At 62.1% G+C, this 56315-nt stretch carries 57 protein-coding genes, 1 tRNA gene and 1 pseudogene (2 of these 59 running past the window's edge); 47 read left to right on the top strand and 12 right to left on the bottom strand.

The window, feature by feature from the left end; all coding sequences use genetic code 11:
* Positions 1 to 67, bottom strand: partial view of a tetratricopeptide repeat protein gene (locus tag AC1RT6_RS09350; protein ID WP_079445354.1) — the 5' end (the start) only. 782 nt of this gene lie to the left of the window's left edge; the window shows 67 of its 849 coding nt (coding positions 1-67); its start codon is at positions 65 to 67; its stop codon lies beyond the left edge, outside the window.
* Between the two features lie 149 nt (positions 68 to 216).
* Here AC1RT6_RS09350 and AC1RT6_RS09355 point away from each other — a divergent pair, with 149 nt between their 5' ends.
* Positions 217 to 1599, top strand: coding sequence for a leucyl aminopeptidase family protein (locus tag AC1RT6_RS09355; protein ID WP_079445353.1), 1383 nt, complete (start codon positions 217 to 219; stop codon positions 1597 to 1599).
* Positions 1592 to 2437, top strand: coding sequence for a C40 family peptidase (locus AC1RT6_RS09360; protein WP_472791172.1), 846 nt, complete (start codon positions 1592 to 1594; stop codon positions 2435 to 2437). The genes AC1RT6_RS09355 and AC1RT6_RS09360 overlap by 8 nt, the downstream gene beginning before the upstream one ends.
* Before the next feature lie 66 nt (positions 2438 to 2503).
* On the opposite strand, the gene AC1RT6_RS09365 is transcribed toward AC1RT6_RS09360, so the two are convergent.
* The 6 genes from AC1RT6_RS09365 to AC1RT6_RS09390 all read right to left on the bottom strand — a co-directional run bounded on the left by AC1RT6_RS09365 (position 2504) and on the right by AC1RT6_RS09390 (position 11205).
* A complete protein-coding gene (locus tag AC1RT6_RS09365) occupies positions 2504 to 4141 on the bottom strand; it encodes an ABC transporter ATP-binding protein (protein ID WP_079445351.1) in 1638 nt (545 codons plus the stop codon).
* Positions 4142 to 4149: 8 nt separating this feature from the next.
* Positions 4150 to 5328, bottom strand: a complete 1179-nt coding sequence (locus AC1RT6_RS09370) for an ABC transporter permease (RefSeq protein WP_472791170.1) — start codon at positions 5326 to 5328, stop codon at positions 4150 to 4152.
* Positions 5328 to 6437 carry a microcin C ABC transporter permease YejB gene (locus AC1RT6_RS09375; protein ID WP_079445402.1) on the bottom strand — a complete coding sequence of 370 codons (1110 nt, stop codon included), beginning with the start codon at positions 6435 to 6437 and terminating at the stop codon, positions 5328 to 5330. The genes AC1RT6_RS09370 and AC1RT6_RS09375 overlap by 1 nt, the downstream gene beginning before the upstream one ends.
* Before the next feature lie 2 nt (positions 6438 to 6439).
* Complete coding sequence (locus AC1RT6_RS09380) at positions 6440 to 8317, bottom strand: extracellular solute-binding protein (RefSeq protein ID WP_079445349.1); 1878 nt, start codon at positions 8315 to 8317, stop codon at positions 6440 to 6442.
* A gap of 14 nt (positions 8318 to 8331) precedes the next feature.
* Positions 8332 to 10233 carry an extracellular solute-binding protein gene (locus tag AC1RT6_RS09385; protein WP_079445348.1) on the bottom strand — a complete coding sequence of 634 codons (1902 nt, stop codon included), beginning with the start codon at positions 10231 to 10233 and terminating at the stop codon, positions 8332 to 8334.
* Positions 10234 to 10650: 417 nt separating this feature from the next.
* The gene (locus AC1RT6_RS09390; RefSeq protein WP_079445347.1) at positions 10651 to 11205 is read right to left on the bottom strand and encodes a c-type cytochrome; all 555 of its coding nucleotides are present in this window, start codon (positions 11203 to 11205) and stop codon (positions 10651 to 10653) included.
* A 191-nt stretch (positions 11206 to 11396) separates the two neighbouring features.
* Between AC1RT6_RS09390 and AC1RT6_RS09395 the strand changes: the two genes are divergently transcribed.
* The 5 genes from AC1RT6_RS09395 (at position 11397) to AC1RT6_RS09415 (ending at position 18640) form a co-directional block, all read left to right on the top strand.
* Entirely contained in the window at positions 11397 to 12161 is a 765-nt protein-coding gene (locus tag AC1RT6_RS09395) for a 3-deoxy-manno-octulosonate cytidylyltransferase (protein WP_079445346.1), read from the top strand.
* An 11-nt stretch (positions 12162 to 12172) separates the two neighbouring features.
* On the top strand, positions 12173 to 13033 hold the full coding sequence (locus AC1RT6_RS09400; protein ID WP_079445345.1) for a prephenate dehydratase: 861 nt from the start codon (positions 12173 to 12175) through the stop codon (positions 13031 to 13033).
* Between the two features lie 328 nt (positions 13034 to 13361).
* Positions 13362 to 14276 (top strand): methylenetetrahydrofolate reductase [NAD(P)H], encoded by a 915-nt coding sequence (gene metF / locus AC1RT6_RS09405; protein WP_079445344.1) that lies wholly within the window; start codon positions 13362 to 13364, stop codon positions 14274 to 14276.
* Between the two features lie 69 nt (positions 14277 to 14345).
* Complete coding sequence (metH, locus tag AC1RT6_RS09410; RefSeq protein WP_493029462.1) at positions 14346 to 18218, top strand: methionine synthase; 3873 nt, start codon at positions 14346 to 14348, stop codon at positions 18216 to 18218.
* Positions 18219 to 18220: 2 nt separating this feature from the next.
* Positions 18221 to 18640: a PAS domain-containing protein gene (locus AC1RT6_RS09415; RefSeq protein ID WP_079445343.1), complete on the top strand. Its 420-nt coding sequence runs from the start codon at positions 18221 to 18223 to the stop codon at positions 18638 to 18640.
* 59 nt (positions 18641 to 18699) lie between these two features.
* On the opposite strand, the pseudogene glpK reads toward AC1RT6_RS09415, so the two are convergent.
* Positions 18700 to 20203: pseudogene (gene glpK, locus AC1RT6_RS09420) on the bottom strand (glycerol kinase GlpK).
* A gap of 245 nt (positions 20204 to 20448) precedes the next feature.
* Here glpK and AC1RT6_RS09425 point away from each other — a divergent pair.
* A complete protein-coding gene (locus AC1RT6_RS09425; protein WP_079445342.1) occupies positions 20449 to 20835 on the top strand; it encodes a hypothetical protein in 387 nt (128 codons plus the stop codon).
* A gap of 138 nt (positions 20836 to 20973) precedes the next feature.
* Here AC1RT6_RS09425 and AC1RT6_RS09430 read toward each other — a convergent pair whose 3' ends face one another.
* Positions 20974 to 22161, bottom strand: coding sequence for an acetyl-CoA C-acyltransferase (locus AC1RT6_RS09430; RefSeq protein ID WP_079445341.1), 1188 nt, complete (start codon positions 22159 to 22161; stop codon positions 20974 to 20976).
* Positions 22162 to 22270: 109 nt separating this feature from the next.
* Positions 22271 to 23467 carry a hypothetical protein gene (locus tag AC1RT6_RS09435; RefSeq protein ID WP_472791165.1) on the bottom strand — a complete coding sequence of 399 codons (1197 nt, stop codon included), beginning with the start codon at positions 23465 to 23467 and terminating at the stop codon, positions 22271 to 22273.
* 304 nt (positions 23468 to 23771) lie between these two features.
* On the opposite strand from AC1RT6_RS09435, the gene AC1RT6_RS09440 reads away from it, so the two are divergent.
* The 11 genes from AC1RT6_RS09440 to AC1RT6_RS09490 all read left to right on the top strand — a co-directional run bounded on the left by AC1RT6_RS09440 (position 23772) and on the right by AC1RT6_RS09490 (position 32134).
* Positions 23772 to 24395 carry a Maf-like protein gene (locus AC1RT6_RS09440; RefSeq protein WP_079445339.1) on the top strand — a complete coding sequence of 208 codons (624 nt, stop codon included), beginning with the start codon at positions 23772 to 23774 and terminating at the stop codon, positions 24393 to 24395.
* The gene (gene yacG, locus AC1RT6_RS09445) at positions 24385 to 24567 is read left to right on the top strand and encodes a DNA gyrase inhibitor YacG (RefSeq protein ID WP_079445338.1); all 183 of its coding nucleotides are present in this window, start codon (positions 24385 to 24387) and stop codon (positions 24565 to 24567) included. The genes AC1RT6_RS09440 and yacG overlap by 11 nt, the downstream gene beginning before the upstream one ends.
* 197 nt (positions 24568 to 24764) lie before the next feature.
* Positions 24765 to 24840, top strand: a tRNA-Phe gene (locus AC1RT6_RS09450).
* A gap of 163 nt (positions 24841 to 25003) precedes the next feature.
* Entirely contained in the window at positions 25004 to 26203 is a 1200-nt protein-coding gene (locus tag AC1RT6_RS09455) for a tyrosine-type recombinase/integrase (RefSeq protein ID WP_472791163.1), read from the top strand.
* A 131-nt stretch (positions 26204 to 26334) separates the two neighbouring features.
* Entirely contained in the window at positions 26335 to 26586 is a 252-nt protein-coding gene (locus tag AC1RT6_RS09460; protein WP_472791162.1) for a hypothetical protein, read from the top strand.
* 691 nt (positions 26587 to 27277) lie between these two features.
* A complete protein-coding gene (locus tag AC1RT6_RS09465) occupies positions 27278 to 28063 on the top strand; it encodes a hypothetical protein (protein WP_493029463.1) in 786 nt (261 codons plus the stop codon).
* A 78-nt stretch (positions 28064 to 28141) separates the two neighbouring features.
* Positions 28142 to 28495 carry a hypothetical protein gene (locus AC1RT6_RS09470; protein ID WP_472791160.1) on the top strand — a complete coding sequence of 118 codons (354 nt, stop codon included), beginning with the start codon at positions 28142 to 28144 and terminating at the stop codon, positions 28493 to 28495.
* On the top strand, positions 28495 to 30618 hold the full coding sequence (locus AC1RT6_RS09475; protein WP_493029464.1) for a helicase HerA domain-containing protein: 2124 nt from the start codon (positions 28495 to 28497) through the stop codon (positions 30616 to 30618). The genes AC1RT6_RS09470 and AC1RT6_RS09475 overlap by 1 nt, the downstream gene beginning before the upstream one ends.
* A 113-nt stretch (positions 30619 to 30731) precedes the next feature.
* Positions 30732 to 31715, top strand: a complete 984-nt coding sequence (locus tag AC1RT6_RS09480; RefSeq protein WP_493029465.1) for a replication-relaxation family protein — start codon at positions 30732 to 30734, stop codon at positions 31713 to 31715.
* 18 nt (positions 31716 to 31733) lie between these two features.
* Entirely contained in the window at positions 31734 to 31931 is a 198-nt protein-coding gene (locus AC1RT6_RS09485) for a hypothetical protein (protein WP_493029466.1), read from the top strand.
* 14 nt (positions 31932 to 31945) lie between these two features.
* A complete protein-coding gene (locus tag AC1RT6_RS09490; RefSeq protein WP_472791155.1) occupies positions 31946 to 32134 on the top strand; it encodes a hypothetical protein in 189 nt (62 codons plus the stop codon).
* 15 nt (positions 32135 to 32149) lie between these two features.
* On the opposite strand, the gene AC1RT6_RS09495 is transcribed toward AC1RT6_RS09490, so the two are convergent.
* Positions 32150 to 32365, bottom strand: a complete 216-nt coding sequence (locus AC1RT6_RS09495) for a hypothetical protein (protein WP_472791154.1) — start codon at positions 32363 to 32365, stop codon at positions 32150 to 32152.
* A 177-nt stretch (positions 32366 to 32542) separates the two neighbouring features.
* Here AC1RT6_RS09495 and AC1RT6_RS09500 point away from each other — a divergent pair, with 177 nt between their 5' ends.
* From AC1RT6_RS09500 to AC1RT6_RS09510, 3 genes are all read left to right on the top strand, one after another.
* Positions 32543 to 33205 carry a hypothetical protein gene (locus AC1RT6_RS09500; RefSeq protein ID WP_472791153.1) on the top strand — a complete coding sequence of 221 codons (663 nt, stop codon included), beginning with the start codon at positions 32543 to 32545 and terminating at the stop codon, positions 33203 to 33205.
* Positions 33206 to 33391: 186 nt separating this feature from the next.
* Positions 33392 to 33871 carry a hypothetical protein gene (locus AC1RT6_RS09505; protein ID WP_472791152.1) on the top strand — a complete coding sequence of 160 codons (480 nt, stop codon included), beginning with the start codon at positions 33392 to 33394 and terminating at the stop codon, positions 33869 to 33871.
* Positions 33872 to 33966: 95 nt separating this feature from the next.
* Complete coding sequence (locus AC1RT6_RS09510) at positions 33967 to 34410, top strand: YopX family protein (protein WP_472791151.1); 444 nt, start codon at positions 33967 to 33969, stop codon at positions 34408 to 34410.
* 111 nt (positions 34411 to 34521) lie between these two features.
* On the opposite strand, the gene AC1RT6_RS09515 is transcribed toward AC1RT6_RS09510, so the two are convergent.
* Positions 34522 to 35070, bottom strand: a complete 549-nt coding sequence (locus tag AC1RT6_RS09515; RefSeq protein WP_493029467.1) for a hypothetical protein — start codon at positions 35068 to 35070, stop codon at positions 34522 to 34524.
* 137 nt (positions 35071 to 35207) lie between these two features.
* Here AC1RT6_RS09515 and AC1RT6_RS09520 point away from each other — a divergent pair, with 137 nt between their 5' ends.
* From AC1RT6_RS09520 to AC1RT6_RS09640, 25 genes are all read left to right on the top strand, one after another.
* Positions 35208 to 35585: a hypothetical protein gene (locus tag AC1RT6_RS09520; RefSeq protein ID WP_472791149.1), complete on the top strand. Its 378-nt coding sequence runs from the start codon at positions 35208 to 35210 to the stop codon at positions 35583 to 35585.
* On the top strand, positions 35566 to 35742 hold the full coding sequence (locus AC1RT6_RS09525; protein WP_472791148.1) for a hypothetical protein: 177 nt from the start codon (positions 35566 to 35568) through the stop codon (positions 35740 to 35742). Before AC1RT6_RS09520 ends, AC1RT6_RS09525 begins: the two co-directional genes overlap by 20 nt.
* A gap of 81 nt (positions 35743 to 35823) precedes the next feature.
* Entirely contained in the window at positions 35824 to 36696 is an 873-nt protein-coding gene (locus AC1RT6_RS09530) for an ArdC family protein (RefSeq protein WP_472791147.1), read from the top strand.
* Positions 36693 to 36875 carry a hypothetical protein gene (locus AC1RT6_RS09535; protein WP_493029468.1) on the top strand — a complete coding sequence of 61 codons (183 nt, stop codon included), beginning with the start codon at positions 36693 to 36695 and terminating at the stop codon, positions 36873 to 36875. The genes AC1RT6_RS09530 and AC1RT6_RS09535 overlap by 4 nt, the downstream gene beginning before the upstream one ends.
* 120 nt (positions 36876 to 36995) lie before the next feature.
* Positions 36996 to 37217 carry a DUF6894 family protein gene (locus AC1RT6_RS09540; protein WP_472791145.1) on the top strand — a complete coding sequence of 74 codons (222 nt, stop codon included), beginning with the start codon at positions 36996 to 36998 and terminating at the stop codon, positions 37215 to 37217.
* A gap of 17 nt (positions 37218 to 37234) precedes the next feature.
* Positions 37235 to 37591: a RusA family crossover junction endodeoxyribonuclease gene (locus tag AC1RT6_RS09545; RefSeq protein ID WP_472791144.1), complete on the top strand. Its 357-nt coding sequence runs from the start codon at positions 37235 to 37237 to the stop codon at positions 37589 to 37591.
* Positions 37592 to 38625: 1034 nt separating this feature from the next.
* A complete protein-coding gene (locus AC1RT6_RS09550) occupies positions 38626 to 38880 on the top strand; it encodes a KH domain-containing protein (protein WP_472791143.1) in 255 nt (84 codons plus the stop codon).
* Positions 38877 to 39113, top strand: coding sequence for a hypothetical protein (locus AC1RT6_RS09555; protein WP_472791142.1), 237 nt, complete (start codon positions 38877 to 38879; stop codon positions 39111 to 39113). Before AC1RT6_RS09550 ends, AC1RT6_RS09555 begins: the two co-directional genes overlap by 4 nt.
* Positions 39114 to 39140: 27 nt before the next feature.
* Positions 39141 to 39392 (top strand): hypothetical protein, encoded by a 252-nt coding sequence (locus AC1RT6_RS09560; protein WP_472791141.1) that lies wholly within the window; start codon positions 39141 to 39143, stop codon positions 39390 to 39392.
* On the top strand, positions 39382 to 40968 hold the full coding sequence (locus AC1RT6_RS09565; protein WP_472791140.1) for a terminase large subunit: 1587 nt from the start codon (positions 39382 to 39384) through the stop codon (positions 40966 to 40968). Before AC1RT6_RS09560 ends, AC1RT6_RS09565 begins: the two co-directional genes overlap by 11 nt.
* Positions 40969 to 41021: 53 nt before the next feature.
* Complete coding sequence (locus AC1RT6_RS09570) at positions 41022 to 41285, top strand: hypothetical protein (protein WP_472791139.1); 264 nt, start codon at positions 41022 to 41024, stop codon at positions 41283 to 41285.
* Positions 41286 to 41342: 57 nt separating this feature from the next.
* On the top strand, positions 41343 to 43268 hold the full coding sequence (locus AC1RT6_RS09575; protein ID WP_472791138.1) for a portal protein: 1926 nt from the start codon (positions 41343 to 41345) through the stop codon (positions 43266 to 43268).
* 3 nt (positions 43269 to 43271) lie between these two features.
* Positions 43272 to 43562, top strand: coding sequence for a hypothetical protein (locus AC1RT6_RS09580; RefSeq protein WP_472791137.1), 291 nt, complete (start codon positions 43272 to 43274; stop codon positions 43560 to 43562).
* Positions 43563 to 43700: 138 nt separating this feature from the next.
* Positions 43701 to 44300, top strand: a complete 600-nt coding sequence (locus AC1RT6_RS09585) for a hypothetical protein (protein WP_472791136.1) — start codon at positions 43701 to 43703, stop codon at positions 44298 to 44300.
* Between the two features lie 25 nt (positions 44301 to 44325).
* On the top strand, positions 44326 to 45273 hold the full coding sequence (locus tag AC1RT6_RS09590) for a N4-gp56 family major capsid protein (RefSeq protein WP_472791135.1): 948 nt from the start codon (positions 44326 to 44328) through the stop codon (positions 45271 to 45273).
* Between the two features lie 20 nt (positions 45274 to 45293).
* Positions 45294 to 45758, top strand: coding sequence for a hypothetical protein (locus tag AC1RT6_RS09595; RefSeq protein ID WP_472791134.1), 465 nt, complete (start codon positions 45294 to 45296; stop codon positions 45756 to 45758).
* Between the two features lie 18 nt (positions 45759 to 45776).
* Positions 45777 to 46100 (top strand): hypothetical protein, encoded by a 324-nt coding sequence (locus AC1RT6_RS09600; protein ID WP_472791133.1) that lies wholly within the window; start codon positions 45777 to 45779, stop codon positions 46098 to 46100.
* Positions 46101 to 46165: 65 nt separating this feature from the next.
* The gene (locus AC1RT6_RS09605) at positions 46166 to 46879 is read left to right on the top strand and encodes a phage adaptor protein (RefSeq protein WP_472791132.1); all 714 of its coding nucleotides are present in this window, start codon (positions 46166 to 46168) and stop codon (positions 46877 to 46879) included.
* A gap of 3 nt (positions 46880 to 46882) precedes the next feature.
* Positions 46883 to 47059: a hypothetical protein gene (locus AC1RT6_RS09610; protein WP_472791131.1), complete on the top strand. Its 177-nt coding sequence runs from the start codon at positions 46883 to 46885 to the stop codon at positions 47057 to 47059.
* Between the two features lie 3 nt (positions 47060 to 47062).
* Positions 47063 to 47695, top strand: a complete 633-nt coding sequence (locus AC1RT6_RS09615; protein ID WP_472791130.1) for a hypothetical protein — start codon at positions 47063 to 47065, stop codon at positions 47693 to 47695.
* Complete coding sequence (locus AC1RT6_RS09620; RefSeq protein ID WP_493029469.1) at positions 47688 to 49943, top strand: beta strand repeat-containing protein; 2256 nt, start codon at positions 47688 to 47690, stop codon at positions 49941 to 49943. Before AC1RT6_RS09615 ends, AC1RT6_RS09620 begins: the two co-directional genes overlap by 8 nt.
* Positions 49944 to 49965: 22 nt before the next feature.
* The gene (locus tag AC1RT6_RS09625; protein ID WP_493029470.1) at positions 49966 to 52752 is read left to right on the top strand and encodes a glycine-rich domain-containing protein; all 2787 of its coding nucleotides are present in this window, start codon (positions 49966 to 49968) and stop codon (positions 52750 to 52752) included.
* A 1-nt stretch (position 52753) separates the two neighbouring features.
* Positions 52754 to 53248 (top strand): hypothetical protein, encoded by a 495-nt coding sequence (locus AC1RT6_RS09630; RefSeq protein WP_472791127.1) that lies wholly within the window; start codon positions 52754 to 52756, stop codon positions 53246 to 53248.
* Positions 53249 to 53386: 138 nt separating this feature from the next.
* Positions 53387 to 55054 carry a hypothetical protein gene (locus AC1RT6_RS09635; protein ID WP_472791126.1) on the top strand — a complete coding sequence of 556 codons (1668 nt, stop codon included), beginning with the start codon at positions 53387 to 53389 and terminating at the stop codon, positions 55052 to 55054.
* 1 nt (position 55055) lies between these two features.
* Positions 55056 to 56315 carry the 5' portion of a hypothetical protein gene (locus AC1RT6_RS09640; RefSeq protein ID WP_493029471.1) on the top strand. The gene runs 522 nt beyond the window's last position, so 1260 of the gene's 1782 nt are visible here — the first part of the coding sequence; its start codon is at positions 55056 to 55058; its stop codon lies off the right edge, out of view.

A 56315-nucleotide genomic window follows, 5' to 3' on the forward strand; every position in this document is an offset into this window, starting at 1 on the left:
CGGACGCCAGCATTGTCGTTACGGTAGCGGATGCGAGAAGCCTAGCAAGGCACGACTGCTGACGCATGGCACTTTCACTCGCAATTGCGGCTGATCGAAAGTTGGGCCACTTCAGCAATAGACTGTTAACCCTAACGTCTGGTTAACTACTCCGACTGGCGCCAGCGTCGCTTCCGGTTTAACTCTCCCTCTTCTAACGGAATGAGATCACCCACCATGAATCCCGCGTTTGCGACTTCGTCAGCCGAGGCAGCTATTCCGATCATTTTTGTGTCGAAGGCAGCTTGGCAAGCGGCTGACGCAACGCCCGACGGTCCTGCTCGCCGTTTTGCCGAGGCGAGCGGCTTTCTGGCCAAGTCGGGACAGTACCTCGCGCTACCCGCGGCGAACGGCGACATCTCACACATTCTCTTCGGTCTTGGCGAGGAATCAGACCAAACGCGCGATCCCTTTCTCGCTGGCAAGCTGCCGGGTCTGTTGCCGCCCGGCACCTACCGCTTTGCCAATGCGCCGCGCGATATCCATCTCGCAACACTGGCCTTCGCGCTCGGCAACTATCGCTTCGATCGCTATCGCAAGGCCGACGCACCCAAAGCGCGTCTGGTGCCGCCCGAGGGCGTCGACATCGCGGCCATCTCGCGGATGGGGGAAGCGGCATCACTTGCCCGCGACCTGATCAATACGCCCGCCAACGACATGGGACCCGAAGAACTTGCGGCAGCGGCTCAACATCTCGCCCAGCGTTTCGGCGGGGAATTCAGTTGCATCGTCGGCGACGATCTGAAGCAGCGGAATTTTCCGCTGATCCATGCGGTCGGCATGGCCTCGCCGCGCGCGCCGCGCCTGATCGATATTGCCTGGGGCGATCCCACGCACCCGAAGGTCACGCTGGTCGGCAAGGGCGTCTGCTTCGATACCGGTGGCGTCGATCTCAAACCCGCCAGCGGCATGCAGATCATGAAGAAGGACATGGGCGGCGCCGCCAATGTGCTCGCTTTGGCGCTGATGGTGATGGATGCGAAGCTGAAAGTCAGGTTGCGCGTGCTGATCCCGGCCGTTGAGAACGCCGTGGCCGGGAACGCATTCCGGCCGCTCGACATCTTTCCGTCGCGTAAGGGACCGACGGTGGAAATCGGCAACACCGATGCCGAAGGCCGACTGGTCCTTGCCGACGCGCTGGCGCTGGCCGACGAAGAAGCACCTGAGCTACTGATCGATCTCGGAACGCTCACCGGCGCGGCCCGCGTGGCGCTGGGGCCGGACGTACCGCCGTTCTATACAAACGACGACGCATTGGCGCTCGACATCGCGCGCTGCGCGCAGACCGAGAACGATCCGCTGTGGCGGATGCCGCTGTGGCCGGCCTACGGTACTTGGCTCGATTCCAAGGTCGCCGACATCAATAATGCGCCGTCGGGCGGCTTTGCCGGATCGATCGTATGCGCGCTGTTTCTGCAACGCTTTGTCGAGGCGGCGACGAGCTGGCTTCACGTCGACATCTACGGCTGGACGCCGTCGGCCAAACCGGCGCGTCCGGAAGGTGGCGAATGCCAGGCCGCGCGCGCGATCTACAGACTGCTGAGCGAACGCTATGGATGATCCGCGTCTCACACCGGCCCGGCCGGAGGTCGCCGCCCGCTATCTCGAGGGCAAGATCAATGCGGCGCGCTTCACCGACGGCGAGGAACACGAAGTTGTCGAAGCGGTAGCTCCCCTACAGCGCGAGCCTGCGCCGGATGCAATGCTCGAGACCCAGGCGCTGCGCGGCGAGCGCGTCATGATCTACGACCACAGTGCCGAAGGCTGGGCCTGGGGCCAGTTGGAAGGCGACGGCTATGTCGGCTGGCTCCCGGACCGCGCGCTTGCAAGGCCCGGCGCAGCACCGACGCACAAGGTCGTTGCCTTGCGGACGTTTGCGTTTCCCGGACCGTCGATCAAACTGCCGCCGGTTGAGACGCTAGCGATCGGCGCCAGACTAACCGTCCAGCGTCATGACGGCGATTTTGCCGTTGCCAATGGTCATCTCTACATACCCGCCATCCATATCGCGCCGCTCGATCATATTGTGGCGGATTTCGTCGCGGTCGCCGAAATGTTCGTCGGAACGCCGTATCTGTGGGGTGGCAAGACCAGCCTCGGCATCGATTGCTCTGGCCTCGTGCAGGTCGCGCTCAACGCATCCGGCATCGCATGTCCGCGCGACAGCGATATGCAGGAGCAAGCCATGGGTCGCACGTTGTCTTCGACGGAATCGCAAGAGCTGCGGCGCGGTGATCTGATGTTCTGGAAAGGACACGTCGCCATCATCCGCGACGCAACCACGCTCGTCCACGCCAACGCCTATCACATGGCAACGGCGATCGAGACAATCGAAGTGGCGCTCGCCCGCATCCAGACGGGAGGCAGCACCGTCACCTGTGTCAAGCGGCTGGATTGATTATAGCGTTTTCGAGCGACGAGGATCCAAAGCCCCGCTTCTGATTCCATCAGAAGCGCGAAGGCTCTAGTCTGCGTTCGATTCCCCCGACGCAGTCTCCAGCCGGAAGGCGGCGGCGAACAGCGCGCGCGTGTAATCTGATTTCGGACTCTTGAACAGCTCCGACGCCGGCCCTTCCTCGACGACCTTGCCGTGCCGCATCACGATGAGATGACTGGCAAGGGAAGCGACCACGCGCAGATCGTGGGAGATGAACATGTAGGTCAGGTCGCGCTTGCGCTGAAGCTCTCGCAAGAGATCGACCATCTGCGCCTGAAACAGCATGTCGAGTGCGCTGGTCGGTTCGTCGAGCACGACGAAATTCGGCTCCAGCACCACGGCGCGCGCGATACTGATACGCTGGCGCTGGCCGCCAGAAAATTCGTGCGGATAGCGGAAGCGCGTCGCAGGATCGAGCCCGACATCTTTCAGAGCCTTGACCACCCGTGTCTCGCGCTCGGCGTCCGTCAGTGCACGCTGATGCACGCTCAAGCCCTCGGCCACGATATCGCCGACCGACATCCGCGGACTTAACGCTCCGAACGGATCCTGAAAAACGATCTGCATATCGCGACGGAACGGCCGCATCTCCTTGAAGCGCAAACCCTGGATATTTTTGCCGAGGAACACGATCGGGCCGTCCGACGAGATCAGCCGCAACAGCGCCAGTCCGAGTGTGGTCTTGCCGGACCCGGATTCGCCGACGACACCGAGCGTTTCGCCCTTGCGCACCTTCAGCGTCACACCGTCCACCGCCTTGATGTGGCCGACCGTCCTGCGTAACAGACCGCGGCGGACTGGAAACCAGACCTTGAGTTCGTCGGCCGCGATCACGACGGGCGATTCCGGCCGCGGCGGCGCCGGGTCGGGCTTCGGCTCCGCGGCCAGCAGTTCGCGCGTGTAGGGATGCCGCGGCGACTCAAAAACCTCCTCGACCGGTCCCTTCTCGACGATCTTGCCGCCGTTCATGACGCAGACGCGATCGGCGATGCGGCGGACGATGCCGAGATCGTGCGTGATGAAGAGAAGGCTCATACCGAGCCGGGCGCGGATATCCGCCAACAGGGCCAGGATCTGCGCCTGCACCGTAACATCGAGCGCGGTGGTCGGCTCGTCCGCGATCAGAAGGTCGGGTTCGTTGGCAAGCGCCATCGCGATCATCACGCGCTGACGTTGGCCGCCGGACAACTGATGCGGATAGCTGGCAAGGCGGGTTTCCGGATCAAGAATGCCGACCTGGCCCAGCAGTTCCAGCGTCCGCTTCCGCGCCGCCGCGCCGCGAATTCCACCGTGCAGCAGCAATATCTCGCCGATCTGCGCCTCGATGGTGTGCAGCGGATTGAGCGAGGTCATCGGCTCCTGAAAGATAATCGAGATGTCGTTGCCGCGAACGCTCCTGATTTCGCGCTCGGACAGGCTGAGCAGCTCGCGTCCGTTAAAGCGGATGTTCCCGGAGGGATGCGATGCGGCCGGATAAGGCAACAGCTTCAGGACCGAGAGCGCGCTGACAGACTTTCCAGAACCGGACTCGCCGACCAATGCCACGCACTCGCCGCGCTTGATCTCGAATGAAATGCGATCAACGGCAATCGACGGTCCGCCGGCATGGTGAAATGCAACGGACAGGTCGCAAACGTCGAGCAGCGGCTGATCGATGGTGTCCATCCGGGGCCTTACCTGAACGTCTTGCGCGGATCGAAGGCGTCACGCACGGCTTCGCCGATGAAGATCAGCAGCGATAGCATGATCGCGAGCGCGAAGAACCCTGTGAAGCCGAGCCACGGCGCCTGCACGTTGGCCTTGCCCTGCGCCAGCATTTCGCCGAGCGAAGGCGAGCCCGGCGGCAATCCGAAGCCGAGAAAATCCAATGCAGTGAGAGTCATGACCGACGACGATACGATGAACGGCAGGAACGTCATGGTCGCGACCATGGCGTTCGGCAGAAGATGGCGAAACATGATGGTCGCATTCGATACGCCAAGCGCCCGCGCCGCCGTGATGTATTCGAAGTTTCGGCCACGCAGGAATTCGGCGCGCACAAGACCGACCAGCGAGACCCACGAGAACAGCAGCAGGATTCCGAGCAGGACGAAGAATCCCGGCACCAGGATCGACGACAGGATCAAGAGCAGATAGAGCGAGGGGATCGCGGTCCAGACTTCGATGAAGCGCTGAAAGCCGAGATCAACCCAGCCGCCGAAATAACCCTGCACCCCGCCAGCCGCGATACCGATGACCGACGAGACAATGGTCAGGCAAAGCCCGAACAGGATCGAAATCCGGAATCCGTAGATCAGCCGTGCCACCACATCGCGGCCCTGATCGTCGGTGCCGAGCCAGTTGTATTCGAGGTCGCGGCAGCTTGTGAGGTTCTTTCGCTGAACCACCTCCTTGCATTCGGCCTCGGTCAAAAGCCAGGTTGGTTTTGAAGGCGCCGGCGTCGGCAAATCGAGATTGTGGGTGTCGTAGGAATAACGGATCGGCGGCCAGATGATGGTGCCACCCTTGGCCGCGATCAGCTTCTGCAAATAGGGATCGCGATAATCGGCGGCGGTCTCGAAGTCGCCTCCAAATGCGGTTTCCGGATAGGTCACGAATGCCGGGAAATAAAGGTGCCCATCAAACCGGATCAGGAATGGCCGGTCGTTGGCGATTAATTCCGCGAACAGCGAGATGAAGAAAAGGATCAGGAATATCCAGAGCGACCAGTAGCCGCGCCGGTTGGATTTGAAGTTCTGCCAGCGGCGGCGATTGAGCGGCGACAGGCGCAGCGGATGGCGCGCCGGCGGCACAGCCTCCCCGAGCGGCGCCACGGAATCGGCTTCAACGGGCTTTGGCAACGTCACCGCCATCAGACCTCCCGCGCCTCGAAGTCGATCCGCGGGTCGATCCACATGTAGGTCAGATCGGAGATCAGGTTGATCACAAGCCCAACCAGCGAAAAGATGAACAGCGTGCCAAACACCACCGGATAATCGCGATTGAGCACGCTCTCAAAACCGAGAAGGCCGAGGCCGTCGAGCGAAAAGATGGTTTCGATCAAAAGCGAACCTGAAAAGAAAGCGTGAACGAACGCGCCGGGAAATCCGGCGATGACGATCAGCATGGCGTTGCGGAATACGTGATTGTAGAGCACCTGCCGCTCGCTGCAGCCCTTGGCGCGCGCCGTCATCACATACTGCTTGCGGATTTCGTCAAGGAATGAATTCTTGGTCAGCAATGTCATGGTGGCGAAGGCGCCCAGCGCCATCGAGATGATGGGCAGCGTGAGATGCCAGAAGTAATCAAGAATCTTCCAGTACCAGGGAAACTGGCTCCAGCCGTCCGACGTCAATCCGCGCAAAGGGAAGATGCTGAAGAACGATCCGCCGGCGAACAGAATGATGAGAAGAATCGCGAACAAGAATCCCGGAATCGCAAACCCGACGATGATGACCGCCGAAGTCCAGGTATCGAAGCGCGATCCGTCCCTCACCGCCTTGCGGATTCCGAGCGGGATCGAAATCAGATAGGTCAAAAGCGTCATCCAGATGCCGAGCGACATCGAAACCGGCAGCTTCTCCTTGATGAGCTGGATCACGGTGGTGTCGCGGAAATAGCTCTTTCCGAAATCGAAGCGGGAGAAGTTCCACAGCATCAGCAGAAAGCGCTCGGGCGCCGGTTTGTCGAATCCGAACTGCTGTTCAAGGCTTTTGATGAAGGCCGGATCAAGCCCCTGCGCGCCACGGTATTTCGAGCTGACAGCGTCGGAGGATGCTCCCACCTGGGCGCGCGCGCCGAAGTCGCCGCCGGACGATCCCGATATGCGCGACATCCCCCCGGTGTCGGAGCCGCTCAGTTGCGCGATCACCCGCTCGACCGGACCGCCGGGCGCGAACTGCACCACGACGAACGACACGAACAGGATGCCCAGCAGCGTGGGGATCATCAACAGAATGCGGCGGGCGATATAGGCGGCCATGCTTATTCCGCCTGACCGGACGACGCCGGTTTGGCCAGCGCCGACCACCAGATGTCAGGCGCCATGACGCCGAGATATTTTGGAAGGGTCGGCGGATGCCCGAACACATCCCAATAGGCCAGCCGGTGCGCGTTCGAATACCATTGCGGCACCCAGTAACGGCCCGCGCGAATGACGCGGTCCAGCGCGCGCGCGGCAAACACCAGCTTGGCGCGGGTATCGGCGGCGATCACCTGCTCCATCAGGGTGTCGACCGCGGGATCCGAAATGCCGGCGAGGTTGTACGATCCCTTGGTTGCTGCCGCCTGCGACGAAAAGAACGGCCGCAGCGAGTCACCCGGCACGGTCGAGAAGCTGAAGCGCTCGATCACCATGTCGAAATCGAAGTCGTCGCGCCGCGCCCTCGCCTGCACGGAATCTACCAGCCGCAGCGTCGCCTCAATACCGAGCGTCCCGAGGTTCTTGATGTAGGGCATGTGGTGGGCCTGGAATGACGGCTCGTCGAGCAGGAACTCAACGCGGAATGCCTCGCCCTGTGGCGTCATCCGCTTGCCGTCCTTGATGTGAAAGCCCGCGTCGTTGAGCAGTTGCGCGGCTCTGCGCAACAGCTTACGATCCTGTCCCGAGCCGTCGGACACCGGCGGCACGAACGGCATGCCGAACACCTCGTCCGGAACCTTGCCGCGGAACGGCTCCAGCAACGCCGCTTCCTCCGGCGACGGCAGGCCGCTCGCCATCAGATCGGAGTTCTGGAACGGCGACACCGTCCGCACATAGGCGCCGTACATGATGCTCTTGTTGGTCCACTCGAAATCGAAGGCGCAGTCGAGCGCCTCGCGAACGCGCAGGTCCCTGAACTTGTCGCGGCGCGTATTGATGAACCAGCCTTGCGCGCCGGACGGCGTCTCGTCGGGCAACTGCTCGCGCTTGACGCGGCCCTCGGTCATCGCCGGGAAATCGTAGCGCGTATTCCAGATGCGCGAGGTGAATTCCTCGCGGTACAGGTAGCTGCGGCCGGTGAAGCCTTCAAAAGCCACATCGCGATCGCGATAGAAGTCGAACCGCACCGTATCGAAATTATAACTGCCGCGGCAGACCGGAAGATCGGCGCCCCACCAGTCCTTGACCCGGTCGAACTCGATGAAGCGATTGGATTCGAACCGGCCGACCTTGTACGGCCCGCTGCCGAGCGGGACATCCATCGTCGATTCCTCGAACGGATGCGCGGTGTAATAGGCTTGCGAGAAGATCGGCATGCTTGCTACGAACGGCGGCACGTCACGGCCGCGCTTCGCAGCGAAGGTGACGACGAGCGTCGCATCGTCGATCGCTTCGGCCTTCACCATGTCACGCATCTGCTGCGTGATCAGGGGGTGGCCTTTGGTCTTCAAAATCGTCAGCGAAAAGGCGGCATCGCGCGCGGTGAGTTTTTGCCCGTCATGAAACCGGGCCTCCGGTCGCATCTTGAATTGATAGGTCAATCCGTCGGCCGAGATACGCACGGTCTTCGCCGCCAGACCGTACATCGCATCGGGTTCGTCGCCGGCACGCGCCATCAGCGAGGTGAACGTCATCCCCATGCCCTGCGCGCCGTCCCCTTTCAGAATGAAGGCGTTGAGCGAATTGAAGGTCTGGAACGACTGGTTGAAGGCGCGGCTGGACGGAATGGTCGAAAATAGCCCGCCCTTCGGCGCGTCGGGATTGACATAGTCAAAGTGGTGGAAATCAGCAGGGTATTTCAGGTCGCCGAATGCCGACATGCCGTGGGATTCACCATGGGATTCGGTCTTCGCGTCGTTCGCGGCAGCCGGCCGTAGCCATGCCGACCCTACCGCGCCGATCCCGAGAGCGATCACCTGCCGGCGGCTGGGCTGCCTCATCCGCGCGACCCTCCTCAAGATCGCTTGCCGACCTTGGCCGCCTTGTCGGCATCGTACCACCACAGCGCCGGAAAGGCGTCGACACCGTACTTCGGCATCTCGGCAGGCCGCCCAAAGCGGTCCCAACGGGCGGTGCGATGAAAGGGATAGCTGAATTGCGGCACCACATAGTGGTTCCACAACAGCACGCGGTCGAGTGCCTTGGTGGCTGCGACAAGGTCGGCGCGGTCTTTAGCGAAGATCACCCGCTCGATCAGCTTGTCGACGGCGGGATTCTTGATGCCGAGGACATTGCGCGAGCCCGGCATATCCGCCGCGTGCGAACCCCAGAACTCTCGCTGCTCATTGCCCGGCGACAGCGATTCAATCCAGTTATTGACGACCACATCGAAGTCCCAGCTGCGCATCCGGTTCTCGTACTGCGTCGTATCGACGGTCCGAACGGTTGCAGTGATGCCCATGCGCTCCAGCGACGGCTTGAAGAACAGCATGATCCGCTCAGCGCTCGGATCTTCCGACATTAATTCCAGTTCGAATGGCGCGCCGGTCTTGCTGTCTACCAGCTTGTGGTCACGCACCTCATATCCCGCCTCTTTGAAGAGCTTCATGCCTTCGCGCAGGTTGCTGCGAACCGCTTCGGGATTGCCGCCGACCGGATTGCTGTAAGGCGTGGTGAACACTTCGGCCGGAACTTCAGCGCGAACGGTTTCAAGGATTTCAAGCTCCCTGCCCTCGGGCAGGCCGCTTGATGCCAGTTCTGTGCCATAGAAATAGCTATTGATGCGCTTGTACTGGCCGTAGAATAGTTGCTTGTTCATTTCCTCGAAATCGAACGCGAAATTCAGCGCCCACCGCACGCGAGGATCCTTGAACTTGTCGCGGCGGATGTTGAGGGCGAACGCCTGCATCACGCCCGCATTGCGAATGGGAAATTCTTCCAGAACAACGCGGCCGTCCTTCACCGCCGGAAAATTGTAAGCCGTGGCCCAGTTCTTGGCGCTGTTTTCGGTGCGCCAGTCGACCTGATCGGCCTTAAAGGCTTCGAGCGCAACCGTGCCGTCGCGGAAATATTCATAGCGCAGCTCGTCGAAATTATTTTGGCCAACGTTGATATTGAGATCGCGGCCCCAGTAATCCTTGACCCGTTCCAGCGTCACCGAGCGCGCTGCTTCAAAACTCTTGATCCTGTAGGCCCCGCTGCCGAGCGGCGGCTCCAGCGTGGTCGCGGAAATGTCCCGTTTGACGCCCGCCTCGTTGGTGCCTTCCCACCAGTGCTTCGGTAACACCATCAACTGTCCGACGATCTGCGGCAGTTCGCGGTTGCCCGGCGCATCGAAGGTGAAGGTCACCTCGCGCTCCCCGGTCTTTTCGGCTTTCACAACATGGCGGTAATAAGCTGCATAGAACGGACGATGCTTCTTCAGCGCGTTGAACGAAAAAATCACGTCATCGGGCGTGACCGGCTTGCCGTCGTGCCACTTCGCCTCGGCCCGTAGCCGGTGGGTCACGAACGAGAAATCGTCGGGATAACCAACCGACTCGGCCAGCGCGCCATACTCCGTTGAAACCTCGTCCAGCGATTGAGTCGTCAGCGATTCATAGATCAGCGCGACTCCTGACGCGATCAAACCCTTCACGCCCGCCACGGCAGGGTTGAAATTATCGAAAGTGCCGAGCGCGATCTGCCGCGCCATACCGCCTTTGGGCGCGTCCGGATTGACATAGTCGAAATGCTTGAAGCCTTCCGGATATTTCACCTCGCCGAACAGCGAAAGCGCGTGCCGCCATTTGAGGCCGGCCGACCCCGCCTGCGCATGCGCCGCTTCGATTGCCGAAGCGCCGGTCAGGACTTTGATCGCGGGTGCGGCTGCGATCAGGGCACCGCCGTGAAGGAGACGTCGTCGTGTGAAGGCCAATGCGAGTATCCCTACGAGTTATCGGGGCGAGCTAGCGCATGATGCGCCAAAGTGTGATGGGCTGGCGACGATCATGCGCGTTCTCACTCCTGGAGCGCAATCGATCCAGGATTGCTGATCGCGCTCCAGAGTCCGATTCAACCGCGTTGAACCGACCTCTGTTCTATTTTTTCGATTGAGCATGATCTTGTTTGAAAACCGGTTTCCACTTTTCGGCATCATGCCTGGCGGTGCAACTCGAAGCGCACTGTCTCGGCCGATTATGTCGGTTTTCGGGGATGATACCACCCACCTCTCGAACTTGTGCGGTGAAACCAGCCGGTTAAGTGTGGGCGACCGGCACGGTGAGCGACTTTGAAAACTCCTGCCGCCGGTTGGCAAGGCTATACAGCGTAACCTTGCGGCATCCGTCAGCGGCTAGGGCTTGTCGGAATTCTTGCGCAGATAGGCAATGAGGTCGGCTCGGTCGGTGTCCTTCGGAATGCCGGCGAACGACATCGCCGTGCCGGGGATGTATTCCTTCGGACCGGCCAGGAACTTGTCCAGTTCATCAAGCGTCCAGGTGCCGCCCTTGGCCTTCATGGCAGCCGAGAAATTGAAGTCATGGCCCTTGCCGCGCGGCTCGCCGACGATGCCATAAAGGTTAGGACCGACGCGGTTCGGTCCGCCCTTCTCAAGGGTATGGCAGGCGGCGCATTTCTTGGCCACGATGGCGCCGTTCTCGACCGAAGCGGCTTGCAGCCGCTTCCCCAGCGACACCGCCGACGCGACCTCGGCTTCCTTGCTCGAAGCCGCCGGCTTGTCGTCCTTGTGAACTGCTTCCTTGTGAGCTGCCTCTGGCGCTTCCTTGACCTCAATTTTATAACCAGGCTTCGCAGGCGCATGCGACGCGAAAATCGTCTTGGCAACGAAATTCATGACCAGCAGAACGAGGCAGGTGCCCAGAACCGCGCCAAGAAATTTATTGATCATTGAGGAAGTCCATCTGCGGCAAGGCTCCACGCTCGAAAGTCGGCCGCACGGCCGGCTGAACGACGACGGAGATGCCGCGGACCGGCCTCGCGGAGGCGGCAGGACGAGATAACGGTTTGCCGGCGTTCTGACAACCCGTATAAATGCCGCAGATCTTAGAAGCTGCGCCAATTTCCGCTCTCCCCCAACCGATGACCCAGACCCGCACCCTCGTGCTGATACCCGCCCGCATGGCCGCGACCCGACTTCCAGGCAAACCATTGCTGGATATCGGCGGCCTGCCGATGGTCGTTCACGTCTTGCGGCGGGCTGAGGCAGCCGGCATCGGGCGCGTCGCTGTCGCCACCGACACTCCCGACATCGCGGCCGCGGTGACGGCCCATGGCGGCGAGGCGATCATGACGCGCGCCGATCATCCGTCCGGGTCCGACCGCGTTTTCGAGGCGCTGGGCAGACTGGACCCCGAAGGCAGCATCGATACAATCATCAACCTCCAGGGCGACTTCCCGACCATCCGTCCGGGCACGATTCGCGACGTGCTCAAGCCGCTGGCCGACCCCTCGGTCGATATCGCAACGCTGGCCGCCGAAATTCAATCCGATGAGGAGGCCACCAACCCGAATGTGGTCAAGGCCATCGGATCTCCGGTCGACTCTCGGCGACTGCGCGCGCTTTATTTTACCCGCGCCACCGCCCCGTATGGCGAGGGCCCGCGCTACCATCATGTCGGGCTTTACGCATATCGCCGCGAGGCCTTGCAGCGCTTTGTCGAGCTGCCGCCCTCGCCTCTCGAGCGACAGGAACGGCTCGAGCAGTTGCGGGCGCTGGAAGGCGGAATGCGGATAGACATCATGATTGTGGACGACGTGCCGCGGGGCGTCGATACCCCGGCCGACCTCGAAACCGCCCGTCGGCTCCTCGCCAATTCAGCCTCTGGCGAACACCCGGCCCGCTGATAGAACAGCTGATGACCAAGATGATGAAAATCGTATTCCAGGGCGAACCCGGCGCGAATTCCCATATTGCCATCGCGGACGCCTATCCCGATGCCGAACCATTGCCTTGCGCGACCTTCGAGGACGCGCTCGCCGCCATCGCGTCCGGCGAAGCCGACCTCGGCATGATCCCAATCGAGAATTCGGTGGCCGGCCGCGTCGCCGACATTCACCACCTGCTTCCGCAGTCGGGGTTGTTCATCGTCGGCGAATACTTCCTGCCGGTCCGCCATCAACTGGTGGCGCCGCGCGGAGCAACGCTCGCGGATATCAAGACCGTCGAAAGTCACGTTCACGCCCTCGGGCAATGCCGCCGTATCATCCGCAAACTTGGCATCCGGCCGATCGTCTCGGGCGATACCGCCGGCGCTGCCCGCCTTGTCGCCGAACGCCGCGATACCAGCTGTGCGGCGATCGCTTCGCGTCTCGCTGCGCAACTCCATCATCTCGACATTCTCGCCGAGGATGTCGAGGACGAGGACCACAACACCACGCGTTTCGTGGTGCTGGCACGAGAGGCCAACTGGGCCAAGCAAGGATCTGGGCCGCTGGTCACCAGTTTTGTCTTTCGAGTGCGCAACCTGCCGGCCGCGCTCTATAAAGCGATGGGGGGATTTGCCACCAACAGCGTCAACATGACCAAGCTCGAAAGCTACATGGTCGATGGCAACTTCTTCGCTACACAATTCTATGCGGATGTCGAAGGCCACCCGGACGATCGCGGCCTCGCATTCGCGCTGGAGGAGTTGAGGTTCTTTTCAAAGGAGCTTCGCATCGTGGGCGTCTATCCGGCTCATCCGTTCCGCGCGACTTTCCGCGAACGAGCGGATTGACCAAGTTTCGTGCATTGTCCGCCCCTTGAGTTGGGCAATTTTCAGTTTATGTCGATATATGTGCATGTTCCCAAACAGGTGATATTTGATATCATCAACGAATTCAATATAATACAATTTCTCAGTCTGCCCATTATATCGCACGCCTGATCTATTTGCCTTACATTTATGGGTGAGGTGGGCTACTTCCCATCACGAGGATGTCTAATTATGGGCTACCCTAGTGGGAACGCCAATCTGTGATGGCACGGCCATGAGGCCTAGGCGTTTTCCGGAAACTATCGGCGCTGAAGGCACGGTGAGGCAGATGCAGTGGAGTTCACGAGTCATGACAGACGCTTCCGCCGCGGTTCATAATGACCTTGGCGCGCAAAAACGACCCACGATCTCGTTCGAGTTCTTTCCGCCCAAAACCGAGGAGATGGAGCACAATCTTTGGGGCACCATTACCCGCCTCGCGCCCCTTGATCCGAGCTTTGTCTCTGTGACATACGGCGCCGGCGGCTCGACTCGCGAGCGCACCCATTCGACCATCGCGCGCATCCTGTCGGAGACCCAGCTTCGTCCGGCGGCGCATCTCACCTGTGTCGGCGCTCCGCGCGGGGAGGTCGATGAGATTGTCAGCCGCTATCGCGACATCGGCGTCCGCCATATCGTCGCCCTTCGCGGAGACCCCCCGGGCGGCATCGGCACGGCCTACAGCACCCATCCCGAAGGTTATCGCAGTTCGACCGACCTCGTCGCCGGCATCAAGCGGCGGCATGGCGACATCGAAATTTCTGTGTCGGCCTATCCCGAAAAGCACCCCGAGAGTCCCGACATCGATACCGACATCGACGTCCTTAAGGCAAAGGTCGATGCCGGCGCGACCCGCGCCATCACCCAGGTCTTTTTCGACAACGACCTTTACCTTCGCTATCTCGATCGCGTCCGCGCGCGCGGCATTGATATTCCGATTGTGCCGGGCATCATGCCGATGCACAACTTCAAGCAGGCCAGAGCCTTTGTGACCAAGGCGGGCACCACGGTTCCAACCTGGCTCGCCGAAAAATTCGAAGGGCTCGATGAGGATCCGGAAACGCGCAAGCTGATCGCGGCGACGGTCGCGGCCGGTCAGGTCCAGAAGCTCGCCAAGCGCGGCGTCGATACGTTCCACTTCTACACCATGAACCGCGCCGACCTGGTGTTCGCGATTTGTCATCTGCTCGGCATCCGGCCCGATGCTGCCCAGAAGGCGGCGTGATCCCATCTTCCGCCCAAAGACGTGGATGTCCGCTATAAGCGCGGGCATAACGATCACAGGATAACAAGCGTGACAAAAAGTTCGAATCCCACTGCCGAGAAACTCCGGAACCTCGCGCGCGAGCGCATTCTGGTGCTCGACGGCGCCATGGGCACCATGATCCAGGCGCGAGGGTTCGATGAAGCCGCGTTTCGTGGCGAGCGATTCAAGGATTTTCACCGCGACGTGCGCGGCAACAACGACCTCCTCATCCTCACCCAACCGCAAGCGATCGAGGACATTCACGCGCAGTATCTGCGCGCCGGCGCTGACCTCGTCGCCACCAACACGTTTTCATCGACATCGATCGCGCAGGCCGACTATGACATGTCGGATCTCGTCTACGAACTCAACCGCGAGGGCGCGAAGCTCGCGCGCGCCGCCGCCGCCCGGGTCAGTGGCGAGGACGGCAAGCCGCGTTTTGTCGTCGGCGCTATCGGCCCAACCAATCGCACCGCGTCGATCTCACCAGACGTCGCCAATCCTGGCTACCGGGCGGTCACCTTCGACGACCTGCGCAAGGCCTATGGCGAACAGATCAATGGCCTGCTCGACGGCGGCGCGGATCTGCTGCTGGTTGAAACCATCTTCGACACGCTGAACGCCAAGGCTGCGCTTTACGCCGTCGCCGAAATCGGCGAGGAGCGCGGCATCGAGATTCCGGTGATGGTCTCCGGCACCATCACCGACAAGTCCGGCCGCTTGCTGTCGGGCCAATTGCCCGAAGCGTTCTGGCACTCGGTACGGCACGCCAGTCCGCTCACCATCGGTTTCAATTGCGCGCTCGGCGCGGAAGACCTGCGCGCGCATGTCGCCGAGATCGGACGCGTCGCCGACACGCTGGTTTGCGCCTATCCGAACGCGGGCCTGCCCAACGAGTTCGGCGAGTACGACGAGAGCCCGGACTACATGGCGCGGCTGATCGGCGAGTTCGCACAAGCCGGCCTCGTCAACATCGTCGGCGGCTGCTGCGGCACCACGCCGGATCATATCGCGGCCATCGCGGCCGTGGTCGCCCCACACAAGCCGCGCGTGGTGCCGGTCGTTGCGCCGCGGCTGCGGCTGTCGGGGCTGGAGCCGTTCTCGCTGACCTCCGACATCCCCTTCGTCAACGTCGGCGAGCGCACCAACGTCACCGGCTCGGCCAAATTCCGTAACCTGATCAAGGCCGGCGATTACACCGCTGCGCTCGATGTGGCGCGCAACCAGGTCGAGAACGGCGCCCAGATCATCGACGTCAACATGGACGAAGGCCTGCTGGATTCGGAAGCGGCGATGGTCACCTTCCTCAACCTGATCGCGTCCGAACCCGACATCGCCCGCGTGCCAGTGATGGTCGATTCCTCCAAGTTCTCGGTGATCGAGGCTGGGCTGAAATGCATCCAGGGCAAGCCGGTAGTGAACTCAATCTCGCTCAAGGAAGGCGAGGAGAAATTCTTGCACGAGGCGCGGATTGCACGACGCCACGGCGCGGCTGTGGTGGTGATGGCGTTCGACGAGACTGGGCAGGCCGACACCTATCAACGCAAAACCGAAATCTGCAAGCGCGCTTACGACATCCTGACCGAGGAGGTCGGCTTTCCCCCGGAAGACATCATCTTCGATCCGAACATCTTCGCCATCGCCACCGGTCTCGAGGAGCACAACAACTACGGCGTCGACTTCATCGAGGGAACGCGCTGGATTCGCCAAAACCTGCCGCACGCGCATATCTCAGGCGGCGTCTCCAACCTGTCGTTCTCGTTCCGCGGCAATGAGCCGGTGCGCGAGGCCATGCACTCGGTGTTCCTGTATCACGCCATCAAGGCCGGCATGGATATGGGCATCGTCAATGCCGGGCAGATGATCATCTACGACGACATCGACCCCGAGCTGCGACAGACCTGCGAAGACGTGATTCTGAACCGCGATCCCGGAGCATCGGAACGGCTGCTGCAACTGGCGGAGAAATTCCGCGGCGCTGGCAAGGAAGTGAAGGAGAAGGATCTCTCCTGGCGCGAATGGCCGGTGGAGAAGCGGCTGAGCCACGCGCTGGTCAACGGCATCACCGAATATATCGAGGAAGACACCGAAGCCGCGCGCTTGACGGTCGAGCGCCCGCTCAACGTGATCGAAGGGCCGCTGATGGCCGGTATGAACGTGGTCGGCGACCTGTTCGGCGACGGCAAGATGTTCCTGCCGCAGGTGGTGAAGTCGGCGCGGGTGATGAAGCAGGCGGTCGCCTATCTGATGCCGTTCATGGAGGAGGAGAAGGCACGCAATCAGGCCGCCGGCATCGAGGGCGCGGGCAGCACCTCCGCCGGCAAGATCCTGCTCGCCACCGTCAAGGGCGACGTCCACGATATCGGGAAGAACATCGTCGGCATTGTGCTTCAGTGCAACAACTACGAGGTGATCGACCTCGGCGTGATGGTGCCGGCCGCCAAGATCATCGAGACGGCAAAGGCCGAGAAGGCCGATATCGTCGGCCTCTCCGGCCTGATCACGCCGTCGCTGGACGAGATGGGCTATTTCGCGGCGGAGCTTGAGCGTCAGGGTCTCAACCTGCCGCTCCTGATCGGCGGTGCGACCACCAGCCGCGTCCATACCGCCGTGAAGATCGACCCTAACTATCGCAACGGCCCGGTGATCCACGTCAACGACGCCAGCCGCGCCGTCGGCGTCGTTGCCTCGCTGATGTCGCCGGAGCGGCGGGAGGCCTACGCGGCCGGAGTGCGCGCCGAATACGCCAAGATTTCCGCGGCGCATTTCCGCGCCCAGCAGGACAAGAAACGGCTGCCACTCGCGGCCGCCCGCGCCAACGCAGTGCCGATTGACTGGAGCAGCTACCGCCCGGTCAAGCCGACCTTCCTCGGAACCAAAGCCTTCACCGACTATCCGCTGGAAGAACTGGTGGAGGTGATCGACTGGACGCCGTTCTTCCAGGTGTGGGAACTGGCCGGGCGCTTTCCAGCGATCCTCGACGACAAGGTGGTCGGCGAGACCGCGCGCGCCCTTTATGACGACGCACGCAAGATGCTGGACCGCATCGTTAAAGAAAAGTGGTTCAAGGCCTCCAGCGTGATCGGCTTTTGGCCCGCCAACCGTGTCGGCGACGATATCGCGGTTTACAGCGACGAGAGCCGCACCACGCAGATCGCGACCTATCACACCCTGCGCCAGCAACTCGAAAAACGCGAGGGCCGTCACAACTCCGCGCTGGCGGACTTCATCGCTCCGAAAGAAACCGGCATCGCCGACTATATCGGCGGCTTCGCCGTCACCGCAGGCCTAGGCGAGGATGAAATCGCAGCGCGCTTCAAGAACGCCAATGACGACTACTCGTCCATTCTGGTGAAGGCGCTGGCCGACCGCCTCGCGGAAGCCTTCGCCGAACGGATGCATCAGCGCGTGCGAACGGAATTCTGGGGCTACGCGCCGGATGAGGCGCTGACCAACGATCAGCTCATCCGGGAAGAATATGTCGGTATCCGCCCCGCGCCCGGCTATCCGGCGCAGCCCGATCATACAGAGAAGGCCACGCTGTTCCGCCTGCTGGATGCGACTCGCGCGACCGGCGTCGAGCTGACGGAGAGCTTTGCGATGTGGCCCGGCTCCTCGGTCTCCGGTCTCTATTACAGCCATCCCGAAAGCCAATATTTCGGCGTCGGCAAGATCGAGCGCGATCAGGTCGAGGACTATGCCGCGCGCAAGGAGATGGAGGTCGCCGAGATCGAGCGCTGGCTGGCGTCGATCCTCAACTACATTCCCGGTCAGGATGTTTCCGGCCAGGGCGGAAAGCCCACCGCGACGCCGGTGCCCGCGCCCGCCAACGACGCCTCCGCCGACGTCGCCGGTCATCCGCCGGGCTGCCAATGCGCGGTGCATCTGAAATTGCGCAAGACCGCTGCGCGGGCGGGCTGACTGTGGACACATCCGCGATCGCCGCCGCACTGCTGGATTCATCCGCGGACGCGATCATCGCCACCGATCGCAACGGCACGATCACGTTCTGGAGCCCAGGCGCGGTCAGGATTTTCGGCCATAGCACCAGCGAGGCAATCGGCCAGTCGCTCGACCTCATCATTCCGGAAAACCAGCGCGCCCGGCACTGGGCCGGATACCGCGAGGTGATGCTGACCGGGCAGAGCCGCTACAGCGGTGGCGACGTGCTTGCCGTTCCCGCGCTTCACAGGGACGGCCGGCGCATCTCACTCGAATTCACCATCGTGCCGCTGACGGACGTCGCTGGCCGCATCACCGGGCTGGTGTCGGTGCTGCGCGATGTCACCGCCCGTTTCGAGGAAATCCGTCAACTGCGCCACAAGGCGGCGGCGAAAGTCTGAGCGACTGGTCCTGCCGCGCGTGCGCGGCCGGCATGCCGCATTCCCCACATACGAAAAGCCTATTGCTCGTCGCTCGCCAGCACGCCACGCACTGCGGCCGCCCAACCCTTGAGCTTTCGCGTCCGCGTCGCGGCACTCATCGCCGGCCTGAAACGGCGCTCGAGCCGCCAGCTGTCGGCAAATCTCGACGGCTCCGGATAAACGCCTGCGGAGAGCCCCGCGAGGTAGGCCGCGCCCAGCGCCGTGGTCTCCTGAATCACCGGCCGATCGACCGGTGCCTCGAGCAGGTCCGCAAGGCGCTGCATAGTCCAGTCCGAGGCCGTCATGCCGCCGTCGACACGGAGCACGGTGTGCGCGGCGTCGGCGCCCGGCCAATCGGCGCGCATTGCGTCCCAAAGATCAAACGTCTGGTAGCAGACGCTTTCCAGCGCCGCATGAGCGAGTTCCGCCGGCCCGGTGTTGCGGGTCAGTCCGAACAGCGCACCGCGCACATTCGGTTTCCAGTACGGCGCTCCCATGCCGACGAAAGCCGGCACAAGATACACGGATTGGGTGGGATCGGACTGTTCGGCCAGCGGCCCGGTGTCCGAAGCCTGCTTGATGAGACCAAGGCCGTCCCGCAACCACTGCACCGCGGAGCCTGCGACGAAGATCGAGCCTTCCAGCGCGTAGGTGCGTTGGCCGTTCAGCTGATAGGCGATCGTCGTGAGCAGCTTGTTGTTCGATGCGACCGGCGTCGTGCCGGTGTTGAGCAGCGCAAAGCAGCCGGTGCCATAGGTCGACTTGATCATACCGGGGGCGAAACACGCCTGACCCACCACCGCGGCCTGCTGGTCTCCGGCGATGCCCCGGATCGAGATCGGCGCGCCAAACAGCTTCGGGGGCGCTGTCGCCGAAATGCAGGGACGAATCTTTCACCTCCGGCAACATCGCGCGGGGCACCTGGAGCATATCCAGCAGTTCGTCGTCCCACTGCCCGGTGTGAATGTTGAACAGCAGCGTGCGTGACGCATTGGTGGCGTCGGTTGCGTGCACCTTGCCGCCGGTCAGCCGCCACAAGAGATAACAATCCACGGTACCGAACATCAGCTCTCCGCGCATCGCTCGCGCACGCGCGCCGGGCACCGAGTCGAGGATCCAGGCGACCTTGGTGCCGGAAAAATAGGGATCGATGATCAGGCCGGTTTTCGCCGATATCGCGGGCTCATGGCCCTCGGCCTTCAGCCGCGCGCAAATATCCGCCGTGCGCCGGTCCTGCCACACGATCGCGCGATGCACCGCCTTTCCGGTGGCCCGATCCCAGACCACAGTGGTTTCCCGCTGGTTGGTGATGCCGATGGCGGCGATGTCCTTCGGCGTGACGCCCGCTTTCTTCATCGCCTGCCGGCAGGTCGCAACGGTCGAGGTCCAGATGTCTTCCGGCTCGTGCTCGACCCAGCCCGACGCTGGAAAATGCTGCGGGAATTCCTGCTGCGCGATCGCGGCGATGGAGATGTCAGCGCGAAACACGATGGCACGCGACGATGTGGTGCCCTGATCGATGGCGAGAATGTGAGTTTCCATGAATTTCTTTTCAAACTTGCGGGCTTGCTCCCCGGCTGCGCCAAGCAAGCGGAGGGTCGAGGCAAGCGGATTGCCTGACCAAGGTCAAGTTTGTGCCTTCGTTTTGATTCACGCTTCCCCCCGACGAAAGGATAAGATGCCGGCACGGCTTCCATCCGACCGTCCGTCCCGCCGGGCAGAAGTGCCCGACCGAAAGCAAATTACACTCGTTTGTCCATGACTATTCAGCAACCGAAAGACCCTAGATGATACTGGCAAAGATGATTTTGGCCGGCTCCTTGTTCGCGATCGTCGGTGCAACGGCCTCCGCTCAAGCAACGCCTCCGACCCAGCAGACGCCATCGGCGGAGACCCGGAAGGGTCTGGTGACGGTCGTCAACCGGCTCAACGGCACGATTGCGATCCGGGAGGAGCAGGACGACAAGGGCAAGGAGGGAGATAAAGAGAAAGAGAATAAGGCTAAGGAAAAAGAGAAGGATAAGGCTGACGTCGAAGACGCGGCCACGCAGTTCAAGATCGACCACAAGCTGTCAGAGTCGGTTCACGCCGGCGACAAGGTGAAGTTTTCCGTCAGGGACGGCGGCGATCCCAAAAATACCGAAAAGACCATCACCAAAATCGAGGTGGATTAGCGGGAAGCCGATTGCCCTTGGAGCATGATCCCGAAAAGTGGAAACCGGCTTTCGGACAAGATCTTGCTCAATCGAAAGAATGCGATGCGGAATCCGTGCAGTTGCGTGGATTCCGCGCTTCGCGTTCGCCAAGGAAGCTTACGGGAGCACCTCGAACAGGCCTGCCGCGCCCATGCCGCCGCCAACGCACATGGTAACCACGGCGTACTTGGCCTTGCGCCGGCGCCCTTCGATCAGAGCATGGCCGGCGAGGCGCGCGCCCGACATGCCATAGGGATGGCCGACCGCGATGGCGCCGCCGTCGACGTTGAGTTTCTCCGGATCGATGCCGAGCTTGTCGCGGCAATAGATCACCTGCACCGCGAATGCCTCGTTCAACTCCCAGAGATCAATGTCTTCCACCGTGAGGCCGTGACGCTTGAGCAGGCGCGGCACCGCGAACACCGGCCCGATGCCCATTTCATCGGGCTCACAGCCCGCGGCGACGAAGCCGCGGAAGATACCGAGCGGCTTCAGGCCGCGCCTCGACGCCTCCTTGTCGCTCATGATCACGGTAGCGCTGGCGCCATCCGATAACTGGCTGGCGTTGCCGGCTGTGATAGTGAAGCCCTCGCCACGGACCGGCTTAAGCCCGGCGAGACCTTCAGCGGTCGTATCAGGACGCGGACCTTCGTCCTGCGACAGCGTCACGTCCTTGAACGTGACCTCTTTGGTCTGCTTGTCGACGATCGCCATTCTTGTGGAGATCGGCGCCAGCTCGTCCTTGAATCTGCCGACCTGTTGCGCGGCCGCCGTGCGGCGCTGGCTTTCCAGCGCGTATTCATCCTGCGCCTCGCGCGAGATGCCGTAGCGCTTCGCCACCACTTCCGCGGTGTCGATCATGGGCATGTAGACTTCGCTTTTGATCTCGAGAAGCGCGGGATCTTGCGCGTGGAAGGTGTTGGCGTGCTCGTTCTGCACCAGACTGATCGATTCGCCGCCGCCGCCGACCGCGATTCCGACGCCGTCGAACAGGACCGAGCGCGCGGCGAGAGCGATCGCCTGAAGGCCCGAGGCGCATTGGCGGTCTATGGTGGTGCCGGCCACGGTTACGGGGAGCCCGGCGCGAAGCAGCGCCTTGCGGGCGATATTGCCGCCGGTGGCGCCCTGCTGCATGGCGACACCCATCACCACATCCTCGATCTCTTTCGGATCAACCCCGGCGCGGGCAACGGCTTCTCCGATGGCATGGCCGAGCAGGGTCGCTCCTTCAGTGGCGTTGAGAGCGCCCCGATAAGCCTTGCCGATCGGCGTGCGGGCGGTGGAAACAATCACGGCTTCGGTCATCGGCGGTCCCCTGGCAAAATTTGGGTCATTTGATCTCTCGTTTTCTTCAACGCGAACTAGAATCCATCCTCAGATCAATCCCGGGGACATTCTGCGTTCGGAGACTCCGTCAGAACGCCGCCGCCAGATCCCGCGCACCCGGCTTCGCGCTGTTGCTGTCCATCCGGGCGTCGGTGACCGCGAGCAGCTTCGCCACCGTGTCGTGACGGATCGCCACCGGATTGCGTTCGTAGCCCTGACGCTGGAAAAAATTCGCTGTCGGGACGCGTTCTCGCATCGCCGGCGGCATCGTCACCATGTCGAGGCCGGTGCCGTCACCGGTGAGATTCATCATCTCCAGTTCGGCGGCGGTCAGCGGACGAGCGTAGCCCTTGTTGCGTGCGAAAATGATCGAGGTCAGGAGCTTGTGGGTCTGCAACAGCGGACCGACATCGATATCCAGCACCAGCGCATGGATCGCCCAGCCTTTCGGCGTGTCGGCAAGCTTCTCGTGCGCGCTCCAGGTATCGGGCATCGAGTGTGCGTAGGCTACCATCCGCTTGATCGCCGCGATCTTGCGCTCCATCGCGGCGCGCTGCGGTCCTGACAATCGCGCCGCTTTCTCCCCAAGCGCGCGCAGGATGTCATCGCCTTGCTCGGCGAGAAGTTCGACGCTGTTGGTGGTGAGCAACTGGTTATAGCCAATCGCGGTGGAGATCGCGCGGGATCCCGGTCGGGACGTGCTGAGACCCGATTGCATGTCGTGATTGCCGTTGCCGCCGGTCTCGAACGAATAGACCCGAACCGCCTGCTCCTTCGTCAGGCCGTAGGCTTGCGCCACCCGCGCATAGGCGCGCTTGAAATCGATTTCGGTTCTAGGCCGCTGCGGCGCGAACTGGAACTGCTCCGCCGCAGCCTTCAGGAAATCGGCGACAACGGGAATGTGTTTGCGCTGCCGCGGCGCAGGCCCCTCTTCCGGCTCCGGGTTGATCGGGCGGTGCGGTCCCTCGTAGAGCGGAGGCCGGGCCAGCACGTAGTCGTCAAGCGTGATCGACTGGTGGCTGCGTCGCTTGGCACTGCGAATACGCCTCTTGTCAGCAATCGCGTTCCAATAGGCGCCCGCCTCCTGCTCGAAAGCAGCGCGGGCCTCCTGATACGCGTTCAGCTTGCGGCGGTAATCCGCAATTGCGGCCGGGACCGCAGCCTGCGCCATCGCGTCGGCTGGCGTCGCGGGAGCGGCCGCGCCCTCGGAAACGTCAGCGAGCGGCGCAAGCAGCAATGCGCCCACGACGATCTGGTGACAACGACGAATCACTCGGCTCCGCATCGCTCCTGTGTAGCAACCCCTCGACAGATGTCAGCCGCCAATCACCCCAGCCGCCGCCGGAACGCCCTCAAAAGGGCTTGGAGAACGGGCATCGTTGCGGTCACGGTTGTGGAACCGGGCGCGTTCCGATAGCTTCCCCGCACTCGATCCCTGCCCTTAAGAGTCCGAATTCAACTGCGTTGAATCAAGCTCTGCTATATTTTCTTCAACCGAACATGATCTTGTCCGAAAACCGGATTTGACGCGTTTTCTTCACGCGAACCGGATTCCACTTCGCTCGAAAACGCTATAGACACGAAACCGCATGTCAGGCCGCCCCAAACTCGTACTCGCCTCCGGTTCGCCGCGACGGCTTAGCCTCCTCAACCAGGCAGGCATCGAACCCGACGCGCTGCGGCCTGTCGACATTGACGAGACACCGACGAAAGGGGAGCTTCCGCGCGCCTGCGCCAATCGCCTTGCTCGCGCCAAGGCTGATGCAGCCCTGAGAGCGTTGCAGCTCGACGACGAACTGCGCGGCTCGTTCATTCTGGCTGCCGATACCGTTGTCGCAGTCGGCCGCCGCATCCTGCCCAAGGCCGACCTGGTCGATGAGGCCTCCCAGTGCCTGCGGCTGCTCTCGGGCCGCAATCATCGCGTCTACACCGCGGTATGCCTCGTGACGCCGAAGGAAAACTTTCGTCAGCGGCTGGTCGAAACGCGTGTTCGCTTCAAACGGCTGACCGAGGAAGACATTCGAGCCTACATCGGCTCCGGCGAATGGCGAGGCAAGGCAGGCGGCTACGCGGTTCAGGGCATCGCCGGTTCGTTCGTGGTCAAGCTGGTGGGCTCCTATACCAATGTGGTCGGATTGCCACTCAACGAGTCGATTGCGCTACTCGGCGGCGAGGAATTTCCGATCCGCGCCGGCTGGTTGAATGCCGGTTAGGAAACCGGCCCCCGCACGGCCGGAGAAGCCGTGCCCGATCTGCGGCAAGCCATCGGTTAAGGCTTCGCGTCCGTTTTGCTCGGAACGCTGCCGCGACGTGGATCTGAACCGCTGGCTGTCCGGTTCTTACGTTATTCCGGTCAACAAGTCCGACGGCGAGGATGAGGAATAGGTGTCCGGTCTCAGCGAGACGGATTGGTTTTGCCGGCTCCCGTGCGCTTCTGTGAGAGTGAACGCCGGGGTCCGGCGGCTTTCGGGGTTGATCTCCGGTCAAAGCCTTGAACGCCTAGCGACGCCAATTTGGCGGACGGGTGGACACGGCCATCGGGCCTGACTATAAACCGGCGCGCCCGGCTGTAGTCGGACGACGCCCAGGTAGCTCAGTTGGTAGAGCATGCGACTGAAAATCGCAGTGTCGGTGGTTCGATCCCGCCCCTGGGCACCAATACCTGCTTTCACCGCAGCGCATAGCTCCTCATAGAGCGCGAGAAACCCCTGCTACGCAGGCACTTCCCCTCCTCATGGCTCCTCATAGCGCCCTGTGACAGCGCGCGCTTTTACGGGTAGGATTCCGGGTAGACGGTCATCTACCCGTAAGGAGCCTACCCATGCTTACCCAGCTGGCGATCTCCAACGCCAAGCCGAAAGCGAAGCCCTATAAGCTTTCCGACGCCGGCGGGCTTTCGCTCCTTGTGGAAAAGGGCGGAAGCAAGCTCTGGCGGTTCCGCTATGTGTTCAGCGGCAGGGAGAAAATGCTTTCCTTCGGCGCCTTTCCGGACGTGACCCTCGCTCAGGCTCGCGCCAAGCGGGACGAAGCCCGGCAGATTTTGGCCGGAGGGATAGACCCGGCGCAAAAGCGCAAGGAAGATAAAGTCGCAGCCTCGATTTCGGCCGCGAACACGTTCGGCGTCGTCGCGGCGGAATACATCGACCGGCTAGCCAAGGAAGGCGCGGCGCCTTCGACGATATCGAAGAACATATGGCTGCTTGAGGATTTGGCCGCTCCTCTTTGTAAGCGGCCGGTCTCCGACATCACCCCGGTCGAGATTCTCGAGATCCTTAAGCGCATCGAAAAGAGCGGGCGGCGCGACACCGCTCGGAGGCTCCGCGGTACTCTAGGCACCGTCTTCCGCTACGCGGTCGTGACCCAGCGGGCCCCTACTGATCCCACTTACGCCCTAAAGGGCGCGCTGTTGCGGCCGGACGTTCAGCACCGGGCCGCGATAACGGACGAGACCAAGCTCGGCGCGCTCATGGTCAATATCGACAATTATGACGGCTCGCCGACCCTCCGGGCGGCGCTCTTGCTGCTCGCGCTTACCATGACCAGGCCGGGCGACGTGCGGCACATGCGCAAGTCGGAGATCGTATTCCCGAAGGCGCTGTGGAGGATACCGGCCGAGCGCATGAAGATGCGCCGGCCCCACGATGTCCCGCTCTCCAAGCAGGCCCTTACGGTGATCCGCGAGATGTGGGACCTGACAGAGGGGAACGGGCTGCTGCTTCCCTCGATACGCTCGAGCGTCAAGCCGCTGTCGGAGAATGCCATGAACTCCGCCTTGCGTCGCATGGGCTACGACAAGACCGAAGTTACGGCCCACGGCTTCCGATCTAGCGCGAGCACTATCCTCAACGAGCGTGGCTTCAACCCGGACGTCATCGAGGCGGCGCTTGCCCACCAGGACGAGGACGACGTTCGCCGCGCTTACAACAGGACGACCTACCTTCAGGAGCGAGCCAAGCTCATGCAGGACTGGGCCGACATGCTTGACGAGTTCAGAAAACTGTCGCTTAGGCACGTTGCTTAGGGCCCGCATTACAGCGGGCCTTTTCTTTTAAGCAGCTTGCACTGCCGCGCGCTTAGGCTACCTTCTCTCCCGTGCCGACGTGGCACTAACCTAGGAACGTCCGGACGTCTCCGCACTTTTGGAGACTTCGGATGGTCAAGGTGAAGCTACCGCTCTACCTATCGTGGAAGCAGTTGAAGCAGTTGTTGGGCTGGCCTTATTGCAGGGCGCATACATGGAGGATGATGTTCGATCCGAGATACAGCGACGACCCTTTTCCGCTTTGCGGCAAGGTCGGTAGCGGTGCTCATCGCAACAGCCATCCGATGTGGTATACCCCGCAGGTTCTCGACTACTTCAAGCGGCATGGTCTGACGGTGCCGGAGGACATCGAGTTCGCCTGAGTACGGCAGACATGAAGTGGGGCGACCTGGTGGCCACTGGGTCGCCCTTTTCCTTGGCAGGTACGGCTGGGGATAGGCCTGTTAGCCTTGTATCCCCATACAGTAGGCGCAGGGACGCGCGCACAAAGCCTTACCAGGCCCCACGTTTCCGCGAAACTGTCGTCGGGCTCACGCCACGACCAAGTTAGTTGAATCTGGTCTTACCTTCCTCACCTCTCTCTCCGTTCGAGGCGAAGCCCTTCGGGTGAGGATGGATAAAACCTCGGGTAGCTGAGTTAACACTACAGCCCCCGACCGACCCAACTAACTTGGTCGTGCCGCTCGCGCGGGCACCGACGACAGTTTCGCGGACAATTAGACTTTCACTTTTCGGACCGTGTTACAATTCGAGTGTCGCGTCCCGAGCGCGACGACTTTTCCCGCCTCGAGCGGGTGATCGAACAGCAAGAGCCGCCGCTGCATACGGCGGCTTATTGCGTGGTACAATCAGACCAGCAAGCGCCCGGAAGAATTGCCGGCCGCCCGTACCGTAGCACCAGCCGTTACAGCCAAAGCCGCTTACGTCCTGTACGCGGCTTTTGCGTTGTACAATTGGGCGGGACTGTTCTTTTATTTGCGGTCGGCGGTCCCCCGAGGCTTCCCGCCACCACACGGGTCCGGCCCGGCACACGGCTCCCGGCCGCCCACACAGTTGAACCATTTGCTACTCGGCGCAGCGGACAAGACCGATCGGCTTATCGAAGTGACCAAGCCGCGGTTCTTGCTCATAGACGACGGCCCTATAGCCGAAGCCTTCCTCGCGCATTTTCCCAAGGCGCGGCTGTTCGATCCCTCACTCCACAGCTTCAATCCGCTCGCGGGCATCGACTACAGGCGCGCGCGCGACTTCGCCGACATCCTCTATTCGGCGTCTCCCGGCGGCAAGGACACGCTCACCGTGCGCAACGGCCGGCGTGCCTTAGTGCGCTTGCTATTGGCGGGACCGAGCCGCTTGTCCGATATGCCGGAGCCTGGCGCCGTAAAGGACGACGCCGAGAAGGAAGCGCTCGGCATGGTCGACGAGCTGCTCATGTCGCCGCTATTGACGCGCGTGCTCTGCGGAGGCGGCAAGGCGTTCCGCTTCGGGGAAGGCACGACAGTCGCTAAGCTCGACCGCGCCAAGCTCGGCGACTTCGACGCCTTCGTCGTCGGCGCATTTCTTATGGGGCAGCACAAGGGGCAGATCGTCGTCCCCGACTTCGGCTTTTACGGGCGGCCTCTGCATGCTGCTTTAGTGCGACAGGAAAGGCTCACCGCTGGCCTCCGCTTCCTGGAGGAAGTCCCGCGCCAGCTCGCGCAAGCCCTGCTCACCAGTCCCGACAAGGATGGGTATGGCTGCACGTCCGAAGACGCCGAGACCCTCGCGACGTATACCGATCTGATGCCGGGCACGAACGCCTATGCCGACTTCGTGCAGCGCCGGATCGAGCGGCCCTAAGTTCCGGGAGCTGCGCATGGGCCGAGGGTTGACTCTCGTGTTGCGCGTGTAGTGCAATCGGGGCGGGAGGGCACATCCATGCGCATCACGCTCGGTACAAGGGAATACCAATACGGCCTCGTTTTCAAAAAGCCGAAATGGGCTGTCGAGTGCAAGATAGATTTTTCAGAGGAGGAGCTCGGCATAATCCGACAAAACGACTTGTTGGATCTCCGCATATATACGCAGACAATGCACAATGATCGCCCCGACGAGGCGGTAGACCGCAATCTGAAAGAAGTCATCAAGCACGGCATAATGTGCACGTACAGCACGCCCGTGGATGCGCAAAAATTCGAAAATTACCTCAAGGAAGAGCTTTTGCCGATGCTCAAGAACTACATCCAAGCGAGCGCGCAGAAGTCAGCTGGTCCTCAGACCTTCGAACTCTGATGCCTCCTAAGGACGAGCCCGCCTGGCTTACCTGGACATATACCGTAGTAGGCCTTTTCACCTTCCTCTTCGCCGCGGTTCTGGTCCAGCTCGTTTTCCTTTCATGGCCGTTCTTTCTTGCGCTCGGGCTGGGATTGGCCGCGGCGTGGCTGCTGCTTTGGAGCCCCCAAGCTCGCGCGGCCAAAGCGACAAGGGAGCTGCGCTCGCTTTACGACACCGTTAAGCGCACCCAGGAATCGGTTGCTATCCCATCAATGGACGATTTCGGCCAAGAGCTGGTGGTACGGGTGTCTGACCGCCTCGGCATGTATCCGCCCTACAACGGCCTGGAGCACTTTCTGAACATCCCCTCTGCGCTCTACGGGGCGGAGAACTTGCATGCCGGCTCTCTGCTTCCTCCTCCCGAGACGAAGGACAAGGTGCTGCTGGGACGCTACAAGGACGCGCTCAATAAGCGCCTGCTTCGGCTTTACGAGCCCGATCTGCTGAAGAAGCTATCCGCCCCTATCGCGGAAAGCATCGAAGCGCTTATGGCGGCCCTTCCGCGCACGGCGCTCAGCACGAAAGAAGACATTTCCGCGTCTGCCAACGGGACGCTGACGCCGCCCGCCTTCTTCGTGCCTATCGGAGAAATGCTCGAGCATCCCGGCGAAACCGTCGAAAGGATGATCCTGCCATACTTTTCGAGCGCCGTCCGAGACCTGGGACTGTTCGAGGAATTGAGGGCGCAATTGGACAAGAACGTCGAGGAGGCCAGAGGAGTGATGCCGAGCGCCAGCACGGCGAGCGCTTCGGATGTGGCGGCCCAATATCTCAAAGGCACGCCATTGAGCCGGTTTTTTGAAGCCAACGTACCGTTCCAAATCCCTGACGCTGCCAGGCTGCGGCACCAGTGGATTCTCGGGGACACCGGCGCGGGAAAGACCACCTTCATTTCATCGCTACTCTTGGAAGATTTCAACCGCGTCGCGCGGAATGAGGCGTCCGTGTTCGTGATGGACAGCCAGAACGAGCTGATTCCCGATATTTCCCGGCTGAAGCTTTTCGCGCCGGGGCAGCCGCTAGCGGGGAAGCTCGTCTACCTGGAACCCGACCCGGATTTTCCGCTAGCCCTCAACATTTTCGACGTAAACCAGAAGCGGCTCGGCGCACTATCATCGAAAGACCGCATGATGATGGAGAGCGGCGCGATGTGGATGGTGGAGTTCTTCCTAAGCTCTCTGGTGAAGTCCGAGGCCTCGCCGCACCAAGACACGTTCCTCAATTACCTGGTGCCGGCGCTTCTGGCCATTCCGGACGCGACGATAATGACGTTCAAGGATCTGCTTGAAGATGGCGGATACGACCGCCACAAGCAGCACTTCGGGAAGCTGAGAGAAGACACTCAGCGCTGGCTGGCAACGCGGCTTCATTCCAAGGACGTCTCCGTCACGCGCAATGCGATCCGGGCGCGACTGGACGGATTCACGGCGCGTCCGATTTTCCACGATATGTTCGCCCACCCGCGCAATAGGTTCGATCTTTTCCACGAGATGCAGGAATGCAAGGTCATCCTCGTCAATACGATGGGCGGGTTGCTGAAGAGCGCGACGGAGCCTTTCGGCAGATACTTCATCGCGCGGCTGCTGCAAGCGGCTGAAGAGCGCATGTTCCTGGGCCGCGGCAGCCGGACACCCGTCTTTGCCTATATCGACGAGGCCGCGGATTATATCTCTCAGGAAGAGAACGTCGAAGAGCTTATGAGCAAGGCGCGGAAGCAGAACGTCGGGCTCATCTTCGCCAATCAGCGGCCCTCTCAGATCGCTTCTAACACCGTCAGGGACGCCTTGGCTCGCGCCGCGATCCAATGCCAAGGCATGGCTGCCGGAAAGGGGCCGCCGAACTGGACTGTCTCCCTCGACCGCGGCAAGCCGCTCAAGGTGGCCGTTCCGAATATAAAATTCCAAGACATGCCCAAAATGCGCGAGGAGCAGCACGCCGAGCTCATGATGGATATGAGAGCCAGGTACTCCGCTCCTAGGGCTGCGGCTCAAGAACCCGCCGACGCACCGCGTGAACCGGTCATTATCTCACCGCCTATGGTTGGGGATACCGATGACGGTACCAAGCCGGGGCGGTGGTAGAATTTATTTTGCGCGCGGGCTCGATTGCATAGTGCCGCTAGGCTCGCCGCGCCCGCTCTCCGCTCCTCATCGCGACCTTTTCCAAATCCTGATTTTTGAGCTTTACCCTATGCATGGAAACCCAGACCGATACGCTTAACCGCCGAAGCCGCTGGAGCCGCGAAGGCTCCAAGATCGCGCAGCTGACGGCGCGCGATATCGAGATATTCCGCCTGCTCCAGCGCTACCGCTACCTGTCCGCCGACTACATCCACGCCTTCATAGGCGGCAACAGGAAGCGGCTGGTCGAGCGCCTCAACCTGCTCCAGCGAGAGCCCAACTTCTACCTCTCCCGCCCGGGCCAGCAGCGCCAGAGCTTCAACGCCAACTACCGGCCGCTCATCTACGAGAACGACAGCCGCGCCGAGCGCGTGCTCCAGGAGCGGGGCTACTTCGATCCCACCGAGGCGGTGGCGTGGCTCAATCGCGGGCGCGAGAGCCACATGACCTTCCCCCACTCGGTCATGATCTGCGAGGCGCTGGCCTCGATCGACCTGGGCATGAAGGGCACGCCGGGCCTGCGCTTCATCCCCTGGCAGGAGATACACAAGCGCATGCCGGCGGAGGCGCGCGAGTCGAAGCTCTCCCACTGCCTGCCCGTCAGCATCTCCCACACTATCGCGGGCAAGGAGCACCAGTCTTCCAAGGCGCTCATGCCCGATGCGGTGTTCGGCATCGAGATAGCCGGAGCCGGCGCGCGGTTCTTCGCGCTCGAGTGCGACCGCGACCACGAGCCGCTGGCGCGCTCCAACCTGGAGCAGACGAGCTACCTGCGCAAGATCCTCCAGTACCAGCAGGTGGCGCGGGACAAGACGTACAGATCGCACTGGGGACTGCCGAACCTATTGGCGCTCAACCTGACTACAAGCGAATTCCACCAGAACAAGATCATGGAGCTGGTGCGCGAGCTGACCGGCGGCAAAGGCGCTTCGTACCTCCTGTTCAACACCATGCCGAGCCTCGGCGACTTCGCCCGGCCCGAGCCCCCGGACGGCAGGCTCTTCAAGCAGGCGTGGCGGCGCGCGGGCTTTCCCGACTTCCACCTTTCCCAGCCGTAGCAAGAGGAGGAGCAGATGATGGAATCGCTGAGGGGGATGCCGCCTTGGAAGCGGAAGGAGGAGGTCGAGCGGCGGAAGCGCGTGCGCGCCATCGTGCCGGGCCTCCGCCGCAAGCTCGCGCTGTACCGGCGCGAGCCGACCGCCGGGCATTTCGCCGACATCAGGGAGCTGTTCGCGTCGCTGTACCGCGCACACGTCAACGCCCCGTTCGACTGAGAGGAGGACACACCATGTCATACGAGAGCAAGCTTTCACGCGCCCGCGACCTCATCGCCGAGCGCGACAGGATCGATGCCGAGCTCGAGAGCATCTTCGGCGGCGCCGTCACAAGGGCGCGCGCGCCGCAGAAATGCTCGAAGTGCGGCGTTGACGGGCACACGGCCCGCTATTGCACGCAAGAGGAAAGCCCGGCACTTTAGCCGGGCTTTTTTTCTTCAATGCTGGTCGCTGATGTAATCCTCGCAGCGCTCGAGGACGCGCATCGCGTTCAAGATGTCGGCATGCCCAAGGCTATCGGTTTCTTTCCAGTCCCCGGCCTCGTTCTTGTAACTCTTGGAGAGAGTTACGTTGTAGAACTTCTCGTTCTGAAAAACGGTAGCCGTGACTAGGCCGATGCGAAACTTCACGACAGGCTGATTGCCCTGCGGCATGTGAACCTCTCTTTTCTCCTGCTGTTTGCTCAGATGCAGGTGACAAGGCGCGAATAGAACATCGCGCCAAGAACAGGCTCTACGCTTGGCAGACCTGTCACCCGCATCCGAACCGCCTCTCACTGAATCTTACCATGGTAGAATTGCGAGCAGTCCCGTACATCGAAGGAGGCTGTCATGGCCCGCAAGTTCATCCCGTTCGAGGAAGTAGAGGCGTTAGCGGATATCAGGCAGATCGCGGATATCCTCGGACTGCAACTGAAGCCGTACGGCCAGTCAGGCCAGCTACGGTGCAGCTGCCCCGTTCACGGCGGAGGCGACGACACGCTCGCCATCTCCCCGCACGCGCGCTCGAAGCGCGGAAGCGTCGGCGTCTTCTTTTGCAGGAAGGCGCCCGATCCGAAGGCCGCAGGCGGCGATCGCATCGGCCTGGTCGCCCATATCGAGCAGCTGGAGCAGCAGGAGGCCGCCTACTACATAGCGTCGCATTTCGGATCGGGAGACGAGGACACTCACAGTTCTCCCACAGTGCCACCAGCCCGTGAGAAGGCGACAACGACGCGGGAGACAACCCGCGCTCCGTTCGACCCCGAGGCGTTCGCCAAAGAGAAGCTGGCCTACTCCGAGGAAGTCGCCGCGTTGGGCTTCAGCGAGGAGGACGCGGAGCACTTCGGCGTCGGCTTTTACCGGGGCAAGGTGTACGCGCCGCTCCGGCATCCCGACGGCTCGATCGCGTGCTTTTACGACTACGGCAACGGCACGCTGAAGCTGCCGGCCCGCTCGCGGTGGCTGGAGCAATCCGCGCCCAACGTGATTCCCTTCGGCAAGAAGACTGCATAGCCCCCGATCGGGGGCTTTTCTTTTCGCTCGGCTTTGAAGGGGTGAGAGAGTGGTGCAACGAACGGCGCGACCTTGACAGATTCGCTTTCGCGTTCAGCTCTGTTGTAATGGGGATAGGTTTGCTTGCGCGCTTCTCACCAGTGAGTACAATAGTAAGTATATAAGGTTCGTAATCATTCTTAGCTTATGCAGAGCAAAAAGATTGAAGTGCATTGCTTGTGCGAGGGAACGGGGTTTATCTCCCAGTCCGATTTCATCGGGGACGACACGGAGTTAGTCGAGTGCGCCGAGCATAATCCCGCTTATCATGAGCCTCGTAATCTCAAATCTTCCATGCAGAAAGACTTTGAGGTTCAGTTTGTGATCGACGGCGAAGTGTGCGGCACCAGCTCGGTATCGGTGGTAGACGGCGAGCTGGGCGTGGTTGCGGCCACAGACGAATTCTTCGCCGTGCTTCGCAAGAATGAGAAGCGGCTCGTTCAGGAAGCGGCCGACGAGGAGCGCTCCGAAATTATCGACAACCTGACTTCCGAGCAGGAAGACAAGCTGAACGAGGCTCACGCCGAGGGCTATCACGGCACGGACGACGATATGCCGGACGCCTTCGAGGGCTGGCTTGAAGACCTCTCGCTCGAAGAGCTTAAAAGCATCCTCTCTCTAAACTAACCATGACGCTCAAATCATTCTACGTCGCCGCGCTGGCAACCGGCCTCACGTTCTTCCTCTTCCTGGTCGCATTAATCAATATCCTCTTCTAGTGTATGCGCGAGATCAAATTCAGGGGTCGGGACCAAAAGACCGGTGAGTGGCGTTACGGCTCTCTCATCCTCTGCGAAGAAGATTTTCTCAGCACCATCATGGATGATGAGGCTGAGTACGGTGTGCTCACCGACACAGTAGGCCAATTCACCGGCCTCAAGGACAGGAACGGCAGGGAGATATACGAGGGGGATATTCTCAGCTTTCCCGACACCGAGAGTGAATATGTTGATGTGGGGATTGGCAACTTAAAGGTCGCAGAGTTTCCGCTCAATGCGTTCTTTCCCATTGAGTTCAAGGAAGGCGAATTCGGCATGACCGTTGAAGACACCGAGCACGGCATCGACGGTTGGATAAGCCTACGCGCATTCGATGAGGACTATTACAAAATGTCCGAGTGCGAAGTCATAGGCAACATCTACGAGAACCCCGAACTGCTCAAATGAAAGATCCCCTGAAACAAGCGCGGAAGCTCCTCGCCAGCCAAGGCGGCAGGGCGAGTGCCGACGCGCTCACCCCAGAGCAGCGGAGCGCACGGGCGATTAAGGCTCGCGCGGCTAGGACTGAGAAGGCGCGTCGTCTGGCGCAGGAGAATCCGGCGCGGCCGTAGTGCCCTCGTTGTACTCGTCGACCGCGGCCTCGAATCTGGCCTCACGCGCATCTATCTCGTCGTCCACGGTGAAATCCTTAGGCGCAGCCTGTTTCGCGCGTCCTGGCGCATCCTGTGCGGTCTGGCGGGCATCCTTGGCCTCGAAGTGCGCGCGCTCCCGCGCGGATACCCTCGCCTCCTCCTTCCATCGCGACGTAGCGCTGCGCCACTCGTCCTCCTGCCTGATTTCTTCCGGCGAGCGCGCGCGCATCCTGTCGCGCGCCCAGCGCTGCCGCTCGAACGTCTTGTTCACGGCGAGGAGGATCTCGGCCTCGCTGTACACGCCGCTCCCCAAGCCGATATCGGCGCCGCGGAGCTGCCTGGGATTGCGCGCGTTCGGAGTCACGGGGCCGAGGCACTTGCTGTCCGTCTTCGGCGTCCTGCGCCCCGCCACGCGGTACGAGCGCTGCAGATACCTGTAGTGGCGGCCCTTGATGCGCTTGATGACGATGTACATCGCCGAGCCTATACGCCGTTTCCGCGAGTTTGTTGACTCGCCGCATGCGCCCTCACCGCTCCGCATGCCGCGCATGCCTGTGCATAGCGAACAGGAATTATTTTCGCGCGCGGTACGATGGAGCGTGGAGGTGTTCCATGTCCCACATAATGAAAGTCGAGCTTGAAGGCTTAAGCACCGGCTTCTTCGTCATCCAGCCCGCCTACAGCGAGAAGGAATTCAGGGAGCTGGTCGAGAGCAAGCTCCCCACTGCGTTCGTAGAGCCTTACATGGGCGTCTACCGCGACCTGAAGGGGAGCAGGAGCGGGTCGCTCTTCTGCGACGGCAAGAGCCCGTGGGTCATCGTCGTGTTCGGCAGCGACCCCAGGCTCATACGCCGCCTCACGCTGCACGAGATCGTGCATCTCTCGAAGGAGATCGTGCCGATCGACGGCAGGCGCTTCAACTTCATTGAGCGCGCCTACGCAGCGGTGAAGATCCCGATGGAGGACAGCTATGGCTTTGGTGAAGCTTGACGTGACTGAGGAGGAGCTGGACGAGGCTCTTCGGAAATTCGACGAGGACAGGAGGTGGAAATCGGACCATCCCGGCCGCGGGATGACGATCGACGCGCTCTCCTGCATCATCATCGCCCTCGAGCGATTGCGCGATGCCATCCGCAACACGTCGTGACAAGCACAGGCCCCTTACGAGGGGCCTTTTTCTTTCAAGGTACAATGAGGAGCGGACTAGTCCTACCAACAGGAGGTTCGCTTGGGAGTTCAGCAGCTCTACCAGAAAGTCACCGACGACATCATACGCGAGATCGAGGCGGGCAACCTTCCGCCTTGGCTCCAGCCTTGGAAGCAAGGCAGGCGCGGCGGCATCATCCCGATCAACGCCGTCACCCGGAATTGCTACAACGGCCTCAACGTCCTGATGCTATGGGCCGAGCGGCAGGAGAAGCAGTATCCGCTCGCGGAATGGCTCACGTACAAGCAATGCCAGGAAGCAGGCGGCCAAGTCCGCAAGGGCGAGAAGAGCACGCCCGGCATTTACGTCAACAAGCAGGTTATCGAGAAGGGCACAGAGGACGAGTGGCTGGTGCCTTTCATGCGCCAGTTCAACGTCTTCAATCTCAGCCAATGCGACGGCCTGGACCATATTGCCGATGCCGGCAAAATGGTCGAGCTGCCCGAGCATGAGCGCAACGAGCAGGCAGAGGCGTTCTTCGCCGCGATAGGAGCCGAGGTTCGGTGGGGCGAGCCGATGGCCGCATACATCCCCTCGCGAGACATGATCGTGATGCCCGAGCGCGGAGCCTTCCGCAATGCCGAAAGCCTCTACGCCACCTGGGCGCACGAAAGTGCGCACTGGACGGGCGCTAAGCACCGCCTGGACCGAGACCTGAAATCGCGGTTCGACCAGGACGCCTACGCCTTCGAGGAATTGGTGGCGGAAATCTCAAGCGCGATGACCTGCGCGCACCTGCAAGTGAAAGGGGAATTGCGCCATGCGTCGTACTGCCAGAGCTGGCTCGAAGTGCTCAGGAAGGACAGCCGAGCGATACTTTCGGCTGCCAGTCTGGCGTCTAAGGCCACGGACTACCTTCGGGCATTCTCAGAAGAAAAGCGGGAGGCCGCATGACCCGCATCAACCGCGCGTACGTCAAGCGGCTCGAAGACCTCATCATGCAGCTCGATAGCACGTTCTCCGACATCGAGAGCTCGCACACCAAGGGCTACCTGTCGCGGGACATGCTGGCGCTCCACAAGGAGGCCGACCGCATCCGCGACAGCAGGAACGCGATGGCGAAGAAGACATGAGGGCCTACGGGCCCTCTTTTTCGTTAGTGAGCCGCGCCGCGTTCTAGCGCTGCGTGTGCGTCGTTCTGTCCGCTTGCCGCACGGAACGACAGCGAGGTATCCGCATTTCCCGCGACGACGATGACGACCTTCAGCTACAGCATAACGGACCTTTCCCATTATGAATCGGACCTCATCGAGGTCACGTGGGAGTCGGATGACGAAGCGGTGAGCTTCGGGAACGACATCGCGCGCGAGATGCTCGAGCGCATGCCAGAGCTGGCACGCAGGGGCTGGAGCGTCAGCGTGTACGACAGCCGGAGGCGTCTCGTCTCCGTCGTCCCGATCGGCGCGGTCAGCTAGCATGCTATCGTTGATAGGTGACGCTCACGCTATCGGGCGAGCCGAAATCGACGCAGCACATCTACGGCCTCGTATGCTACGGCCGGCATCCCAAGCGCTACATGAGCCACGAAGGACGCGCTCTGAAGGAGCGGTACCAGGCGGAAGCGCGGGCGCAATGGCGCGATAAGCCGCTCAAGGGCGAGGTGCGCATGCACGTCACGCTTTACTTCGGCACCAGGCGCCGCGTCGACTGGGACAATTTCCACAAGCTCTCCTGCGACGCGCTCAGCGGCATCGCCTACGAGGATGACAGCCAGATACGGCAGGTGACGGTCATGCTCGCTTATGACAAGGCGAATCCGCGCATCGAGATCGCGGTTGCGCCGCTTTAGCCAGCGATTGCGGAACTTTTATTTCCCTTCTTGGTTGTGACACAGCCCTGACGACCGTCAGCGGCTTTATTCAAACTCCACTGAATTCGCATAATCCTTCCAAGGAGACCTCAGATGCGTAGCTCAATGATGCTGATAGCCGGAGCACTAGCGATTCTTGCGGGCCCGCTTGCACAGCCCGCGCACGCGGACAGCAAAGACGAGTTCAAGAAGGGATGCGAGTCCAGCCGGCCTCCCGGCTCGTTCGTCGAGAACGTGGACAACGTCCAGTGCAATACAAGCGGCGGCACTACGATTACGTGCGATAAGTCAATCAAGCAGTGCGGCGTGGCCTCGCTGGGCCCGGAAAAGCCGTGCACGCCCGGCGTTGCGCATCGTCTGGACCTCACAAGCGAGCTACTGGGCTTGAGCTGCCAGCCGATCGTGGTTCGCGATAGAACTGTGCCCTCTGGTATGGACCTTGACCACTCTGACCCCGCTCTCCCCGGATCGCGTCACTGATCCAGGTCGCGCCTAGTGCTGCCGATTAGCCGTCAGCGCCCGCAAGGGGCTGGCGGCTTTCGTTTTGCTAGCCAATTCATCTTTGAGAATGGGAGACTGCGGCGTGCTGCGCGTGCCCGTGAGGCGGCGGATGGCTTCGCCCGTTCGTCAAGTATACGAGGACGGCCATCAGCACCACGACGGCGCTTGCCACCGGCCAGCCGGCCTCGCGGCTGTTGTCTCTCCTGCGAGCGATGTCAGGGTTTGGGATCAGCATGTGCATTCCCCATATGCGCGATTTATGCACCGCCCGTTTAAGCGCGGTAAGCCTTAACGGTCCGTTATCGAACTTAACGCGGCCTAACACATGAGCGTGATAGCATCAGGAAGGGCCGGAGGGTTCGCCGCCCGTCCATATCTGAACGCGGGCGAACGGGTAACGCGAGTTCGATTCCGCGCGCCGTGCAATCCGGCATGACTTCATAGCCTGGTCGGCTTATCCGGGGCGGCTGCGGTTCGACTCCGCAAGGCTCACAGCGTGGTACAATTTCGGCATGAGTGCGGACGAAGCATTCCTGCGCAGCATCCTCAGCGGCATCGTGCTCCAGCCCGAGCGTATGCGCTTGGCGCGCTCCGAGGACCCGCGCGGCATCCTCTTCCGCATCTCATTGGCCAAGTCCGACATGCCATTGCTGATAGGGAAAGCGGGGCAGAGCATCGGCGCGGTGCGCCACATCATGAAGATGTACCGCAAGGACGGGACCAACATATCGCTCATACTGGAGGAGCCTGGCCAGCGAACGATATGAACCACGCTTGCCCTATCCCGGAATGCGGCTTCATCTGCAATGACGTTCTCACGCTAGCCGGCCATATGGAGAATATGCATGGCGCTCCCCGCCGCGCGCCTTCGATGGTCGAGCGGAACGAATTCAACAAGGACTGGTTCGATGAGGGGCGCGCTGCCGGCTTCAGCGACGAGCAGCTAACATTTTTGGAGAGGTGGCATACGCCGCCGACAGAGCTGGACGATTTGCTCTGAACCCTGTCAAGTTAATAACCCGAATTTATGGCACGACCAGTAGGCTCAACGACGCGACCCCAATTCCACACTTATACGGACGAGAACGACCGCAAGGAGTTCGTCAAATACATCCGCGAGAATTATCAGCACGATCCTTACCTGGCCAAGTGGTACGGCGACCAGATGTTCGGCAAGGCCGTGCAGCCCCTGGCGGGACACGACGGCGGCCCCCTCTTCTCCTTCGATGACGAGACCAAAGCAAAAGCAAGAAAAGCCTGGGAAGGGATTGTCGGTTAGGGAAGCCCTCGAGGCGGACCTGGACGGCAAGGCGGATAGCAGGGATATCCGCGCCCTCTTCGCGTTCGACTCCACCCTGACCGAGGAAGAGGTGGTGCTGCGCTTCCGCCTATGGAGCCGGCACTTCTTCTTCCGCTTCTTCCACACGGGCGACGCGCCGTTCCACCGCGAGATGGACAGGCGCGATCTAGCCGTCTACCGGGGGACCGAGCCGGTATTCGTCAACGCGGGCTTCCGCGGATGCGCCAAGACGACGCGCGCCAAGCTGTTCCTCGCCTTCTGCATCGCCAACGACGTGGAGCATAGGCACCGCTACATCAAGACGCTCTCCGAGGACTACGCCAACGCGCGGCAGAACGTGACCGACCTGTACAACCTGCTCATCTCCCCCCGCATCAAGCACCACTACCCGGAGATATTCGAGAAGACCGACGCCAAGCGCGAGGAGACGATGGCCAGCTTTACCACCGCAACCGGGGTGAAGGTGCGCGCGGACTCGGTCGGCATGGGCCAGCGCGGCGACATCCAGGAGGACAGCCGCCCCTCATTGCTCTGGTTCGAGGACTTCGAGAACAGGAAGGTATTGCGCTCGGCAGTCACGCTCCAGTCGATCTGGGACAACATGGAGGAGGCGCGCACCGGCATGGCGACGCACGGCGGCGCGCTCTACAACTGCAACTACCTCTCCGAGCGCGGCAACGTGCACCGCCTCGTCGAGAAGCATCCCGATTGCACGCTCATCACCCCGATAAGGAAGGACGGCAAGCCGACATGGCCCGAGGCGTACACGCCCGAGGCAATCAAGCGCATCGAGAAGGCGGCCGAGGACTTCGCCGGCGAGTATTTGCAGGAGCCGTCCATCGGCGCCGACATCTTCTTCGACCGCGCGTCCTTGGACAGGCAGCCGAAGCTGGCGCCGCGCCGCACGGTCGCGGGCTTCAAGCTCTTCCATGAGTTCGACCCGAGCCACAGATACGGCAGCGGGCACGACATCGCCGGCGGCGTCGGCTTGGACAGCTCGACTTCCGTATTCATCGACTTCTCGACGATGCCCAACCGCGTGGCCGCCACCTACCGAAACAGCCTCATCAAGCCGGACGTGCTCGCCGACGAGATCGTGCGCCAGGCGGAGACGTACGGCGAGTGCATCGTGGCGCCCGAGAGCAACAACTTCGGCGCGGCGACGATCACGAGGCTGAAGCAAACCTACGAGAACATCTTCGTCATGGAGCAGTTCTCGGGCACGCAGGTGCTGGAGCGCAAGGACCGCACTTACGGCTGGCATACCAATACGGCCACCAAGCCGCACATGCTCATGGACCTGCGCAAGGCGGTGGAGGACGGCATGCTGGAGCTGAGCGACCCGGACCTCATCGCCGAGCTGAGGGCCTACACCCGGGACGACCTCATGGACCGCGACGAGGACGTGCGCCTCACGACGCGGCACTTCGACCTCCTCATCGCGTGCGCCATCGCGTGGCAGATGCGCGCCTTCGCGACGAAGTCGTACCGCCGAGGAGCAGTCCAAAGCGACATTAACCAAGGCCAGCAGACGCAGGATTTCGACGTGTACTAGGCAGGAACAAAGGCCAAGGCATCCGCATTGCTTCGCTATCCTTTGGAGCAACAATGAAGAAAATCGTCTTGAGCGCGCTCATTGCATGCGCGGCCGCGCTCTCCTTTGCGGAGGCTGAAGAAGCGGCCCATTACTACGTCGTGCTGGACACCGCGACCAACAGGTGCGCGATCATCGACCACAAGCCAAACAGCGGGACCCCCGCTATCGATGAGAGGATCTACTTCAAGACGCGGCCCGAAGCGGAGGAAGGCATGAAAGCCATGAAGGAATGCAGGACGCTGCAGGCCAGCTCCCCTAATAATCCTCGCGAATGAAGCAGGCTTAGGCACAGCCATGAGCTTGACGCGGCGGAAAGGTGCTACACTTACGGCATGCCAGCCGCCACCGAAGAGCGCGCCGACGAAACGACAAGCACCGAGGAAGAGACCAAAGCCGAGGCCGAGCGCCTCGCTAATCTGCTTTTGCAGATAGAGGCCGAGCGCAAGCTGTGCGCCGACTTCATGGCGCCCAAGCGCGCGAAGTGGCTCAGGCGGCTCAGGCTCTACAACAACCAGGCCCGCGACGAGAGCAAGGTGGGCGACCCCCTGCTCTTCACCGTGTTCCAGACCGTATTCGCCGCGCTCTACGACGACCGCCTCTCGGCCGTGTTCGAGGGCAACGACGAGGGCGACCAGGACACCGCCGAGAACCTGACCGACCTCGCCGAGCACGACTACCGCGTCATGCAGAAGGACGAGGCGGACTACGAGTGGATATGGGACGCCTGCTTCTTCGGCCGCGGCCTGCTGCTCCTCAACGAGTTCGACCGCAGCGCCGGCGTCATGGCCCCGGTCACCGAGGTCATCGACCCCGTGATGTGGCTGCGCGACCCGCGCGCAACGTCCGTCAACGGCGACCAGCGCGGTCGCGGAGCTATGCGCTTCGGCGGCAGGGAAATATCGCTCGCCAAGTGGGAGATGGAGGCGATACCCGGCTACAAGAACCTCGACCAGCTGAAGAAGGCCAAGGAGTACGACAGCGTCACCGACGAGGCCAAGCAGGCCCGCCGCGCCGCGCAGGGCACGTCCGACACCAAGAATGAGGAGGAGGCGCTCGACGAGAACTACGAGTACGCGCTGCTCGAGTGGTTCACGACCGTCAACGGCAAGAAGAAGATCGTCACGACCGCAAACGGCGGCAAGCTGGTGGTGCGCGAGCAGGACATAAAGGGCGAGCGCTGGCCGATCATGGACCGGCCGCTCTTCCCCGTCTCGCACGACTGGGACGGCGTCTCCATCCCCGACCTCATCGAGGACAAGCAGCGCGCACGCGCCAAGATGATCAACCTCGGGCTGGACGCGGCCATCGCGGACCTGCACCCGATGTACCTCTACAACAAGAAGAAGATACGCAACCGCAACGACCTCAACTTCGCCTTCAACAAGATGGTCGGCGTCGCCGGCGACGTGAACAACGCCGTCATGCCGATGAACAAGGCGACGGCGGTGACGGCGCAGGTGCAGAACATCCTCAACGTGCTCGACGTGGCGGCGCAGAAGGCCGTGGCGGCGCCCGAGATCGCGCAGGGCGTCTCGCCGGCGCAGGAGCGCACGCTGGGGGAGAACGAGCTGGTCGCGGCGGCCCGCAGCGCGCGCAGCTCGCTGTCTGCCGCCATCTTCGGCTGGAGCGAGCGCCGCTTCTGGAACCAGTGGTACTGGCTCTACAAGCACCACTTCAAGGAGGACATCGACGAGAAGGTCATCCGAATCAGGGGGCCGCTCGCCACCTCGTGGCGCACCCTCACGAAGGAGAACATCGTCGCGGAGGTCGATCCCGACGTGTACGTCGAGAGCCTGCGCGTCGCCGAGGCCAAGCGCAAGCGCGACTTCGCGGAGTTCTCGGCGTTCGCGCAGATCGCGATGCAGGACCCGCAGACCAACCGCCGCTACCTATTGCGCCGCCTCGGCCGCATCAGCCGCCTGAAGACCGCCGAGCTCTTCCTCATGTTCCCGCCCACGATCGACGAGCTGAAGGCGGAGGACGAGAACCAGCTGCTCAGCGACAACAAATTCGTCGAGCTGGGCGCGTTCGACGACGACGCGGTCCACCTCGAGAAGCACAAGGACGCCGCGTCCACGCCGGCGACGATGGCCCATATCGAGGCGCACAAGAAGATGATGATGCACAAGCGCGAGAACCCGCAGGCGTTCCCGCAGCTCGCGGCCGCGCAGCCCGGCATGGACCTCAATCCCGTGTCGGCGCCGGCGCCTGAGCGGCAGAAGTCCACAGCGCCGATGGGCCAATCGTTCGCGCAATAAATTATGGATGGTACTATCGAGCTAACGACGGAAGAGAAAAAGGCGCGCACAGCGGCCTTGGCAGACCTTCTCAATCATCCGGGCTGGAAGATACTGGTCGACGAGCTGGGCGGCGACATCGCCCTCACTGAGGCCAAGCTGTTCGGCGAGGCGCCGCTTGCGGAGGGCGAGACGGTCGAGGGCCTGCGCCGCGAGCGCGTCGACCGCATGGAGCTGCGCGACCTGCCGAAGAACCTCATCGAGGAGTACGCGGAGGACGAGCCGGAAGACGTGTCGCAGGAAGTGTACGACTGATGAATTGAGCGCTGTCCATGAGGCCTCATGGATGGCACTCAGTCCCCCAGGACTGTCCCGGCCGCAGTGAGGCCGAGTTATCAATCCGCAGCGGGCCGTCTCGGCATTTCGGCCCAATGCGCGTAACCAAAAACTACTATGCCAGAAGAAATTACCGACCCGGCAACCGTCGAGGAGCCGATAGTCGAGACGCCGGCGCCGGAGCCAGTAAATCCGGATGAGCCCGAACCAGCAGCTGACCCCGCTCCTGGTCCCGAGCCGGAGGACGAACAGCCTCCCGTGCGCACTGACTGGCGCGCCGAGTACTTCAAGGGGAAGAAGCGCGGCACAATAGCGCCGGCCCAGCCGCAGACAGAAGACACTTCTCCTGCAGATGAGCTCCGCAGCGTCATCCGCGAGGAGCTGGAGCCGATAGCGCAGTCGTTCGCCAAGTCGAAAGACGAGGAGGAACTGCAGGCGACACTCTCCAAGTACCCCGACGCGAAGAAGATGGAAAAGACGGTCCGCCGGTACATGGAAAGCCCCGCCTACGCGCAGGTCCCGGTCGACACGATCGTCCGCTCCCTGCTCTACGGCAAGGAAGCCGCGAAGCAGAAGGCCGACGACGAGGCGCGCGGCACCCGCCTGGGAGGCCATACGCGCCGGCCGGCCGAGACGAAGACGAAGTCCGCTTGGGACCTGACCGATGAGGAATTCAACAAGTCCGTCACCAAGGTCATGAGCGGCAGCACGCAGTAACTTACAAGCTCATTTAGCCACTAACTTGAACACCACCACCACCGTCCCCGATGCCGTAGGATCGTACTACGACCGCAAGATGCTCACCAAGGCGCGGCCGCTGCTCGTCCACGGCAAGTGGGGGCAAGTGCGCGACATCCCGCGCAACAGCACCGACAGCATCCGTTTCCGCAGGTACTCGCTCCTCGCGCCCGACGCGACCCCTCTCGTCGAGGGCGTCACGCCGACGCTCGACACGCTCTCGGTGACCAACATCGACGCGACCGTGCAGCAATACGGCCGCGGCTTCCTGCTCACCGACAAGCTCGTGTTCACGACGCTCGATCCCATCCTCATGGAGGTCGCCGACATCCTGGGCGAGAACGCCGCGAACACGCTCGACCAGATCACCCGCGACGAGCTCGCGACCACCACGACCATCCAGTACGCCTCGACCGCGACCCAGAACAGCGAGGTCACCTCGGCCATGAAGATCACCAAGGCAGAGGTCCAGGAGGCCGTGCGCACGCTCAAGAACAACAACGCCAAGAAGCTCACCTCCATGGTGAGCGCCTCCGACGGATACAACACGTCGCCGCTCGACGCCGCCTTCATCGGCATCGTGCATCCCAACACCACGTTCGACCTGAAGAACATCAGCGGCTTCATCCCGGTCGAGCAGTACGGCCAGCGCGCGGCGATGCCGGGCGAGGTGGGCTCCCTCGACGAGGTCCGCTTCATCGAGACCACCAATGCCAAGGTGTACGCGGACGCGGGCAACGGCGGCATTGACGTGTACGGCACGCTCATCATGGCGGCCGACTTCTACGCCATCTCCCGCATCGCGGGCGAGGCGATGAAGAACATCGTCGAGGGCCCCGGCGGCAACTCCGACCCGTTCCGCCAGCGCCAGACTTCCGCATGGAAGGCGACGTTCGTGGCCACCATCCTCAACGACGCGTTCGGCCTCTCGCTGCGCCACGCGGTCTCGTAATATTCGCTAACGCACTAAACATGGCTAAACCCAAGAAAACCCAGGCTTCGCTTGACGAGGAGAAGGTCGACGAGAAGGTAGAGGATACCGAGGCAGAGGCCCCCGAAGCCGAGGAGGCCGAGCCCAGCGAGGACGAGAAGGCCTCGCTCGAGGAGCTTTCGCCGAAGGCCCGCCCGGGCACTCCTGACGCCGGCCTCTCGCCTATCCCGCTGGGCAGCAAGGCCCGCGCGATGAAGGACAAGCTAGCCAAGCAGCCCAAGGTCAAGGTCTTCATCCCGCTCGCGGCGGGGGAGAAGCAGGGCGTCACCCAGTCCGTCGTCCTCAACGGCTATCCCATGTACATCCGCAAGGGCACGTACGTCGACGTGCCGCAGTCCGTGGCCGAGGTGCTCGAGGTCAAGCTCAGGCACAAGATGACCGTGGACAGCCACCCGAACCGCATCACCGGCGAGGGCGACGTTCCGATGACCCGCTACGGCAATTAGCAGATAACCCGATTACCCATGACCATCACAGCATCCCAGCTCAACAGCGACGGCATCGTGCATCGCGCGTCCGGCAGCTTCATCACTGATGCGACCGCGGCGGCCGTGACGCTGACGCTCGGCTTCACCCCGCGCTACTTCGTGTGGGAGAACGCGACCGACCGCATCAAGTACGAGTGGTACGACGGCGCGGCCAACGGCACGACCATCAAGACGGTCGCCGCCGGCACCCGCACGCTCGACACCAGCGACGCCGCCATCTCCGTGTCCGGCGGCACCGTCACCATCTCGGCGACCGCCGCAGTCCAGAGCAAGCAGTGCCGCTGGATAGCGACCGCCTAGTACTGCCCTCACTCAGTCCCTCTGCCCTGCGGGACTGGGATGGGCGCGGAAACAAAAACCAATCTATGAATGCCACCCAGCTCGCCAGCCTCATCAGAAGCAAAACCCGGACGACCTCCGACACCTTCTCCGACGCCGCCGTGCTTGTGCACGTCAATACGTTCAAGGACGAGATCGCCGGCCGCATCCAGCAGGAGCGGCAGGAGGCGTGGAATATCCCGGCGACGTTCGACCTCGAGGCCGGAAAGCGCGAGTACGCCTTCCCCGACGACGTGCTCAACAGCATCGTGTCGCTCGAGCTCAAGTTCTCTTCCGACGGCGACTACGTGCGGGCGCGCGCGGTGCAGGCGCCCGCCGATTTTGCGCTAAACGAGGCCGAAATCGCCGGGTACCACTCAAACGCCGCGCCCTGGTATTTCGTGCGCCGCAGGGCCGTATACGTCCTCTCAGGGGCCATTGCGGCGGTCACCGCGGGCGGAAGGCTGGTCTACAACGCCTTCCCGGCCGATTTGTCCGACCTTTCCGGCACGACCGACCTCTCCGTCGACCCCTCGACCACCACGCACGGCTTCCCGCGCGAATTCCACGAGCTCCTGGCTCGCCGCGTATCGATCGAGTTCAAGGACATCAACGGCATGCAGCTGAGCACCAAGGAGCTGGCATACGACCAGGACCTCGAACGCAAGCTCGACGAGTTCTCGACCGCCGACCTAAGCGCCGTCTTCACCGCGTCAGTGCCGGGCGGCTCAACGATGGGCGGCGAGGGCTTCGACTACTGACCTATGACCGCCTTCACCAAGATAGCCAAAGCCGCTGCCGCCTACGTCAAGGCGGGCTTCAGGAGCTTCCTGCTCAAGGAGGACGGCGCGTATCTGCTCCTGGAGACCGGCAGCAGGATCATCTTCACCGAGACGAGCGGAGGCAAGACGGAGACCGCTTACACGAAGACACCCAAATGATTTATGGCCGATAAAAGGATAAGCCAACTCACCACCCTTGCGCCCGTTGCGAACGGCGACTGGGTCGCGGTCGTCGACGTGTCCGACACGACGGACGGCCCGAACGGCACCACCAAGAAGGCGGCGCGCTCCGAATTCAAGGGCGACAAGGGAGACACCGGCGAAAAAGGGGATACGGGAAACACAGGCGCGACAGGCAACGACGGCGCCGATGGAGCGGACGGCGCGAGCGCTTACGTCTACATCGCCTACGCGAGCGACGGCAGCGGCACCGGCTTCACGACGACGTTCAACCCGGGCCTCGACTACATCGCGGTGCTCTCGACGGAAACTGAAATCGCTTCTCCAGAAGCTTCCGACTTCGCCGGCTTATGGAAGAACTACAAGGGCGCGACCGGAGCAACGGGACCCACTGGCGCGCCCGCTTCTGTCTACACCGAAAGGCCGACCGGCCTAGTCGACGGCAGCAACGCCGAGTACGGGACCGAGCATGATATAAACGTAATATACGCATTCGCGATCAACGGGCAGTTCATCCACCCCGGGGACTACAGCGTAGTAGGCAGCAGCATCACGTTCACAACGCCGCTCCCAGTCGAATTATCAGGTCTCCCTTTCACTATCATCTATGCGTAAAGCACTTCTGGTCATCGCTCTCTCGCTTCTGTTGCCGTTATCCGCACACGCTGTCGCCGTCCTTACCGTCCCGCAGGGCGGCACTGGAAGCGACGTAAAGCCGACGATCGGGCAATTGCTCGTCGGAAAGGCTAACGGGACCTATGCTGCCACAAGCACCGTTGCTGGACCTGTAACGGTAAAGGGAACGTCCACTCTCGCGACAACCACAGCTTCGATGCTCAACGGCGTCATTGTCGTGGATGGCGTCAACTACCCTCACACAAGCAGCGGCATTCAGCGCGCGATCGATAATTGCTCGTCCCTTACGGCGTCGGGCCAGTGCGGCGGGGTGCTGATATCGGCTGGTACATCAACGGTTAGCAGTTCGATAGTCTTGCGAAGCAACGTCGCAGTATCAGGCCAAGGGGACGCGACTGTCCTTGCCCTGAACAACTCCGTTAACCGGTCAGTGTTCGTCACTGCAACGACGACCATGACCGGACCTGTTTCAAATTTCTCTATTCACGATCTGAAGATCGACGGGAACAAAGCCAACAATGTTACTGGTGGCGTCAGTGCTATCCGCGTCGAGTGGGGCCAGTTTTTTAGCATCTACAACGTTCACACGACAAACGCTGTTGATCAGGGGATCGAAATCGTTTCAGGCGACGATCCGCCATCCACCAAGCTCTCAAACAATTTCGATATATACAACAACCTCACGGAGAACTCGGGCCGAAACGGCATCTACGTTGGCTACAACAGCCACGACTACCGCATTCGTGACAACACCTCGACCTACAACGGCTCTCTTACCGAGGGCTACGGCATAATGGACGGCGATTATGATACGTACAACGGGAGCATCACCAACAATTACCTAGCTCACAACGCCCTCTATGGCATAGGCCTCGGAGGCCACAATAAGATTGTCGAATTTAATCGCACTGAAGCAAATGGAGATGCCGGCATACGGCTATCGTCAGGCAGTGACGCGTTCGGCATTTATAGGGCCACGAATATCGGGATACGGCACAACAGCTCGGTCAGCGACGCCGGCACAAGCATACGTATCGCAGGCTTTATTGACGGCCTCGATGTGTCTCAAAACTTCAGCTACTTCTCTGGGCGCCACGGCATTTCCACTGAGCCTAGCGGCGGATACCGACCATCGAATATAACGTTGTTTGGAAATTACATTGCGACATCCACGGAAAAAGGCATTTCGCTTGATAGCGATTACACCTTTTTGGACGGAAACACGATCAACGGCGCGGGCAGTTACGGTATTTACGTCGCTACCTCGTCGACGAACTCGAACGTTCGAAACACGGTTGGCCGCAATAATGCTGGGTTACTCATCTACGATGCTGGCTCCAATTCGACCTACTTCGGTAATCAAATCGATCAGGTGAACACTATCAACGGCAGTCTTGCGATTAAGCTGCTATCCGGCGTTGGCTCTGGTCTGACTTTCAGCGACGAAAATTCGTATGGGAGGGTACAGACGTTCAACTTGAAGCCCCTTGTCCTCAACGCCCTGGGAAACAACGTCGGAATTGGAGCAACTACGTCGCCGGGCTCCATCTTCTCAATACATAACGTGGCCAACTTCACCACCGGAACGACGTCATTTTACGGAACAGGCATCAACATCCCGGCTAACCAATGCTATGCCGTGAATGGCACCTGCCTTAGCCAAAACAGCGGGACCGTGACATCGGTGTCTGCAACCGTACCGGGTTTTCTGTCCATAACCGGTTCTCCGGTTACCAGTTCTGGCACGCTTGCCATTAGTTACAGTGGCACGGCGCTTCCAATAGCCAACGGAGGAACTGCGACCACGACGCAAGTCCTTAACGGTGTTAATTTCTACGACGGCACTAAAATCACGTCGGGTACAAAACTCACCTTCAACGGCACGACCTTGGGAAATAGCGGAGGCCAGCTTCTCCTCCAGACAAGCGGCGGCAGCGCTGCGCTTACCATCACTGATAGTGGGAGCTACGGCGAGCTTCAGACCTTCAATTCAAAACCGCTCGTTCTGAATAGGCAAGGAAACAACGTCGGCATCGGCACAAGCTCGCCCTTCTCCATCTTCCATGTGACTTCAGGCGCGAGCGCGACCACCACCGTCACCATCGGTAGCATCGGCCTCACCAGCTCGAAGGGCTGCGTGAACATGAACCGCTCCGACGGCGGGCCGGGCAGCTTCTACCTCAATCCGTCAGGCGTGATGGTCAGCGAGGCGAATTACTGTCGATAGGGGCTATCGCCTCACGATACCTATGGCGGCACTCTTCCCTAACGGCATCAAAGGGCTCAGCGACTCCAAATGGAGCGGGGTTCTTGGAAGCGCATTCAGGCTTGTCGGCATAGACATCCATTCCGCGCCCGGCCTCATCAGGGTCCGCCAGAAGCTCACCAAGAATTCCGGCGCCACCGTCGACGAGCTGTGCAGGCAGAGGATCGCGGTATCCGACGGCTCGACGCTGTGGTTCTCCGCGGAGAGCGGCAAGGTGTGGCGCGAGCTTGACGGCGCGTGGACGCTCAAGCACACGACCGCGCCGACGAGCGGGGAGGCCAAGTGCCTCGGCGCGCACGAGTTCGAGCACTGGATCTACTGGGCGACCGAAAAGCACGTCCACAGAATCCATGTAGACGACCTCGACGGAGACTGGGCCAATTTCGCCCAGGACAATTATGCCGCCTTCGCCAGCGGCGACGACGAAGCCCACCCGATGCTGGAGCAGAACCTCGACCTCTTCATCGGGGACAGGACCGTCATCTCGAAGATCGCCGCGCCCACGACGGCTGACGCGAACCCGAGCGGGACGCTTACGACCGAGCTCAGCGTCCCGGTGAAATGGATGTCAGTAGGCCTGCTCATCAATCCCTCGGACCGGGCCTTTCCCACGGTCACGGCTTCCGTGCGCGCGGCCTATCCTGAGGCCGCCACGTACAGCTTCGATTCCCTCGTCGTCGGAGGCGGCGGCGGAGGAGGCGCGCGCCTAAGCGGCGACTACGGCGGCGGCGGCGGAGCCGGCGGCCTCATCGAGACCTCCCATGCCGGCGTCGCCGAGGGCAGCTACGCGGTCATCGTTGGCGCCGGCGGCGCGGGCAATACCGGCAGCACGGCCGGCGCCAGCGGCGGTTCGTCCTCGCTCGGCGGCCTTGTCACTGCCCTGGGCGGCGGAGGCGGCGGCGGAGGGAACGGCTTCGGGCTGGACGGAGCTTCGGGCGGCGGCGGAGGAGGAAGGAGGGCCGGCGGAAGCGGGACGGCGGGACAGGGAAATGACGGCGGCGACTCTCCCGGCGGCACGCCCGCCGGCAGCGGCGGAGGCGGCGCGGGCTCGATCGGAGGCAACGGCTCCGGAGGCAGCAGCGGCGGCGGCGGGTTGGGCGTATCCAGCGCCATCTCGGGCGCGGCGGTCACCTATGCCAGCGGCGGCGGGGGCGGCAATAGCGGGAGCATCGGCGCAGACGCGAATGCCAACACCGGCGACGGCGGCTCCGGCGGGGGAGGATTTAGCGTCGCCGACGGCGGAGACGGCGGGTCCGGCATCGTGATCGTCTCCTATCCGACCGGAAGCATGACCGCGACCGGCGGCACGGTCACTACGGCGGGCGGCAACACGATCCACACCTTCACCACCGACGGCACGTTCGCCATCGCCCGCTCCACCCTCACGAAGTCGCTCACCATCCCTGCGGGACACGCGAAGGCGCTATTCGTCATAGCCGCGCACTACAACAGCACCGCCGTATCGGGGGCCGCCTTCGACGGGGACGCGCTGACGCTTCACGCCTCGGGCGGCGCCATCATCGGCGGCACGCCCATGCGGTACTCGATCTACAAGCTGGTCAATCCCGATGCGAAGACTGGCGACGTCACGGTGACGTGGGACGATCCGACCTCGGATATGCTCTTCCACGCTTTCGCATGCGACGGCGTCGACCAGGCTGCGCCCAGCCCGGGCAGCCAGAACAACAGCGGGACTTCGGCGACGGCAAGCGTCACGCTCGATTCTACGGCAGACTTCCAGCTCCGGGTCGCGCTGCTGATGTCGGAAGCCGCCGTCTACACGGCCGACGACACGGCGACCACGATGCAGACCGGCGCCAACAGCTTCGGCAATGACGCCACCAAGTACCGCGGCACCTCTACCTCCGGCACGCTGGTGGACACGACGTTCAATATCAAGGACCCCGAGCGCATCACGACGCTCATCGACTTCGACGTGGACGCGCTCGTCGGCACGAGGGTCGAGGGCCGCAACCTCGCGCGCGTGCTGCGCTGGGACACGGCGAGCCCGAGCTGGTCCGCGCAAGACGCGGTGGAGGAGAACGGCGTCAGCGCGTTCATACGCGACGACAACTACGTCTATGCCCTTACGGGAGAGTTCGGGAAGCTGTTCTTCTACAACGGCGAGCAGCTACTCCCCTACGCGCGCATCCCCGGCGAGTGGTCGCCGACCAGGCGGGCCACCATCCATCAAGGCGCGGTCGCGACGCACATGGGCGTGCCGGTGTTCGGCCTTTCCAACCTCGCCGGCGACCCCGCGCTCCAGGGAGTCTACTCCTTCGGCTCCTACAGCAAGGACTATCCGAAGATGCTCGACCTCTCCTTCCCTATCTCGTCGGGCGAGCTCGAGGGCGTGGAGGTAGGCGCGGTTCTCGCCAAGGGCGCCGACCTCTACGTGGCATGGAAGGACGCGAACGGAGCTGGCGTCGACAGACTCGATTACTCCGCCAAGTACCCGTCCGCCTACATCGAGACGATGATGCTCTCGGCTGCGAAGGAGCGCGGCATCCTCAAGACGGCGCTTGAAGTGTGCGCGTACTACGCCTCCCTGCCCGCGAGCACCGGCATCACGTTCGGCTGCAAGAAGAAGTACGAGGCCGACTACGCGACGCTTGCGCACGTTACCGACGCAAAGCTGTGCGCTGTCAAAGCGAAGGCGAGCATCCCCGAAGTCGCGAACCTGCAATTGCGGTTCGGCTTCACGGTGAACGGCAACGACGCACCGGAGGTAGAGGATTTCGATTACGAGCTAGCGCCGCTGAAAAAGTAATATGGCCACCAGGGAGAACAAGCCGGTCGACACCAGGATCAAGCAGACGCGCCGGGGCTACGCGGTCCCGCGCCGCATCCGCGAGCTGCGCATCGGCCCCGGCAACGAGGTCGGAGGCTGGAGCATCGACGAGGGCGGCGCGTTCACTTCCGATCCCGACGCCAACGGCTTCCGCATCGTGCTCGACAGCGCCAACGGCAAGATATCATTCGACGGCGGCGTATTCATCCATAACACCGCAACCCCCTTCAGCGGCACCGGCGGCATGGCGATCGAGCACGGCGACGGCGTCGTGATGCTGGACGTGTCGGGCGACGGCGACGGGCTGGGAAGCCAGCAGGTTCTCCTGCGCAACGCCGACAGCAGCGTCTACGTCGGCATACTGCGCGACCTCTTGGGCGACACGCGCATCATCATGGGCGGCCTGCCGACATCGGATGCGGGCCTCTCTTCGGGAACAATCTGGAATGACGGGGGCACGCTGAAGATCGCCTAGAAAACAAGTGCTACTATGAGACCAACCGCCATGACACTCGCGACAACCATCCAGCCGAAGTCAGCCCAGTGCAGCGTCGAAACCTCGCGCTCGAATGCGTACTTATTCATGCCGGGAGCCTACCATTTCTAGCTATTTATGGCAAAGCTGAGCATCATTACCGACCCGGTCACCAAGCAGCAGTTCTCGCGCGACACCGACATCGCCGGCTCGGTTTACGCTCCGTACTCGGCTCCTGCCGCGGCCGCTCCGCAAGCAGCAGCGCCTCTTGCTGCTCCCGTTGCAGCGCCGATTGCGCCCTTAGCAGCGCCCACGCAAACCCCCATGGTGCCCACTATCAACGGCGCTCCGCCCGCGCCCGGCGCCGCGCCGGCACAGATTGTTGACCCTAAGCAGCTGGCAGCGGGAGCGAACCAGGAGGCTTTGAGCCTCTACACGCAGACCAAAGACCAAGACATAGACATCCGCCAGAGCCAGAAGGTCATCCGTGACCTGACCGCCAAGATTACTGGCGACGCGGCAACGCCGCCTCCCCGGCCGCCGTCGATGATGGAGATGTTCACGCAGCAGCGCCAGCAGCTCGGCCTCGAGCCTTTGGAGACCCAGCTCTCCAGCATCGACAGCGAGATCGACCGCATCAATACCGGCGCGTTCACCGATGCCGACCGCGCGAGCGACCAGCCGCTGAGCATGCGTGCCATCGGCAACAGGCAGGGCGCCATCGGCCGCGAGGCGCAGCGCCAGGTCGCCCTCTTGCAGGTCGAGCGCTCCGCTGTAGCGCGGCAAGTCGCCAACAAGACCGCGACATTGCAGATGGTGATGGACTTCACCCAGCAGGACTTTACGAACGCTTCGCAGGCTTATGGCCAGGAGTTCGACCGCAACGTTCAGACGCTCAATCTCCTCAATGCCCAGCAGGACAGGGAGGAAACGGCGCAGGACAAGCTCCAGCAGAACGCGACCGCGAACCTCCAGACCATTTGGAACACGATGAAGGACAGCGGCGCGTCGTTCGAAGCGCTCAGCGACGCCCAGCGAAACTCCATCAGCCAGATGGAGATGCAGGCGGGATTGCCGGTCGGCTTCTTCCAGAGCCTCCCCGCCTTCGTGCCGGAGCAGAAGATACTGAGCACCACCACGCGCGACAGCGGCGGCATCAAGTACGCGGACGTGCTCGTGCAGGACCCGAAGACCCAGGCCATCAGCGTCCAGACCCTGCGGCTCGGAGGCGTGAGCAGCGGATCATCGGGCGGCGGCTCGGCATCGAGCCCGCTCGCCGACGCGGTGATGTCGAACCCGGAGCTGTTCAACCAGCTCACCCCGACGCAGAAGGGCGCCCTCGCCCCCGTCCTGGCCGCGCGCGGCTTCAATGCCTTCGGCAAGCCGCTGTCCGACACCGCCATCTCCGCTATCAATCAGACCGACACGGCAGTGTCCGCGCTCAACGAGCTCAAGGCCAAGATCGAGGGCCATGCCGACCAGCTCGGGCCGATCACCGGCTTCGCGGCGCTCAATCCGTGGTCGGACGCGCGCAAGCTCCAGGCCGACGTTGACCGCGTGCGCCAGACGGTCGGAAAGGCGCTCGAAGGCGGCGTGCTGCGGAAAGAAGACGAGGACAAGTACAAGAAGATACTGGCGACGCTCAACGACACGCCGGAGACCGCCGTCTACAAGATCGACGCCCTCATCGGCAGCCTCCAGGGCAACATCGAGAACTACAAGGCGCTCCAGGCCAGCAACGGCCGCACCGACCTCTCGCAGCCGTCATCGTCACCGGAAGACCTGAGGGCCAAATACAACTACTAACATGCTACCCGAAGACAAGCGCGCGCGGCTCGACGACATCGTTCGGAAGATGGTCGCGGCCAAAGAGCCGGATTCGAACATCCGGTTCGTCGTGGACGATTTCAAGAAGAAGCATTCAGCGGCCGCGCCCGCGGCTGTAACAAATTCCGCTGCCGCGAAGCCAGGCTCTCTCGTGATGGGCCACGTTGTAGCCGGCGCCCAGAAGCCGAGCGTCGGCACCTTTTTCTCCAATCTGGGGCAGGCCGCCAAGGATGCCGGGGGCTTCCTCACCGGCGCAGAGCAAGGTTTGGGCGGCGAGATAGCGGCCGGCATGCCGTCATCGGTAACCGGCGAAGACATGCTCAACAAGGCGAACCAGGATTTGGCCGCATCGGACCTCAATTTCATCAAGACGATCAGGCAGAGGCAGGCGGCCGGGCAGCCGATCACGGCGTCCCAAAAGGCGATGTACGAGCATATCCTCCAGAGCAGCTCGTCAGTCGGCACGCAGACCGACCTGCTGCCCCATGCCGCCGACACGAACGCTCAAGCGCTTGGAAACGTAGCGGGCGTAGCGGCAGACCTCCTGACTGCTGGCAATTACAGCGCGGGGGCGCGTGGTGCTACCTCATTCGCCCGCTATACCGCAGAGCCCGTAAAGCAAGTCGCCAAGCAGACGCTCTCACAGATAGGCAAGCAGACCGCCGCGCGCTCGGCCGCAGGAGCCGCTACGGGCTACGCCTATGACGTGAGCGGCAACCTTCAGAAAGGCAAGACCGGAGCGGAAGCATTCGCGCCGGGAGCCGGCACGGCCGCCGGCGCCCTCGTACCGATAGGCATCGGCGGAATTCGCGCGGGCATCGCGGTCTCCAAGCAGCAGGCGCCGCGCTTCATCAACAGCCTCATCAAGCCGAAGACAGCTGACTTCTCCTACGGCAAGGACCCGGGCCGCACGGTCGCCGAGCTCGGCATCACCGGCAACAGCCTGAGCGACTTCGGCAGGAATATCTCGGCCGCGAAGAATGACGTTGTAGGAGCCCAGATCGGCGCGATCTACGAGCTTCCCCAGAACAGCTCGCTCCGCATCAACGCGAATCCCGCGATAGGGAAGATCGACGAGGCTATGGCCCAGGCGGCAAAGGGCGGAAAGCAGAACCAGGGGATCGTCACCCAGCTCTCCAATATCAGGGACGCTTTGCTGTACGAGCACGGCATCAATGATGAGGGGATCATCACGAGGACCGGCGAGGCGTCGCGGGACCTTTCCGCCCTGTCCCCTCGC

The organism is Nitrobacter sp. MLSD-S21, assembly GCF_058809865.1.

What these genes read in the sequence shown, in the direction of transcription:
- AC1RT6_RS09485 (WP_493029466.1), top strand. Translation starts at nt 31,734, where the DNA reads ATGGAATCGCTGAGGGGGATGCCGCCTTGGAAGCGGAAGGAGGAGGTC.
- AC1RT6_RS09375 (WP_079445402.1), bottom strand. Translation starts at nt 6,437, where the DNA reads ATGGCCGCCTATATCGCCCGCCGCATTCTGTTGATGATCCCCACGCTG.
- AC1RT6_RS09360 (WP_472791172.1), top strand. Translation starts at nt 1,592, where the DNA reads ATGGATGATCCGCGTCTCACACCGGCCCGGCCGGAGGTCGCCGCCCGC.
- AC1RT6_RS09610 (WP_472791131.1), top strand. Translation starts at nt 46,883, where the DNA reads ATGACCGCCTTCACCAAGATAGCCAAAGCCGCTGCCGCCTACGTCAAG.
- AC1RT6_RS09540 (WP_472791145.1), top strand. Translation starts at nt 36,996, where the DNA reads ATGACGACCTTCAGCTACAGCATAACGGACCTTTCCCATTATGAATCG.
- AC1RT6_RS09585 (WP_472791136.1), top strand. Translation starts at nt 43,701, where the DNA reads ATGCCAGAAGAAATTACCGACCCGGCAACCGTCGAGGAGCCGATAGTC.
- AC1RT6_RS09630 (WP_472791127.1), top strand. Translation starts at nt 52,754, where the DNA reads ATGGCCACCAGGGAGAACAAGCCGGTCGACACCAGGATCAAGCAGACG.
- AC1RT6_RS09560 (WP_472791141.1), top strand. Translation starts at nt 39,141, where the DNA reads ATGGCACGACCAGTAGGCTCAACGACGCGACCCCAATTCCACACTTAT.
- AC1RT6_RS09480 (WP_493029465.1), top strand. Translation starts at nt 30,732, where the DNA reads ATGGAAACCCAGACCGATACGCTTAACCGCCGAAGCCGCTGGAGCCGC.
- AC1RT6_RS09525 (WP_472791148.1), top strand. Translation starts at nt 35,566, where the DNA reads ATGGCTTTGGTGAAGCTTGACGTGACTGAGGAGGAGCTGGACGAGGCT.
- AC1RT6_RS09575 (WP_472791138.1), top strand. Translation starts at nt 41,343, where the DNA reads ATGCCAGCCGCCACCGAAGAGCGCGCCGACGAAACGACAAGCACCGAG.
- AC1RT6_RS09495 (WP_472791154.1), bottom strand. Translation starts at nt 32,365, where the DNA reads ATGCCGCAGGGCAATCAGCCTGTCGTGAAGTTTCGCATCGGCCTAGTC.
- AC1RT6_RS09620 (WP_493029469.1), top strand. Translation starts at nt 47,688, where the DNA reads ATGCGTAAAGCACTTCTGGTCATCGCTCTCTCGCTTCTGTTGCCGTTA.
- AC1RT6_RS09460 (WP_472791162.1), top strand. Translation starts at nt 26,335, where the DNA reads ATGGTCAAGGTGAAGCTACCGCTCTACCTATCGTGGAAGCAGTTGAAG.
- AC1RT6_RS09475 (WP_493029464.1), top strand. Translation starts at nt 28,495, where the DNA reads ATGCCTCCTAAGGACGAGCCCGCCTGGCTTACCTGGACATATACCGTA.
- AC1RT6_RS09355 (WP_079445353.1), top strand. Translation starts at nt 217, where the DNA reads ATGAATCCCGCGTTTGCGACTTCGTCAGCCGAGGCAGCTATTCCGATC.
- AC1RT6_RS09515 (WP_493029467.1), bottom strand. Translation starts at nt 35,070, where the DNA reads ATGTACATCGTCATCAAGCGCATCAAGGGCCGCCACTACAGGTATCTG.
- AC1RT6_RS09635 (WP_472791126.1), top strand. Translation starts at nt 53,387, where the DNA reads ATGGCAAAGCTGAGCATCATTACCGACCCGGTCACCAAGCAGCAGTTC.
- AC1RT6_RS09510 (WP_472791151.1), top strand. Translation starts at nt 33,967, where the DNA reads ATGCGCGAGATCAAATTCAGGGGTCGGGACCAAAAGACCGGTGAGTGG.
- AC1RT6_RS09400 (WP_079445345.1), top strand. Translation starts at nt 12,173, where the DNA reads ATGACCAAGATGATGAAAATCGTATTCCAGGGCGAACCCGGCGCGAAT.
- AC1RT6_RS09440 (WP_079445339.1), top strand. Translation starts at nt 23,772, where the DNA reads ATGTCAGGCCGCCCCAAACTCGTACTCGCCTCCGGTTCGCCGCGACGG.
- AC1RT6_RS09490 (WP_472791155.1), top strand. Translation starts at nt 31,946, where the DNA reads ATGTCATACGAGAGCAAGCTTTCACGCGCCCGCGACCTCATCGCCGAG.
- AC1RT6_RS09505 (WP_472791152.1), top strand. Translation starts at nt 33,392, where the DNA reads ATGCAGAGCAAAAAGATTGAAGTGCATTGCTTGTGCGAGGGAACGGGG.
- AC1RT6_RS09520 (WP_472791149.1), top strand. Translation starts at nt 35,208, where the DNA reads ATGTCCCACATAATGAAAGTCGAGCTTGAAGGCTTAAGCACCGGCTTC.
- AC1RT6_RS09365 (WP_079445351.1), bottom strand. Translation starts at nt 4,141, where the DNA reads ATGGACACCATCGATCAGCCGCTGCTCGACGTTTGCGACCTGTCCGTT.
- AC1RT6_RS09470 (WP_472791160.1), top strand. Translation starts at nt 28,142, where the DNA reads ATGCGCATCACGCTCGGTACAAGGGAATACCAATACGGCCTCGTTTTC.
- AC1RT6_RS09425 (WP_079445342.1), top strand. Translation starts at nt 20,449, where the DNA reads ATGATACTGGCAAAGATGATTTTGGCCGGCTCCTTGTTCGCGATCGTC.
- AC1RT6_RS09395 (WP_079445346.1), top strand. Translation starts at nt 11,397, where the DNA reads ATGACCCAGACCCGCACCCTCGTGCTGATACCCGCCCGCATGGCCGCG.
- yacG (WP_079445338.1), top strand. Translation starts at nt 24,385, where the DNA reads ATGCCGGTTAGGAAACCGGCCCCCGCACGGCCGGAGAAGCCGTGCCCG.
- AC1RT6_RS09500 (WP_472791153.1), top strand. Translation starts at nt 32,543, where the DNA reads ATGGCCCGCAAGTTCATCCCGTTCGAGGAAGTAGAGGCGTTAGCGGAT.
- AC1RT6_RS09535 (WP_493029468.1), top strand. Translation starts at nt 36,693, where the DNA reads ATGACCCGCATCAACCGCGCGTACGTCAAGCGGCTCGAAGACCTCATC.
- AC1RT6_RS09595 (WP_472791134.1), top strand. Translation starts at nt 45,294, where the DNA reads ATGGCTAAACCCAAGAAAACCCAGGCTTCGCTTGACGAGGAGAAGGTC.
- AC1RT6_RS09550 (WP_472791143.1), top strand. Translation starts at nt 38,626, where the DNA reads ATGAGTGCGGACGAAGCATTCCTGCGCAGCATCCTCAGCGGCATCGTG.
- AC1RT6_RS09615 (WP_472791130.1), top strand. Translation starts at nt 47,063, where the DNA reads ATGGCCGATAAAAGGATAAGCCAACTCACCACCCTTGCGCCCGTTGCG.
- AC1RT6_RS09455 (WP_472791163.1), top strand. Translation starts at nt 25,004, where the DNA reads ATGCTTACCCAGCTGGCGATCTCCAACGCCAAGCCGAAAGCGAAGCCC.
- AC1RT6_RS09430 (WP_079445341.1), bottom strand. Translation starts at nt 22,161, where the DNA reads ATGACCGAAGCCGTGATTGTTTCCACCGCCCGCACGCCGATCGGCAAG.
- AC1RT6_RS09580 (WP_472791137.1), top strand. Translation starts at nt 43,272, where the DNA reads ATGGATGGTACTATCGAGCTAACGACGGAAGAGAAAAAGGCGCGCACA.
- AC1RT6_RS09435 (WP_472791165.1), bottom strand. Translation starts at nt 23,467, where the DNA reads ATGCGGAGCCGAGTGATTCGTCGTTGTCACCAGATCGTCGTGGGCGCA.
- AC1RT6_RS09625 (WP_493029470.1), top strand. Translation starts at nt 49,966, where the DNA reads ATGGCGGCACTCTTCCCTAACGGCATCAAAGGGCTCAGCGACTCCAAA.
- AC1RT6_RS09555 (WP_472791142.1), top strand. Translation starts at nt 38,877, where the DNA reads ATGAACCACGCTTGCCCTATCCCGGAATGCGGCTTCATCTGCAATGAC.
- metF (WP_079445344.1), top strand. Translation starts at nt 13,362, where the DNA reads ATGACAGACGCTTCCGCCGCGGTTCATAATGACCTTGGCGCGCAAAAA.
- AC1RT6_RS09380 (WP_079445349.1), bottom strand. Translation starts at nt 8,317, where the DNA reads ATGAGGCAGCCCAGCCGCCGGCAGGTGATCGCTCTCGGGATCGGCGCG.
- AC1RT6_RS09600 (WP_472791133.1), top strand. Translation starts at nt 45,777, where the DNA reads ATGACCATCACAGCATCCCAGCTCAACAGCGACGGCATCGTGCATCGC.
- AC1RT6_RS09605 (WP_472791132.1), top strand. Translation starts at nt 46,166, where the DNA reads ATGAATGCCACCCAGCTCGCCAGCCTCATCAGAAGCAAAACCCGGACG.
- AC1RT6_RS09370 (WP_472791170.1), bottom strand. Translation starts at nt 5,328, where the DNA reads ATGGCGGTGACGTTGCCAAAGCCCGTTGAAGCCGATTCCGTGGCGCCG.
- AC1RT6_RS09390 (WP_079445347.1), bottom strand. Translation starts at nt 11,205, where the DNA reads ATGATCAATAAATTTCTTGGCGCGGTTCTGGGCACCTGCCTCGTTCTG.
- AC1RT6_RS09570 (WP_472791139.1), top strand. Translation starts at nt 41,022, where the DNA reads ATGAAGAAAATCGTCTTGAGCGCGCTCATTGCATGCGCGGCCGCGCTC.